Genomic DNA, 57,671 nt, shown 5'->3' with positions numbered 1-57,671 from the left:
GTGCTGGCGCTGCGCACCAGTGGATAACGCCCGGCAATCGCCTGACGGCAGAACCCACCCACTTCCACGTTGATGCGCTTACGCACGTTCTCCAGATCGCGACGCTGGGTGTCGCTGCTGGCGCCGACGGCCATATTGCTGAACATGGTTTGCAGCCCGCCCGGCAGACGGCCCGCGCTGGCTTGCAGGCGGCTGATTGCATCCCCGCCCGGCGCAGGCATACCGCTGTTTGCCGCATCCTGAACGGCGGTCAGGTAGCGATAAAGCTCGTCAACCTGCTTAAGAAAATCGTCAAAGACGATGGTCTTGCCACCCTTCTCCAGCGGCTGCGCCAGCTCAATCATCGGCGCATAGTGGTCAGTCACCAGTTGTTCAGGCGCCTGCGTCACAACCGCGCCCTGCGTCGGGGCATTGTCACCGTTGCTGAACAGCGCTTCCAGCGTGCGGGTGGCGCGGTTGCTTTGGTCTTCCGCTTTCTGCGCATCTTCCGGCGCTGGCGCAGTGCGCGACAGGGTCAGCACCTTGCTCAGGTTAAGCACCAGACGGCGCAGCGGCGAGTTGGTGCCTGAAAGCAGGCGCGCGGTGTTAATGCGCTGGGAAAGATCGGCGCTGTTGTTGAGCTGAATGTCAGCGAGAAAGCGATCCCAGTTGACGATAAAGTCGCGCATGTAGAGCTGGCGCACGGCGTTATCGATCTGCTGTTTATCTTCCTGGGCGGTGGTCGCTCCCAGTACCCAGGCATCGTCCTTGTGCAGGGCGGTGGTCACGCTGTCGATCTGGTCGTTGAAGCTCTTCCAGTAGCCGTCCGGCGTATAGAGGCCCGGTACGCCCTCACTCACCGGCTTGCCGCTTTTACGGGAAAACACCAGCTCGCTCTGCGGGCCGCCGAGATCTGAAAGCGAAACCGGCTTCAGGTTTTCATCATGCTCCAGCAGACGTTTCAGGCGGCCATATACGCGTGTTGAGAGCGGCTGCTGGTTGATAAGCGCCCTTTCACGTGCCACCAGATCCTCATCCTGCGCATACGGTGAAGCCTGAATTTTTGGCTCCAGCAGCTGCGTCAGGTGCCATTCCAGCTCCTGAAGCTGCGCCTGCGTCACGTTCTGCGGCAGGTTGCGTTGCAGGTTGAGCATCACCCACGAGTGCAGGAATTTGCCGTCATAGTGCTTCGGCTGATAGAGCATCTGATAGGCTTTCAGCGCCTCGTAGCTGTACTCCACGTCGCTGCCGTTGTCGTTGCGCAGCCAGGTGGTAATGTGCATCGCCACGGCGGGCAGCAGCATCTGATCCAGCGCCTTCTGGTACAGAGACTGCGAGGCATCGCTGACGTCATCCCCGCGATAAAGCCCCATGCGGCGGGAAACCGGCGGGTCGTTAACGTCGAAGGCATTGCTTTTCGGCAGATCCACCAGGCTGTTAAGCAGCGGCAGAAGCGCAAACAGATCGCGCTGGGGCTGGTTTTGCAGCGCCTTGCTCTGCTGCTCCAGCATCGGCACTTTTGCGTCCACTTCTTCCAGATAGGCTTTATTTTTGGCGTAGCTGGTCAGCCACAGGCCACCCAGGATCACCAGCAGGGCCAGAAGCGCCGCGTAGCCGGACCACATCACGGCGCGGTTGCGCAGCTCCCACCAGCGGTTTTCCCCGGCGATGCCCGCTTCCTGGAAAATGACGTTTTGCAGCAGGTTTTTAATGAAGAAGCTTTGGCCCTTCGCGCCCGGGATCGGCGCCTCTTTGCTCACCGAATCCCAGCGCGTGCTTTCCCCCCCTTCAGGTAAGGAGAGCGCGCGGTTCAGCTCGCCCATCACGCGGTCAAACGGCATCCCTTCCTGAGTGCCACTGGCAAAGTAGATGCCGCGCGGCGAAAATTCGGTTTCGAAGTTTGAACGGGCAAAGACCGTGCTCAGGTAGTCTGCCAGCAGCGGACGCAGCGCGGCGAACTCCTGCGGGAAGAGATAGGCTTCCGCACGGGTTTTGGCGTCATGCTCTTTGAGCATGGTTTCCGGAAGGCCAGCATCCAGACGCTGTTGCAGCAGGGAAAATTCCTGCTGGAAGTTGCCCATCAGGTCGTAATCGGCGTGTTTGGTCTGCTCCCACGGCAGCGTAAAGCCCCAGATCTGGTCGCGCTGGGCTTTGTCGTAATCCGCAAACCAGGCGCGGAAGCCTTTAAGCAGGTCCGCTTTGGTCACCATCACATACACCGGGAAGCGAATACCCAGCTGTTCATGCAGCTCGGAGAGACGCTGGCGCAGGTTGACCGCCTGCTGGCGCGAGGCCTCAGCGGACTGCGAAAGCAGGTCGGAAATGCTGATGGTGATAATCACGCCGTTGATGGGCTGGCGACGGCGGTATTTACGCAGCAGGTTGATAAATTCCAGCCACTCCCCGGCGTCCTGAACCTGCTCACTCTCCTGAGTGGTATAGCGCCCCGCGGTATCCAGCAGAACCGCCTCGTTGGTGAACCACCAGTCACAGTTGCGCGTGCCGCCAATGCCGCGCAGCGCGGTTTTACCGAAGCGGTCCGCCAGCGGGAATTGCAGCCCGGAGTTGGCCAGCGCGGTGGTTTTACCGGAACCCGGCGCGCCAATAATGACGTACCACGGCAGCTGATAGAGGTACTGCGTGCTGAAGCGCTGCGTCCACTGCGCGCCATGTCCCGCTTTGCTGAAGTGGGCTTTTTTCAGCATCTGGGCGGCTTCATCGAAACGCCCGGCAAGGATCTGCTCCTCGCTGTTCAGACGTTTCTGCGGATCGGCCGCCTCCGGGCTGGTGGTATTTTCGTTGAGCTTGTCCATCAGCTTACGGTTCAGCCAGGCGTTATACAGCCGCGGCAGAATGTGGCTCTGGGCCCAAATCAGGTAGACCACCGCAATGCTGATGACGCGGTTCTGCTCTGATTCAAGGGGCCGGGTATCCACGATGGACAGCAGCGGGCCAATCATCCAGATGACCGCCGCGAGCGCCGTTACGCCCAGGAAGCTCCACAGAATGCGATTGGTCAGTATAGAAAGTAGAGTTGTCAGCATCCTTAGTTTCCTTGCGGCAATCCGTTCAGCTCGGCCTGTGTATTGTCAGGCGATACCAGCAGCGTAATCTCCACGCGGCGGTTACGGGCGCGATTTTCAGGCGTGGTGTTAGGCGCTACCGGGTTGATCTCGCCCCGCCCTTCGGCTTTGACGCGCTCAGGCTGCGAGAGGCTACCCTGGAGCTGTTTTTGCACCGAACGGGCGCGCTCAAGCGAGAGTTCATAGTTGGAGGCGAAGCGTGCGCTGCGGATCGGCACGTTGTCGCTGTACCCCACCACCAGAATTTTGCCGCTGACGTTATTCATCGCCTGGGCGATGCGGTCGATGACCGGCTCATAGCGATCGCGCACCACCGTTGAGGCCGAGGCAAAGAGTCCGTCCCCTTTCAGGATCACCACGCTGCGATCCGCCTCATCCTTAACGGCCACCAGACCGGCATCAATTTCTGGTTTCAGGAAGCCGCGCAGGTTCAGCACCGCCGGCAGCTGACGCGCAGGCTGCTGGATCGTGGTTTCCGGCAGTTGGGACTGGTAAATTTTCGCCAGCACCGGGCTGGTGTTATCACCCAGACGCCAGTTCAGCACGATATAGAACAGGCAGGCGATAAAACCGACCAGCGCCACGCACGCCCAGAGTGGGATCATCGGCCGCCAGAGCTTGCGCAGAACGGGGCGATCTTCCGGGTGCGGCGAGAGCGGCGGCGGGTAGCTGCCGCGCACGCCACGGATCATCTGCCACAGGCGCTGTTTGATGGTTTCAAGCTGGGTCCGGCCATTGTCCAGCACGCGGTAGCGGCCTTCAAAGCCGAGCAGCAGACAGTAGTTGATCATCTCCAGCAGCAGAATGTGTTCGCGCGGATTCTGCGACAGACGCGCCAGCAGCTGGAAAAACTTCTCACCGCCCCAGGTTTCGTTATGAAACGTCACCAACAGACCATTGCTTGACCAGACGCCGCTGCTTCCCCACGGGGTCAGCGCGGCGGCTTCGTCCAGCGCCGTGCAGAGGCAGTAGCGCGCGCCGACAATCACTTCATACGGTAAGCCCGCCTGCTGGCATCGCACTTCGAAACGGCGAATTTCGTCAATCAGGCGCTGGCGCAGCCCGACCTGATCGTCGTGGGAAACCGAATGACGGATTTGCGGAATCGCATTGAGCAGCGGATTGGCGGCCGCCACCAGCTGATTGTTCCCACTGGCTCCGGTAAACACGGCATCACTGCCGGTATCCTGTCGTTCCTGCATATTAAGCGCTCGCTTTATTATTCTGTCGGGCTACGGATGGCCCAGAACTCCATATCGAGACCCGGGAATTCCCCTGCGAGATGCAGCGCGAATGCCCCGGACTTGTCCATCTCGTGCCACAGTTCGCTGCCCCTCTCGAGCTCGAAATAGCTGTAGCCTGCATGCCACGGGATCTGCGGCGGCGCGACGGGCATTGCCCGAAGCATGATGCCCGGCAGCTGGAGCTGGACCAGATCGCGAATTTTCGACACTGGCGCAACCTTCATCTGGGCAGGGAAATGGGTTTGCAGGTGTTCGCCGGGGACATTGGCTTTTACCGCCAGCACGAAGCCAAATTCGCGGACCATGCTGGTCTCCGGCACGGTGGCGATGTTCAGCCCGTGGGAGCGTTCGTGCAGCGGCAGCTGGATGGCATGATCTTCCATGACCAGCGACAGCCCCTGACGCAGCATCAGCATCAGTTTGCTGAAGCAAACGGCGAGATCGTCATGGTCGTATACCGGCAGTATGCTCTCTGCGGTACGCTGCGGCGTCCAGGTGGCGAGCTCCGTGGCGAACGGCAGCCAGCTGCGCCAGAGCGCTTCCGGGTGAAGCAGCGGCAGCGTTTTTAAATGTGAGACGTCGCCAAGGTGGCGGTTGATCAGCGAGAGAAGCGTGAACTCAACCATCTCGGACGTATTGAAACGCCCCGGCTGGCGCAGTCGACCGCCGATCTGCTGGCTACGCTGCACCAGCAAGCCGTGCAGGTCATTGATCATGCCGTACAGCTGCGGGCTGTTATTGGTGTTCAGCATTGGCGGGATGTAGCTGTTATCCAGCCGCACGTGGTTATCGTTGCGCTTTTCGGTGACGTACGCCACGCCGATGGCGGTCCATTCTGCCGTCAGATCTTTCTCCAGCATCAGGGTCAGACGCAGGCGGCCAAACTGGACCGTCGCCTCCCCGACCGACATGGCGTTGTCGTCTTCCACCTCTTGTTCAAAGGTAATAAAACGCGCCAGAGAAGACTGCTCCTCGCTGAAAATCACCTCTTCACGGCCACCGCGACGAACCGGCAGCGCAAGCACCACCTTTTCATTGGTGAGATTATCGGGGATTTTTAGCGGAGCCGGACCGTTGCGGTCGCTGCGAACCTGGAAAAAGGTGCCGTCAGGCAGCAAACCGCTACAGTAGCTCAGGGCAATACAGCCCTGGCGAAGCATCGCTTCATCCAGCTCAAGGTCGAGAAAGCCCCAAAGATACGATCGCTGCAAGGCCCCCCACTCACGAACGTGGTTGAGGAGGTAGCTTTCTGTCCGCTGAAAATGGTGGGGACGCAGGAACATGCCCTCGGTCCAGACGACCTTTTCTGCTTTCGTCATGATGATCTCTTTCCTGTTATGAAGGGCGTTACTGGCTGATGACCCGGATACCATTTACGTCAAGAAAGACGCTGGCCTGGAGTTCATCTGCGGACCATTTCCAGAACTGGTAAATCGCGTTTTCGCCGGGAACAGGCAAAGGAAGTGAGACGCGCCATTTTTTGCCGTCCAGCGCCTGGTATTCCGCCATCACGCCGATATAGCGCGCTTCCGGTGAGCTTTGTCCGCTCAGGGTTTTCGAAAGCTGGCCCGGCATCAGGAAGAACACATCGCTGTTCAGCAGATTCGCGCCAAGCGTGGCTGACGCATTGTTCTGTAAGGAGTAGAAGTCACTGGACATGAAATCCGCATCGGATTTCAGCAGCAACACTCTGACCTTAAGCGGCGCAGAATCATTGATTTGAGGATGAGCCTGAAACTGAAGATTGTAGCGGGAGGGGTCGCTGTGTGAAGACGACGTACAACCACCGATCAGCGCGAGAATCAACGCAAAAAAAGGGAACCACATCCGATGAAAATTTTTATTATTCATAAAAATATGCTCGTGAAACCCATTTAGTTCAGGATCCAGGTACCGTTCGCGCTGTCTTTGCAGGCTTTGCTGTTGCCATCGACATCAACACAGGTGGTTTTCTTACGCGCTTTCGGGCGCAGTGCCTGTTTACGCACGGTGGCTTCGTACTGGTCAGCCTTGATCACGGCACGCATCGGAACGTAACCAATCAGCTGTTCACTCCCTTCATCGGCCAGCGCCATCCAGAAATGTTCAACCTGCCCCAGCACGACGTAAGTTTTACCGGTCTCAAGCGTACGGATCACTTTTCCGCCGTAGTCAGGACGGCTCATCAGGGATGCCGGGTACATGGCACGGTACGGTTCATTCACCTGAGTGAACTCCGCCGGAGGGGTAACAGCGTGACGGTGCGTCAGCGTGATGCCATTCACCTGGCTGGTCACAATCGTATCATCGGTGATCGCTGGTTTCTGCGGCGCCTTACAGCCCGCCACCGCCATAACAAACAGAAGTGATAACAATACGCGCAGTTTCATATGCTTTTCCGTAGCGATATTTAGAGGATGAAGAGAGGGGATAAAATTTGACTTAGGTGCTATTGTTAAAATAATCGGAATATTTTCAGCAGGTAACTATTTTAAGGCATAGCTACCGCACGAACCCGACAGAAATGGGCCCAGCATGCTCCTGACATATTTTGACAAACGGTAGACAAGTTTACATGAGCTTGTCATCAATTCAATATTTCCCACCTGCTTAATGGCGTTTAATGATACGCCCAATGCATTATAGGATTAATCTCATAAAAAATGCGCACTTAGGTAAAATCGTCTTTTTCTTAGACAGATTTTGAGCATAACTCTATGAAAATTAATGGCTAAACAGGAAAAAGAGAACCACTATCATTAACGTAACCCCTTATTATCTCCACTACCATAATTAGTAGAATTTCATTTTTTCTGTGCGCTGCGGGATATATCTGGGATATTTTCATTGTTGCATTCAGAAGATAACTTTTATTGTGCACGAGCGTCCCGCATAAACAAATGGCGGCTAAGAAAATGGCAGAAATTTAATTTCGCGATCCGAAATAACCTGAGCAAAATTCCCCTTTGGGGTTATTTTTTGCACCTAAACAATTAAGCCCGGCTACATCTTTTTGCTCTCTCATCGTTCAGCGCGCTCCCTTGCAGCCCATAAACTGGGGGGTTCAGCGGCGCTGACAGTGAACCTCACGCAAGAAGTTTTACCGTTACTACATATTTATTTTACTTCTTCCCAACATCTGCCGTTCTACTCTTTCACCCGGCACGCCTCATTTGTCTCTTCTACAATGTTCGCCTTCCGCTTGACTTATTTTGTGATAAAGGTACTTTTCAGGACATGAAGAAGATCCTGATTATCGTTCCCGATGGTGGCATGTTGTTTGAGGCCGCCGGTATCGCCGACATTCTGATGCAGGCCAACCGGCTGCACCCGGACGGCCTTGCGCAGCCCCGCTACCGCATCATTATCGCCACCACCCAGCCTCACCTGGTGATCCACGGCCAGTCCGGCTTAAACCTGCTGGCGGACTATCGCCTGCCGGAGCTGGATCCGCGCGAGCCGCTGGACACGATCATCATTACCGGTCGCGGCATGAATGAGCAGGAGAGCACCGCCGTGGTGGACTGGCTGCACCTTGCCGCGCCGCATGCGCGCCGCGTCGCCTCTGTCTGCGGCGGGGCCCTGCTGCTGGCACAGGCCGGACTGCTCGACGGGCGCCGGGCAACGACCCACTGGCGGCTGCTGGAAACCCTGAAAACCCGCTATCCTGCGGTCAACGTTGAGGGCGGCCCGCTCTATGTTCAGGATGGCCCCGTCTGGACGTCGGGCGGCGTCAGCTCCGGGTTTGACCTGACGCTGGCGCTGGTGGAGGATGATTACGGCTTCACCCTCGCCCGCAATGTGGCGCAGGATATGGTGATGTACCTGCGTCGGCCTGGCGGCCAGCTACAGTTCAGCCGCTATAATCTGGAGCAGTCCGGCGCGACCGGACCAGTCAACGAACTGCAAAGCTGGATCCTGCAAAACCTCACCGCAGATTTGTGCGTCGAAAGGCTGGCCGAACGGGTCGCCATGAGCCCGCGCAATTTCACCCGCGTGTTCACGCGTGACGTGGGCGTGCCTCCGGCCCGTTATGTCACCGAAGCGCGTCTGGCCGCCGCCCGACAGCTTCTGGAGCAGACCCAGGATCCGCTTGAGGTCATTGCCGAAAAAAGCGGGTTTGGTACCAGCATCAACCTGCGCCGCGTTTTTGAAAAGCAGCTTCATCTCACGCCGGGCGAATACCGCCAGCGATTCCACTGCCGCAGAATGGCGTAATATGATCCTTTTTTGTCATTTACGCCATACGACCTGACGCCTACAGTAACTCCAGACATCACAGATAAGGAGTGCATCATGGTTAAGGTCGGTATTAACGGTTTCGGCCGTATCGGACGTAATGTCCTGCGCGCGGCGCTGGGCAACCCGGATCTCCAGATTGTGGCCATTAACGATCTGACGGACAGTAAAACCCTCGCCCATCTGCTGAAATATGACTCTCTGCTCGGCACGCTGCCGGTGCCTGTGGAAGCGGCGGACGGCGCGCTACAGGTTGACGGGCAACGCATCACCGTATTCAGTGAACGCGACCCGGCAAACATTGCGTGGAAAGACGCAGGCGTTGAGGTGGTAATTGAAGCAACCGGCTTCTTCACCGAACGTGAAAAAGCGGCGGTGCATATCACGAGCGGCGGCGCAAAACGCGTCATTATTTCCGCCCCGGCTAAAAATGATGATCTGACGGTGGTGATGGGTGTGAACCACACGCTGTACGATCCGGCCCAGCATTTTGTGGTCAGCAACGGGAGTTGCACCACTAATGGTCTGGCGCCAGCGGCGCAGGTGCTGCACCAGCAGTTTGGCATTGAGCACGGGCTGATGAACACCACGCATGCCTACACCAACAGCCAGGCGCTGCATGACCAGCCGGAAAAAGATCTGCGCGGCGCGCGCGCGGCAGCATTATCGATTGTGCCTTACTCCAGCGGCGCGGCAAAAGCGCTCGGGAAAGTGATCCCTGAGCTTGACGGTAAACTCACCGGGTATTCCCTGCGCGTGCCGGTTCCGGTGGTGTCGATTGTCGATCTGACGGTGACGCTGAGCCGCAACGTGACCGCTGAGGAGGTGAATGACGCGTTCCGTCAGGCTGCCGCCAGCGGGCCGCTGAAAGGCATCCTGGGCTACAGCGATGAACCGCTGGTCTCCAGTGATTATCAGGGCGACCCGCGCTCATCCATCATCGACGGGCTTTCAACGCTGGTGATTGGCGGGAATATGGTGAAGATCCTGTCGTGGTATGACAACGAATGGGGCTTCTCGAACCGTCTGGTGGATCTGGCGGTGCTGATGGATAAGAAAGGGTTGTAGCCGATCGTATTGCCGGGTGACGCTTGCGCATACCCGGCCTGCAAAATGGCCCCTCTGCCTGCTAACAGGGGGGCATTATGACACTCTTCAGAAATAATATTTAAACCGCACACGACCGCCATAACGATCGTCGTTCTTATCGCTTCCCTTTTTCGGCGACGCGTTCACCCACGAAGCGTAGGCGCCCAGGTAAATGTTAAAGTTCTTCATCTTCATTACGTTGGGAATAAGGTATGACGCATGGACAGTGTGAATATCATACTCACCCGGATCGGTGATCCAGCAATCATTCTCACACTCTGCGTCAAAGGTTGAAGTGTTAAATTCGTCGATTTCGTTATGTGCATAAATATAGCCCAGGTCATGGTGAATCCGTAACCGGTGCGGTCAGACTGATCGACCCAACGACCCGCGTCATCCCGATAGCCATAAGCATTGTTGACCAGATTGGTTTCCATGGCGACGGCCGTTGAGAACGGGCCGTCCTGCCACGAAATAACTGGCCGGACATAGGCGACGTTCTTATCATTTTCCAGTTCCGGCCATGGTAGCGCTGGTCGACGTACAGATCGCTGCCGTCTTTGAACAGCGTATTCAGCTCGAAATACCAGTTATCCAGCGTTTTACTCATCAGGAAGTTACCGCCGCTGTCGGTACGGCCACGCCCCTCTTTCAGCATATAAATGTAACCATAGCCGTCGCTATAAAGATCGTCCGCTGTATTGCCTGAGTATTCAACAAAGGTATCCTGGTTAAGCGGGAACATATCGTAGGCTTCAAAACGTCCAACTTTAATTTCCCAGTCGTTTTCTGCGCCAAAGAAAAATACCGCATCATCAAGGTACATTTGCCCTGCTAAATCGCCCAGTGGTTGTACAGAAAATCCGGCAAAATGGCCGTTATCCATTTTTCGGTAACCCTCAAACCCCAGCAAAATACGACAATTAATATCCCACCGTTCTTTATCTCCCGGCGCCCAGTCGCTATTAGCACTTTACTTAACAGAAGTCAGACTGCCGGTTTTGCTGGCAGCATCCATATTAAATTCCACATCGCCATAAAATTTTATATATCCAAAGCCCGAAAGCGTCAGCTTCGGTGGTGCGTCTTTATTGACGGGCTTTTCTGACTGGACGACCACGGGAGCAGCCTGCTGACTGGCCGCCTGCTGTTGTTTCAACGCCTCGATTTGCGCCTCCAGTTGCGCCAGTTTTTCATCTACGCTCGTCGCGCTTTGTGCCGCAAAAAGAGAGCCAGAACAGAGTACCCCCACGAGGACAACCATTTTTTTTAATTGCATAGAATCCATCCTGAAATAAAAGCGAATACCCTAAGTGATGGGCCACTCTATTTCGTATAAATGTTTTTCGGCAGGCTATTATGTTTTTTGTTATGTCGGTTATGTTTTTTACTTTGTGTGACCTTCACGGAAAGTTATTCGCGGAATGTAATAAAGAAACACAACCCCGTTCACAGAATTAAAAAAGATTGCAACCCATAAGCCTGGTCAATATTCATAGTGTGCCCTGACAGGATATTTAATTAAAACCATTCCCCAAAAAACATTCCCCGAGTAAATTGTTTCCGGCGCGCTTCTCACGTCCGGGCGCGGCGGTAAATTGTCTGGTAATGCGCAAAATGGGATATCTAACACGCGAAGCGGGCAATATTCGTCTAAGGTTTTCAGGTGATTGACGACAGCGGTGACGCTGCCCAGCGACGAATGGAGATGAACCGATGATAAAAACTCGAATGCTACGCCCTGGCTTGTTACACCTTACGTTGGCAGGCGCCCTACTCGGTGTTACCGCATTTAGTTATGCTGAAGACCAGCCAACGAGCCAGCAAAGCTCACCTGATATTCTCCTTGGCCCCCTCTTTAATGAAGTACAGAGCGCCAAACTGTTCCCGGATCAGAAAACCTTCGCGGATGCCGTTCCCAAAAGCGACCCGCTAACCATCCTGGCGGATTACCGGATGCAGCATACCCAGTCCGGTTTTGACCTGCGCCACTTCGTAGAAATGAACTTTATCCTGCCGAAGGAAGGTGAGAAATACGTTCCCCCTGAAGGCCAGAGCCTGCGCGAACACATAGACGATCTGTGGCCTGTACTGACCCGCACCACTGACAAAGCGAACAAATGGGACTCCCTCCTGCCCCTGCCAAAGCCCTATGTCGTGCCGGGAGGACGCTTCCGCGAAGTCTATTACTGGGACAGCTATTTCACCATGCTGGGGCTGGCCGAGAGCGGCCACTGGGATAAGATCGGCGACATGGTGGACAACTTCGCTTACGAGCTTGATACCTGGGGCCATATCCCTAACGGTAACCGCAGCTACTACCTGAGCCGCTCTCAGCCGCCTTTCTTCTCGCTGATGGTGGAATTGCTGGCCACGCATGACAGCGACGCGTTGAAGAAATACCGTCCGCAGATGGAGAAAGAGTACGCTTACTGGATGGAGGGGGCTGATGGGCTCCAGCCTGGTCAGGCGAACAAACGCGTGGTGAAGCTGGATGACGGCTCGATCCTCAACCGCTACTGGGACGATCGGGACACGCCGCGCTCTGAGTCGTGGCTGGATGACGTGACCACCGCCAAAAATAACCCTAACCGTCCGGCCACCGAAATTTACCGCGATCTGCGCTCTGCCGCGGCCTCGGGCTGGGATTTCAGCTCCCGCTGGATGGACGATCCACAGAAGCTGGGTACCATCCGCACCACCAGCATCGTGCCGGTGGATCTGAATGCGCTGATGTTTAAGATGGAAAAACTGCTGGCCCGCGCCAGTCAGGAAGACGGCGATAACGCCAGTGCAAGTAAATATGACGCGCTGGCCTCCGCACGTCAGAAAGCCATGGAAAGCCACCTGTGGAACGATAAAGAGGGCTGGTATGCGGATTACGATCTGAAAACCGGGAAGGTGCGTAATCAGCTGACGGCCGCAGCCCTCTTCCCGCTGTATGTGAAGGCCGCATCACAGGATCGCGCGGATAAAGTGGCCGCAGCCGCGTCGTCACGCCTGCTGAAACCGGGCGGTATTTCTACCACCACCATCAACAGCGGGCAGCAGTGGGATGCGCCGAACGGCTGGGCGCCGTTGCAGTGGGTAGCGGTGGAAGGGTTGCAGAACTATGGTCAGCAGAAAGTGGCGATGGACGTAACCTGGCGTTTCCTGAAAAACGTTCAGCATACCTACGATCGCGAGAAGAAACTGGTTGAGAAGTACGATGTCTCTTCGACCGGTACCGGCGGTGGCGGCGGTGAGTATCCGTTGCAGGACGGTTTCGGCTGGAGTAACGGCGTGACGCTCAGGATGCTGGACATGGTCTGCCCGAAAGAGAAGCCGTGCGACAGCGTACCGGAGAATCAGCCTGCGGCAAACGATGATGTTGCACCTGCGAAACAGGCGGCGCAGTAGCGCCCCTCACCCTGACCCTCTCCCCGGTGGGGCGAGGGGACGGTTCCGTGCAATAGATTGGCCCGGTAGCGAAGCGCCACCGGGCTTTTTTCAGAAGCTGTAACTCGCCCCGACCTGGAACGTGCGGTCACGGCCTATCCAGCAGTTGGTCGCGTCATAGCAGGTGAGCGTCTCTTTGTTGGTGACGTTCTGCGCGCTCGCTTTCAGCGTCAGCCCCTCCAGCGATGGCGCCAGCTCGCCCATGCGGTAAGACGCCGCCAGATCGTATTGCGTCGTACCGCCCAGCTTGCCTGCGTCGTTGGCTGGCGAGATCTCCATCGGCCCGGTGTAGCGTGCCCCTGCCCCCAGCGTTAACCCTCTCAGCGGCGTGCTGTCAACGGTGTAATCCCCCCACAGATTAAAGGCGTTCTCAGGGACCTGCGTCGGTCGTTTGCCCTGGTACTTGTCATCTTCGGTATTGATGGCGTGGGTGTAGGCATAGTTGGCAATCAGCGTCAGGTTATCCGTTGGACGACTCATAGCGGAAAGCTCCGCGCCTTTCGATTCCACTTCCCCGGTCTGGCGATAGTTGAGGAAGCCCGGATCGCTGGTCACCACATTTTTCTGACGAATGTTAAACACCGAGGCGGTGAAGGTGGTTGCGTATTCCGCCAGCAGGTATTTCACCCCACCCTCCACCTGCTTGCTGGTGGTGGGCTTAACGTCTTTCGCGGTCAGCGTGCCCTGCGGCGATACCGGGGCGAACCCTTCCGAATAGCTGATAAACGGCGAGAGACCATTGTCGAAGGCATAAAGCGCACCCAGTCGCTTGGTGAGGCGATCCTGCGATACCCAGGCTTTGTCACCGTTTTGCAGATAGTTGGTGGTGACGGAACGGTAGTCGTCATAGCGCAGGCTGGCCAACACGTTCAGCCCGCCAAACGCAATCTGATCCTGGAGGTAATAGCCATTCTGCTGATAGCTGAGACGGTTTTTCTGCGCGGTTTCAAGCCCCAGCGCATCGTTATCGATCTGCGAGTGATCCGGATTACGCATATCGATACCCGGTGTGGACGAGGCGTAACGATAATGGAAGTGAGAGTTCAGCTTCTGGTAGTCAAAGCCCGCCAGCAGATGATGTTTCCAGTCCCCCAGCGCGACGGTTCGGGTGACCTGGTTATCAATGTTGAAGCTCTGTAAATCTTCATCCGTGGTATAGGCGAAGCGGTTAAGCTGGTAGACCTCGCTGCCCGTCCCGGTTGAATAGGCGCTGCGCTGGTGGGTGTCCACGTCAAAGTAGCGCGCTTTCTGGCTAAAGCCCCAGCCACTGTCAAACTCATGTTCAAAGCTGTAGCCCAGCATCCACTGACGCTGCTTAAAGCCGCTCCACTCATCCCCGGCATAGTCACGACGATCGGCGTATTTAGACCGTAGATAGCTTAGCGGCATCGGATCAGACGGCGTCAGGCTCGGCGTATTTTGCGCCAGCGCGTCAATGGTCAGGCGCGTTTTGTCATCCGGCTGCCAGGTCACGGAGGGGGCCACCAGATAGTTTTCATAGCGCGTGGTGTGCGCCTGTTCGTCACTCTCTGTCGCTTTACCCAGCAGGCGATAGTTCCAGTCGCTGGTCGCAATCTGCCCCGTGGAGTCCAGGTACCCCTCTTTCAGATTGCGGTTTCCGGTGTTAAAGCCCAGTTCTGTTTTCGCCTCTTTCTGCGGCTTTTTACTCTGAATATTGACCAGCCCGCCCGGGGAGCCGCCGCCATACAGCACGGATGACGGCCCCTTCAGGATATCGACGCTCTCAATCAGCAGCGGATCGATTCGCGCTTTGGTGTTCCCGGTGACGTTATAGGGAAGTTGCAGGCCGTTGTAGAACTCCTGCTCGACGTTGAACCCGCGGATTTTGTACTCGCTCATGTAAGAGGTGCTCCCGCGCACCTCCGTGGAAACGCCCGGCGCATAGCGCAGGATCTCGTTTACCGAACTGGCGTGCCGCTGCTCAATCTCTTTAGCGGCAATGGTGTTGATCACCTGCGGCGTTTTACTTTCCGCGACGGCTGATTTCGTGGCGCTGTTGGTCCAGGCAGGGAGCGCGCTGCCCTGCTCTGTACCGGTCACCACGATGGTGGGTTCTTCTGCAAAAGCCTGTGTTTGCAATGCCAGCGTGACGGCGCCTGCCAACGCGCATAACGCAAAACGTGAGGTGCTCATAGTGTCGTCTTGTTATTAGATGGTATTGGGAACGCCAATTATTATCATTTCCATTAGCAAATCAATATCGGCGGAGAAAAACAGATCGTTTGTATTAAGTTTCATGCCAGCGTGCCGATAACCCAGAGACAGTCTGTCATCTATCGAGGAGCCATCTGGCGTGAGTAGCTACAGTGAGCAGTTCCTGAAACAAAATCCGCTGGCTGTATTAGGGGTGTTACGCGACCTGAAAAAGGGCGAGGTGCCGCTGCGCATCAACTGGTCAACCAGCCAGTTTATCAGCAAGATCCTGGACGTGACGGCAGAACACCTGATCGTGGATCTGGGTAGCCAGAGCGAAGAAAACCGTGCCGCGCTCCAGGCAGAAAACCTCTCGGTGATGGCCGAAACGCAGGGGGCTAAAGTCGAGTTTATACTGCCCCACCTGACCACGATCGCGTACCAGGGTTTGCCTGCGTTTATCGCTCCCCTGCCCGCTAACCTCTGGTTCGTGCAACGCCGCGAGTTTTTTCGCATCAGCGCCCCGCTTCACCCGGCCTATTTCTGTAAGGCAAAAATGCCGGACAAAAAAGAGATCCGCTTTCGTCTCTTCGACCTGTCACTGGGCGGGATGGGCGCGTTAATGGATACGCCGAAGCCGGAAGGACTGGTGGAAGGCATGCGTTTTAGTCAGATTGAGCTGGATATGGGCGGATGGGGACGCTTCTGGTTTGACGCCCAGCTGATTGCCATCAGCGAGCGTAAGGTGGTGGACAGCAAAAACGAAACCATTACCACGCCGCGACTGAGCTTTCGCTTTCTGAATGTCGGGCCAGGCGCCGAACGCGAACTACAGCGCATCATCTTCTCACTGGAGCGTGAAGCGCGGGAACGCGCGAACAAAGTGCGCTGAAAGGCGTCGGGCAGCATGCTGCCGCCCGACAAAGGCGTTACATGGCGTCCATCGCTTTCTGTACTTTCCAGATATAACGTGGAGCCTGTGCTGACGGATGATTCTTCACAACGTGCTCGAAGAATTCATCTTTATCCATATCGTTAATCTCTTCTATCGCCTCTTTGCGATCGGATGAGAAGGTTCGGAGCAGCGCGCCGGCTCCGTTAACGTACGACACCACCAGCGCATATTGCATCACTTCCGGATCGTCAATCCCCTTCAGAATGCCATGCTCGAGAATACTCAGGTAAGCGGTTCCCATAGAGATATTACGTTCCGGGTTTTTCAGCTCGCTGGTGGATGGCTGTCCCTTCCAGCCCATGTAGCGATAGACCTCTCTTCCCGCCGTCGAGGCTTTTAACTGCATCAGCCCCACCGCATTCGATTTACTCACCAGCGTCGGGTTGCCACCGGATTCCACGGCAATGATCGCCGTGATCAGACGCGGGCTCACGCCCCAGGCCTTCCCGGCTTGTTCGCTGATCGGCATCCACTGCATGGCCCGCTTTACCGGCACTTCAGGGTTCCAGGGGGGATTTTGATAATCATGTTTTGAACTACAGCCAGCGAGCAGCACAATCAAAAAAGCAAACCATCTCAATTTCACGTCATCTATCCTTATAGCCGGTCATCGCGGTACGTCGCCCCTTGAAGCAGGCGGCGTATAAGCGGCATGATATAGACAATTAGATTCTCATTCAGCAAGGAATTGCCATGCCTCAGTTTCATCTCATCGCACCGTCAGGCTACTGCATCAACCAGGAGGCGGCACAGCGGGGCGTTCAGCGCCTGCTGGAAATGGGCCATCAGGTAGAAAATCAGACAATTATCCCCCGCCGCATGCAGCGTTTTGCCGGTACGGAGGCGCAGAGACTGAGCGATATCAACAGCCTGACGACGCTGGAAGGTGAAAACACCATTGTGCTGGCCGTGCGCGGCGGCTATGGCGCAAGCCGGCTGCTGGAGAGCATCGACTGGGCCGGGCTGGCCGCGCGCCAGCAGCAAGATCCGCTGTTAATCTGCGGACACAGCGATTTCACGGCGATCCAGCTCGGCCTGCTTGCGTTGCATAACGTCATTACCTTTAGCGGCCCGATGCTGGCCGGCAACTTTGGTGCGCCGGAGCTGGATGCGTTTACGCAGGACCATTTCTGGCGCGCCCTGCAAAACCCGACGTTCACCATCGAGTGGCAAGGCAATGGACCGCACTGGGAATGTGAAGGACAGCTGTGGGGCGGCAACCTCGCGATGCTGGTGTCGCTGATTGGAACGCCGTGGCTGCCGCAGATCACGGACGGCATACTGGTGCTGGAAGATATCAACGAACACCCGTTCCGCGTCGAACGTATGCTGTTGCAGCTGTATCACGCCGGGATCCTGGATCGGCAGTCGGCCATTGTGCTGGGCAGTTTTAGTGGTTCAGCCCCCAACGATTACGATGCGGGCTATTCCCTGGAGACGATGATTGATTTCATTCGTTCCCGGCTGGATATCCCGGTGATCGCCGGTCTGGATTTCGGCCATGAGCAGCAAACCGTTACCCTGCCGCTGGGTGCCCAGGCGCACCTTGTACACGATAATTCAGGCAGTCGGTTAACAATCAGCGGTCATCCGGTCTTAAAGGCATAAAAAAGCCGTTATTCCCCCTCAATAAAACGCAGTTAACGTTGTTATTATGTTAGGGTTTTAATAACAGCGTTCACATTGAGGTGGGAGTAAGACGACATTGGGTGCCACAGCGATAATCAGTCTTTTCATTCTGGGTTCCATCCTGGTAACCTTTAGCATTTTATTAAGTTCATTTTCATCGCGTCTTGGCATACCTATTCTTGTCATTTTCCTGGCTATCGGCATGCTTGCCGGGATCGACGGTATCGGCGGTATCCCCTTCGATAATTACCCTTTCGCCTATATGGTGAGTAACCTCGCGCTGGCGGTGATTCTGCTGGACGGCGGCATGCGCACCCAGGCAAGTTCGTTTCGCGTTGCCTTAGGCCCGGCGCTGTCTCTGGCGACCGTCGGCGTGCTGATCACCTCCGGCCTGACCGGCATGATGGCGGCCTGGCTGTTTAACCTCGATATAATGGAAGGGCTGCTGATTGGCGCGATTGTCGGCTCTACCGATGCGGCGGCGGTTTTCTCGCTGCTCGGCGGCAAGGGGCTGAACGAACGCGTGGGCTCCACGCTTGAGATTGAATCCGGCAGTAACGATCCGATGGCGGTGTTCCTGACCATTACCCTGATTGAGATGATCCAGCAGCACGAAACCGGCCTGAGCTGGATGTTCGCCTGGCACATCCTCCAGCAGTTTGGCCTCGGGATTATCATTGGTCTCGGCGGCGGTTACCTGTTACAGCATACGATTAACCGTATTACGCTGCCTTCCGGCCTTTACCCGCTGCTGGCCCTGAGCGGTGGGATCCTGATCTTTGCCGTCACCACCGCGCTGGACGGCAGCGGTATTCTGGCGGTTTACCTTTGCGGTTTCCTGTTGGGCAACCGACCGATTCGCAACCGTCACGCCATCTTGCAGAACTTCGACGGTCTGGCCTGGCTGGCGCAGATCGCCATGTTCCTGGTGCTGGGCCTGCTGGTGACGCCGTCGGACCTGCTGCCTATCGCCGTACCGGCGCTGCTTTTGTCGGCCTGGATGATCTTCTTCGCCCGTCCGCTGTCGGTGTTTGCCGGGCTGCTGCCGTTCCGCGGGTTTAACCTGCGTGAGCGGATATTTATCAGTTGGGTGGGGCTGCGCGGCGCGGTGCCAATTATTCTGGCAGTGTTCCCGATGATGGCCGGGCTGGACAACGCCCGCCTGTTCTTCAATGTCGCCTTCTTCGTAGTGCTGGTGTCGCTGCTGTTCCAGGGAACGTCGCTGGGCTGGGCGGCGAAAAAAGCCAAAGTGGTGGTACCGCCCATTGGCTGGCCGGTCTCCCGCGTGGGGCTGGATATTCACCCTGAGAATCCCTGGGAACAGTTTGTCTACCAGCTAAGCGCCGATAAGTGGTGCGTGGGCGCGTCCCTGCGCGATCTGCATATGCCCGCTGAAACGCGCATTGCCGCCCTGTTCCGGGATAACGCCCTGCTTCACCCGACCGGCAGCACGCGGCTGCGTGAGAACGATATCCTCTGCGTGATTGGCCGCGAGCGCGACCTGCCGGCCCTCGGCAAGCTGTTCAGCCAGTCGCCCCCGGTGGCGCTGGATCAGCGTTTCTTCGGCGATTTTATCCTCGAAGCCAGCGCCCGCTTTGCGGATGTGGCGCTGATTTATGGCCTGGAAGGTGGACTGGAGAATCGCGATAACCAGCAAACCCTGGGTGAGATTATTCAGCAATTATTAGGAGCTGCGCCGGTCGTCGGTGACCAGGTGGAGTTTGCCGGGATGATCTGGACGGTAGCGGAGAAAGAAGATAACGCGGTGCGCAAAGTCGGCGTAAGGCCGATGGAGGAGGAGGCGGAGTAGCTGCTTTTTTGCCGGGTGGCGCTAACGCTTACCCGGCCTACGTTCGGGCTTTTGTAGGCCGGGTAAGGCGGAGCCGCCACCCGGCACACACACAGGTTACACCGTCACAACAGGGACTCTTGGCGCCAGCGCGCACATCAGCTCATACCCGACGGTGCCCGCCGCAGCGGCCACATCATCAATTTTAACCTCGTTGCCCCACAGCTCAACCGGTGACCCGATCCCCGCCTGGGGACACGGCGTCAAATCGATGGCCAGCATGTCCATTGAGACGGTGCCTACCGTGCCGGTGCGCACGCCATCGACCCACACCGGCGTGCCACTTGGGGCGATGCGCGGATAACCATCTGCATAGCCCCCCGCCACGATACCGATGCGCTGTTCACCTGCTGCCCGATAGCGGCTGCCATAGCCCACCGTATCGCCCGCTTTCAGGGTTTGCACGCCGATAATCTCGCTTCGTAACGTCATCACCGGCTTCAGGCCGCTGTTGGCGATATCCTGCCACTGACCTGAGGGTGACGCGCCGTACAGTACGATCCCCGGACGTACCCAGTTGTAGTGCGCCTCGGGATGCCAGAGCGTTGCCGCTGAGTTCGACAGCGAGCGCGGACAGTCCAGACCTTCTGCCGCCTGCTCAATGCGGACCATGGCATCGGCAATGCCGTCCGGCTTTTCCGCATCGGCGAAGTGCGCCATCAGCGTCATCTCACCGACGTTTTTCAGCGCACGAAGCTGCTGCCAGACCGTATGCACCCGTTCAGGCTGGAAGCCCAGACGGTTCATCCCGCTGTTCACTTTGAGATAGATATCCAGCGGGGCATGCAGCTTCGCGTCCTGGATGGCCTTGATCTGCCAGTTACTGTGAACGCTGGTCGTCAGGCGGTACTTATCCAGCAGAGGCAGATCCTGCGCATGAAAGAATCCTTCCAGCAGCAGGATCGGTCCTTTCCAGCCGCGCTCGCGCAGCAGGATGGCCTCTTCCAGATTCAGCAAGGCAAAACCATCGGTGCCGCCGAGCGCACTCCAGATACGGTCGATACCATGACCGTAGGCGTTGGCTTTCACCACCGACCAGACACGAGAACCCGGCGCAGCACGGCGAACAATTTGCAGGTTATCCTTCAGCGCCTGCAAATCCAGCTGGGCCAGAATAGGACGGGACATGACGACTCCTTAATTATGCGCGCCGTGCAGGTGTTGTGGACGCGATGGGGTAAACCCTGATTGATAGCGTGCGGCGCTCAAATCGTCAAACGGAATTGCCGGCGTCCTTCCGGAGATCAGGTCGCTCAGCAGTTGGCCCGAACCGCAGGCCATGGTCCAGCCAAGCGTGCCGTGGCCGGTGTTGGTCCACAGATTTTTGTATGGTGTACGGCCCACAATCGGCGTGCCGTCCGGGGTCATTGGGCGCAGGCCGGTCCAGAACGTTGCCTGCTCAATGAAGCCGCCGCGCGGGAAGAGATCGCCCACGACCATCTCCAGCGTTTCACGACGCGGTTTGAGCAGCTCGGTATTGAAGCCCACGATTTCCGCCATGCCGCCGACGCGGATCCGGTTATCGAAGCGGGTGATGGCGATTTTGTAGGTTTCATCAAGAATGGTCGAGACCGGCGCGCCGCTGTCCTCTTTCACCGGGATGGTCAGGGAGTAGCCTTTCAGCGGATAGACCGGGATATCCAGGATGCCTTTCAGCATCGCGGTTGAGTAGGAGCCAAACGCCATCACGTAGGCATCGGCTTTAATTACCTCTTCCCCACACTTCACGCCGTAAATCTTCTCCCCTTCCGACAGCAGTTTGTCGACAGAAGTATTGAAGCGGAATTTCACCCCGGCCTGCTCACACATGCGCGCCAGACGCTGGGTGAATAGCTGGCAGTCGCCGGTTTCATCGTTCGGTAAACGCAGACCGCCCGTCAGCTTGTGCGCGACCTCGGCAAGCGCTGGCTCCACCTGCGCCAGCTGGCTGGCTTCCAGCAGCTGATACGGTACGCCCGCATCTTCAAGCACGGCGATATCGCGGGTCGCGTTTTCGTACTGTTGCGCGGTACGGAACAGCTGAAGTGTGCCGCCCTGACGCCCTTCATATTCAATGCCCGTTGAGGCACGCAGCGCCTTCAGGCAGTCGCGGCTGTATTCCGCCAGCCGCACCATACGCCCCTTGTTTTCCATATAGTGGCGGGTGTCGCAGTTGCGCAGCATCTGCCACATCCATTTAAGCTGGAACTGCGTGCCGTCAAGGCTGATCGCCAGGGGCGCATGTCGCTGAAACATCCATTTGATCGCCTTCAGCGGAACGCCCGGGGCCGCCCACGGCGCAGCGTAGCCCGGAGAGATTTGCCCCGCATTCGCCGCACTGGTTTCCAGCGCCGGACCGGATTCGCGATCGATAACGGTAACCTCATGTCCCGCCTGACTTAAATACCAGGCGCTGGTTACGCCAACGACACCACTTCCCAGTATGACAACACGCATAGCCACTCCATTATGAGCAAAAGAACAATCATCTAATTACAGATTGATAACCTAGTTGAAAATATTATTCAACATATGACTTTTTTATGGTGACTCAACTCACATATCCCGCTGTATCAGGGGATGGCGCTTATTTGGGATCTCCTGCTGCGCGTTATTTTTAACCAGTAGAAAATTCTGTGAGCACCGCTTTATTTGCCGTATCGAAAACGCGAAATCGCAAAGAAAAAATTTCTGCGCCCCGCGTATTTGAATGGGGTGATCTATGCTTGAAAGGAGGCTCTCCAGTCAGAGAGAGCGACCAACAACGAGGGCGCGCTAATGGCTACACTAGATTCCATGTCCAGGGACAGCACCCGTCTGAGCGATGGACCCGACTGGACCTTCGAGTTGCTGGATGTCTACCTGGCGGAGATCGACCGGGTGGCCAAACTCTATCGTCTGGATACCTATCCCCATCAGATTGAAGTCATCACCTCGGAACAGATGATGGACGCTTACTCCAGCGTCGGGATGCCAATTAACTATCCGCACTGGTCGTTTGGCAAAAAATTCATTGAGACAGAGCGGCTGTATAAGCACGGGCAGCAGGGACTGGCGTATGAAATCGTCATTAACTCTAACCCGTGTATTGCCTATCTGATGGAAGAGAACACCATTACCATGCAGGCGCTGGTGATGGCGCACGCCTGCTATGGACATAACTCGTTCTTCAAAAATAACTATCTGTTCCGCAGCTGGACGGACGCCAGCTCCATCGTCGATTACCTGATCTTCGCCCGCAAATACATTACCGACTGCGAAGAGCGCTACGGCGTGGACGAGGTGGAGAAGCTGCTGGACTCCTGCCACGCGCTGATGAACTACGGCGTTGACCGCTATAAGCGTCCGCAGAAGATCTCATTGCAGGAAGAGAAAGCCCGGCAGAAGAGCCGAGAGGAGTATCTGCAAAGCCAGGTGAATATGCTGTGGCGCACCCTGCCGAAACGTGAAGAGGAGAAAACCGTCGCCGAGGCGCGTCGCTACCCTTCCGAGCCGCAGGAAAACCTGCTCTACTTTATGGAGAAAAACGCCCCACTGCTGGAGCCGTGGCAGCGTGAGATCCTGCGCATCGTGCGCAAGGTGAGCCAGTATTTCTATCCGCAGAAGCAGACCCAGGTGATGAACGAAGGCTGGGCGACCTTCTGGCACTACACCATTCTTAACCATCTGTACGACGAAGGAAAAGTCACCGAGCGGTTTATGATGGAGTTTCTGCACAGCCACACCAACGTGGTATTCCAGCCGGCATATAACAGCCCGTGGTACAGCGGCATTAACCCGTACGCGCTCGGCTTTGCCATGTTCCAGGATATCAAGCGTATTTGTCAGTCGCCCACCGAAGAGGACAAATACTGGTTCCCGGATATTGCCGGTTCCGACTGGCTGGAAACGCTGCACTTCGCGATGCGTGATTTTAAGGATGAGAGCTTTATCAGCCAGTTCATGTCGCCGAAGATCATGCGTGATTTCCGCTTCTTCACCGTACTGGATGATGACCGCAACAACTACCTGGAGATCTCCGCGATCCACAACGAAGAGGGCTATCGCGAGATCCGCTCGCGCCTGTCATCCCAGTACAACCTGAGTAATCTTGAACCGAACATTCAGGTCTGGAACGTGGATCTGCGCGGCGACCGCTCCCTGACGTTGCGCTATATTCCGCACAACCGCGCGCCGCTGGATAAGGGGCGTAAGGAAGTGCTGAAGCATGTGCATCGCCTGTGGGGATTTGACGTGTTGCTGGAGCAGCAGAACGAAGATGGGAGCGTGGAGCTGCTGGAGCGGTGTCCGGCGCGGATGAATACGCTGTAGTTTGTTGCCGGGTGGCGGCTACGCCTTACCCGGCCTACGGGTTTTGTAGGCCCGGTAAGCGAAGCGCCACCGGGCGAAAAAAAACCTCTCAATCGAGAGGTTTTTTCTTTTACCGGCCCTGAATCGCTAAATCACCCGGCAGCGTTTTCTGCATCCGGTGCCAGATTTCACCGGAGTCGTGGCCGTAACGACGCACCGTTTCATAGACCTGATCGTGCAGCCCTTCGGTGCAGAGTTTGCTCAGTTTATGGTAGAAGCCGAGCGCCAGGCTGCGGGCTTCAGGGTTAGCAAAGTAGTGACGACCAATGCGCGTATATAACCCTTTCATTCCATTCAGGATCAGACCGTAAACCGGATTGCCTGAAGCAAACGCCAGACCGCGGAACACATTGTAATCCAGGGTCGCAAAGGCATCCGCGTGGTCTTCCACCTCATTAGCGGTGGCAAGCACTTTCAGCGCATCTTCAGGATGCTGACGAAACGCGGTGCGGATGAAAATGGTGGCGATGTTGGTGCGCACGGAAAGCAGATTATCAATCAGCTGCGGTACGCTTTCGTGGTCGAGACGCGCCAGCGTTTCCAGAATGTTCAGCCCGGACGTTTCCCAGAAGTTGTTCACCTTAGTGGGTTTGCCATGCTGTATCGTCAACCAGCCATCGCGCGCCAGACGCTGGAGCACTTCTCGCAGCGTGGTACGGGTGACGCCAATCAGTTCAGAGAGTTCGCGTTCAGCAGGTAGAATTGATCCCGCAGGGAAACGATTATTCCAGATGCTTTCAATGATGTACTCTTCCGCGAAACCCGCCGGGCTCTGCGCCTTAATGACCATAGTGAGATTTCCATTACACAGCTTTAGCAAATTGCACTCATCATACCAGAGGCGCGCAGAGGCAGATAGCGCAGCAGAGACAGAAAAGAGGGATCGCCGTTTCATTTTTATGAAATTTACAAATGGCTTAATCCCCCGCTCTGCCGCCATTTTTGCGTATACTGATGTCTTGTCTTATTTGACGGGGAAAGGACGTCTGTCGTGGAAATTTCATTTGGGCGCGCGCTGTGGCGCAACTTTTTAGGCCAGTCACCTGACTGGTACAAACTCACTTTACTGATATTCCTGGTCGTTAATCCCGTTATCTTTTTGCTGGATCCCTTCGTTGCCGGGTGGATGTTGGTCGCCGAGTTTATCTTTACCCTGGCGATGGCGCTGAAGTGCTATCCGCTGTTGCCCGGCGGGCTGCTGGCGCTGGAAGCCGTGGTCATCGGAATGACCAGCGCGGAGCATGTTAAAAACGAGATTGCGTCGAATCTTGAAGTTCTGCTGCTGCTGATCTTCATGGTGGCGGGGATCTACTTTATGAAGCAGCTTCTGCTGTTTATCTTCACCCGTTTGCTGCTGAGCATTCCGTCGAAAACGCTGCTCTCGCTGGCGTTTTGCCTCGCCGCGGCCTTCCTCTCTGCCTTCCTGGATGCGCTGACGGTCGTGGCGGTGGTGATCAGCGTCGCCGTGGGCTTTTACGGGATTTACCACCGGGTGGCCTCGTCTCGTCCTGGCGATAACTTGCAGGACGACAGTCACGTTGAGGCGCACAACCGCGATGTGCTGGAACAGTTCCGCGCGTTTCTGCGCAGCCTGATGATGCATGCGGGCGTGGGGACGGCGCTGGGCGGCGTGATGACCATGGTCGGGGAGCCGCAAAACCTGATTATCGCCAAAGCGGCTGAGTGGCATTTTGGCGAATTTTTCCTGCGCATGGCGCCCGTCAGCGTGCCCGTGCTGGTCTGCGGGTTAGCAACCTGTGTGCTGGTCGAAAAATTCAACCTCTTTGGGTATGGCGCTAAGTTGCCCGATCAGGTCCGCCAGGAGCTGCATAAGTTTGACGAGCAGAGCCGCAAACAACGCACGCGCCAGGAGACGCTGCGCCTGATTGCACAGGGTTTCATCGGCGTGTGGCTTATCGCTGCGCTGGCCTTCCACCTTGCCGAGGTGGGGCTGATTGGCCTGTCGGTAATTATCCTTGCAACCAGCCTGGGCGGCGTTACGGACGAACATGCTATCGGAAAAGCCTTTACCGAAGCGCTGCCGTTTACCGCCCTGCTGGCGGTGTTTTTCGCGGTCGTGGCGGTGATTATTGACCAACATCTGTTCGCGCCGATCATCGCGTTTGTGCTTCAGGCTACGCCAGATTCGCAGCTAACGCTGTTCTATTTGTTTAACGGTCTGTTGTCCTCTATATCCGATAACGTCTTTGTCGGGACGGTATACATCAATGAGGCCAAAGCCGCGATGGAGCAAGGGATTGTCAGCAGTGAACAGTTCGAGCTGCTGGCGGTGGCGATCAACACCGGAACCAACCTCCCCTCCGTGGCAACCCCGAACGGTCAGGCGGCATTCCTCTTCCTGCTGACCTCGGCGCTGGCACCACTCATACGACTTTCTTATGGAAGAATGGTCTGGATGGCGCTGCCGTATACGCTGGTGCTTACCCTGGTTGGTTTGCTGTGCATCAAAATTACTCTCGTTCCCTGTACGCAATGGTTATTGCAAGCAGGTATACTTGCGGCGCATTAAAATTCGTTTACACTGCGCTGTCTAAGCATGTTCCAGGGAAATGATTATGTTGCGATTTTTGAACCAGTGCTCACGCGGTCGCGGAGCGTGGTTGTTGATGGCCCTGACCGCCTTTGCGCTGGAAATGGTCGCGCTGTGGTTTCAGCATGTGATGGGGCTGAAACCTTGCGTACTGTGTATTTATGAGCGTTGTGCGCTGTTCGGCATTATGGGCGCGGGTCTGGTAGGTGCGATTGCACCCAAATCACCGTTACGCTATGCGGCAATTGCCATCTGGCTATACAGCGCCGGGAAAGGGATTGCGCTTGCCTGGGAGCACACCCAGATGCAGCTTCACCCGTCGCCGTTTATGACCTGTGATTTTGCCGCCCGCTTCCCGAGCTGGCTGCCGCTGGATAAATGGCTGCCGCAGGTGTTTGTGGCCTCCGGTGACTGCTCTGTACGCCAGTGGGAGTTCCTGACGCTGGAGATGCCGCAGTGGCTGGTGGGCATTTTTGTCGCCTACTTTGTGGTGGCACTGCTGGTGCTGATTGCCCAGCCGTTCAAACCAAAGAAACGCGATCTTTTTGGAAGGTAAAAGCAAAACGGCAACGTCAGTTTTGTTGGTCGGGTAAGCGCAGCGCCACCCGACAAAATTGCGCACAATAAAAAACCCGCCGAGGCGGGTTTTTTATTGTCACCGATTAGGGTGATTCATAATGTGGTCTTCCCAGTCGCGCACCTCGGACTCTTTCACCGCAATGTGGCGCACGGAAATACGTTCACCGTGCATCGCCGCTTTCGACCCCGTCAACAGCGGATGCCATGTGGGCAGATCCTTTCCTTCCGCCAGCAGGCGATACGCGCAGGTATGCGGCAGCCACTCAAAGGTCGGCAGATTTTCACGGGTTAACTTGATGCAGTCCGGCTCATATTCGAAACGGCGCTCATAGTTGCGGCACTGGCAGGTTTTGATGTTTAACTGCTTGCAGGCTACGTTGGTGAAATAGATCTCGTCCGAATCTTCATCCATCAGCTTATGCAGGCAGCACTGCCCACAGCCGTCACACAACGATTCCCACTCCGCGTCGGTCATGTCGTCGAGAGTTTTGCTTTGCCAGAAAGGAATGTCGTTCATCGGGATGTCCATACGTCAAAATAGAGCGCACCTTATAACGAGTCTGGCACGTTGATGCAAGTTTTGCCGCCCTTTTCAGGCGGCAAGGTGCTTTTACAGCACGCGGGTTTTCAGCGACAGGCCGTTAAAACTGACGTCCAGTTCGTCGCCGCTAAGCAGCGGCCCCACACCTTCCGGAGTGCCGGTGAGGATCACGTCGCCAGGTTTCAGGGTGAAGAAGCGGCTCATGTAGGCAATCAGCGGAACGATCTTATGGATCATGTCAGCGGTTGTTCCCTGCTGGCGGATCTCGCCGTTGACCTTCAGGCTGAGCGGCGTGTTCTGCGGATCGTCGGTAAATTCACTCACCGGAACGAAACCGGAAATCGGGCATGAATTATCAAAACCCTTGGCTTTTTCCCACGGCTGCCCCGCTTTCTTCATTTTGCCCTGGACGTCACGCAGCGTCAGGTCGAGCGCGACACCGTAACCCGCAATCGCCTTCTCTACATGCTCTTCAGTTGCCTGGCGCAGCGTCGCGCCGATCAGCACCGCCAGCTCCACTTCATGATGCACCGAGCCCAGTCCCTGCGGCAGAACCAGCGGCTGGCGAATATCGCACAGTGCGGTTTCTGGCTTAATAAACAGAACCGGCTCTTCCGGCACGGCGCTGCCCATCTCCTGAATATGTTTTGCATAGTTGCTGCCCACGCAGACCACTTTGCTGACGGGATAATCCAGTAATGCACCTTGCCAGTTATGATGTTGATACATGGTCGACCCCTAATCGGTTGATGAGTTGTTCCCGGAAGGACCCGGGCTTATTTCTTTCCGCTCAGCTCAAGGTGCTGTTTTAATAAATTCTCTGGTGGCGGCGGAAGCTGTAAATAATAGCCCTGCTCGATTAACGCCTTTTTGACTTTCTCAAGATCGGCGTTCACCAGCTTCTTACGGCCGTCCAGCGGCAGCAGCATCGCCAGCTGCGGTCGGCCAAAGCTTTTCATTAATTCTTCAGGCACGCGGGAAAAATCGTCTTTCTTTTCGACATAAAGGTAGGTCTGGTCGCGGCTGGTACTTCTGTAGATCACACAAAACATGTTTTTACTCTGAATTAACGGGTGGTTGCTTGCCTCAATATACTCCTGACTATAACATGCCTGATACTCTTCGGAATATCGCGGCGGTGTGTTGCGGTTAATAGCAAATTGAGTAAGGCCAGGATGTCAAATACGCCCATCGAGCTTAAAGGCAGTAGCTTCACCTTATCAGTGGTTCATTTGCATGATGCAAAACCCGAGGTTATTCGTCAGGCGTTAGAAGACAAAATCGCGCAGGCTCCCGCTTTTCTTAAGCATGCTCCTGTCGTCGTCAATGTAAGCGACCTTGAGGGGCCGGTTAACTGGAAGCGACTCCAGCAGGCCGTCGTCTCCACGGGGTTGCGCATCGTGGGTATTAGCGGCTGCAAAGACGCAGAGTTAAAAGCCGAAATTGAACGCGCGGGTTTGCCCTTGTTAAACGAGGGCAAAGAAAAAGCCCCGCGTGCAACGCCTGCAACCGTTCCCGCTCCCCCGCCTCCGGCGCAAAATGTAGCCCCAGTCACAAAAACGCGATTGATTGATCTGCCGGTTCGTTCCGGTCAGCGCATTTATGCGCCAAACTGTGATCTGATTGTTACAAGCCACGTCAGTGCGGGCGCAGAACTGATTGCAGATGGCAATATTCACGTTTACGGTATGATGCGTGGGCGTGCGCTTGCGGGCGCCAGCGGCGATCGAGAAGCACAAATTTTTTGTACTCACCTGACGGCAGAACTGGTGTCTATCGCAGGTGAATATTGGCTGAGCGATAAAATCCCAGCCGAATTTTATGGCAAAGCGGCCCGTCTGCAACTGGCAGATAACGCTTTGACCGTTCAACCGTTAAATTGATCCCTTTTAACAAGGAATTTCTATGGCACGCATTATTGTTGTGACTTCGGGTAAAGGAGGCGTTGGCAAGACCACCTCCAGCGCGGCCATCGCTACTGGTTTGGCCCAGAAGGGAAAGAAAACCGTCGTAATCGACTTCGATATCGGTCTGCGTAACCTGGACCTGATCATGGGTTGCGAGCGTCGCGTGGTGTATGACTTCGTGAACGTCATTCAGGGCGATGCCACCCTTAACCAGGCGCTGATTAAAGATAAGCGTACCGAGAACCTCTACATTCTTCCGGCGTCCCAGACCCGTGATAAAGACGCCCTGACCCGCGAAGGCGTGGAAAAGGTGCTCGACGATCTGAAAAAGATGGAGTTCGACTTCGTGGTCTGCGACTCCCCGGCCGGTATCGAAACAGGGGCTTTGATGGCGCTCTACTTCGCGGATGAAGCCATCATCACCACCAACCCGGAAGTCTCGTCAGTACGTGACTCCGACCGTATTCTCGGCATTCTGGCCTCGAAATCCCGTCGCGCGGAAAATGGCCAGGAGCCAATCAAAGAGCACCTGCTGCTGACCCGCTACAACCCGGGCCGGGTGAACAAAGGTGACATGCTGAGCATGGAAGACGTGCTGGAGATCCTGCGCATCAAACTGGTTGGCGTGATCCCGGAAGATCAGTCCGTGTTGCGCGCCTCTAACCAGGGCGAGCCCGTGATCCTGGATACACAGGCAGACGCAGGTAAAGCGTATGCGGATACCGTTGACCGTCTGCTGGGAGAAGAACGTCCTTTCCGCTTCATTGAAGAAGAGAAGAAAGGTTTCCTCAAACGCCTGTTCGGAGGATAAGTTATGGCATTACTGGACTTTTTTCTCTCGCGGAAAAAAAGCACCGCCAACATCGCAAAAGAACGTCTGCAAATCATTGTGGCGGAACGTCGTCGTAGCGACGCCGAACCGCACTACCTGCCGCAGTTGCGCAAAGACATTCTGGAAGTGATCTGCAAATACGTGCAGATTGACCCGGAAATGGTCACCGTTCAGCTGGAGCAAAAAGACGGGGATATTTCGATTCTGGAGCTGAACGTGACGCTTCCGGAAGCGGAAGAGTCGCGTTAATCCGTTTGTGGTTTTGTAGGCCGGGTAAGCATCGCGCCGCCCGGCAATTTCCCCGGTGGCGCTGCGCTTACCGGGGCTACAATTCTTTAGCGCGGATACCCTTCCAGCAGGGTATTCAGGCGTTCGGCCATCAGTTCCCCCCGCCATCCGGCGACCAGTTCCGGTAAACCATTTTGCGGTTTCAACTTCCAGTGCCAGTTCAGCAGCTGGTTAATCTGACGACGTGAAGCCAGCAGTTCGGCACTCAGTTTGCTTTCCCCCGCCACCGTCTGCACCAGCGCTTTGATATCTTTGAACGCCTTGCGGTAGCCCGGCATATCCATCAGGTTAAGCAGCGGTTCTGGCAATGCGTCCTCCGGCAGCTGCTGAGCTTTCTCTACCAGCGCGAGCAGCGTTTTACCGTGGAAACGGATCTCACTTCCGGAAAGGCCAATGCTGTCCAGCTCACCAAGGCTACCCGGCATATAGCGCGCCACCGCCCACAGGTGTTCTTCACGCACCACGAAGTTAACCGCCAGATCGCGCTCACGCGCTTTACGCAGACGCCAGTCAGCCAGCAATTGCAGACAGGCCAGTTGACGGGTGCGCAGCTGCCAGGCGTTGGTGATGTCACGCCAGGCTTCTTTCGGATCAACCACTTCCTGGCGACGCTGCTGCGTCATGCGGCACTCGTCCAGTGCGGCAGACAGCCAACCGGACGCCTCAGCCTCTTTCATGAGCTGGCCGGCAATTGGAAGAAGATAAAAGACGTCTGCCGCGGCGTATTCAAGCTGACGCGCCGTCAGCGGACGCGCGAGCCAGTCGGTACGCGATTCGCTCTTATCCAGCGTCAGACCGGTGTACTCTTCCACCATCGCCGCAAAACCCCAGGAGAGCGGACGACCGCTGAACGCCGCGAGGATCTGGGTATCAATCAGCGGCTGCGGCATGATGCCAAAGGTGTTGAGAAAGACTTCCAGATCTTCACTGCCCGCGTGCAGATATTTGGTCACGGCGGTATCCAGCAACAGCTCGCGCATTGGTGCCCAGTCGGTAATGCCGAGGGGGTCAATCAACGACACGTGTTTGCCGTCATACATCTGAATCAGACCCAGCTGCGGATAGTACGTTCGGGTGCGGACAAATTCCGTATCCAGGGCAATAGCGGGAAATTCACGCGTCACCTCGCACAGCGAAGCCAGCTCGTCGTTGGTAGTGATCATCTGGTAATTCAAATCGGACTCTCTTTTGTTTGCGCCCATAAAAAACGCCGGATTAACCGGCGTCTGGGCGATTAACGTGAAGCTCAGGCCTTATTGTCCACTTTGGCACGGGCTTCGTCACGTAATTCTCGTCGTAATATCTTCCCGACGTTGGATTTCGGCAGCTCATCCCGGAATTCCACTAGCTTCGGCACTTTATAGCCCGTCAGCTGACGGCGACAAAACGTTATCAGCGCATCCTCGGTCAGAGAAGGATCTTTCTTGACCACAAATATCTTCACCGCTTCACCGCTGCTGCCGGAGGGAACGCCCACCGCCGCCACTTCCAGCACGCCGCTGTGCTGCATCACCACGTCTTCGATTTCGTTCGGATAGACGTTGAACCCTGACACCAGGATCATATCTTTCTTGCGATCGACGATGCGCAGGAAGCCTTCGTCATCCATCACCGCGATGTCGCCCGTGTGCAGCCAGCCGTCTTTGATGATCTCATCCGTGGCATCCGGACGTTGCCAGTAGCCCAGCATCACCTGCGGCCCTCTGACGCACAGCTCTCCTGGCTCACCGTGAGGCACTTCGTTATCCTCATCATCCACCAGTTTTGCTTCCGTCGACGGGACCGGCAGACCGATACTGCCGCTGTGATAGTCGATATCATGCGGGTTAACGCTGACCAGCGGGGCGCACTCCGTCAGGCCATAGCCTTCCAGCAGATATTGCCCGGTGAGTTTCACCCAGCGCTCGGCAACCGCCTGCTGAACCGGCATCCCGCCACCGGCAGAGAGGTGCAGCGTGGAGAAATCGAGCTGCTGGAACTCTTTATTGTTAAGCAGCGCGTTAAACAGGGTGTTCACGCCGGTCATGGCGGTGAACGGGTATTTCGCCAGCTCTTTGACCAGCCCCGGAATGTCGCGCGGGTTGGTGATCAGTACGTTTTGACCGCCAAGCTCAATAAACAGCAGGCAGTTCATGGTCAGCGCAAAAATGTGATACAGCGGAAGCGCGGTGATCACCAGCTCCTTGCCCGGGTGCAGCAGCGGCCCGTAGGTGGCATTAACCTGCTCAAGGTTCGCCAGCATATTTCGGTGGGTCAGCATCGCCCCTTTCGCCACGCCGGTGGTACCGCCCGTGTATTGCAGAAATGCCAGATCCTCAGACACGATCTCCGGCTTCACGTACTGCATCCGGTAGCCCGCATGCAGGGCGCGGCGGAAAGAGATGGCATCCGGCAGGTGGTATTTCGGCACCAGCCGCTTAACGTATTTAACGACAAAGTTGACCAGCGTACCCTTCGCGGTAGAGAGCTGGTCGCCCATGCGCGTCAGGATGACGTGTTTAACCTGGGTTCTTTCAACGACTTTTTCCAGCGTGTGGGCAAAGTTGGAGACAATCACAATCGCCGCCGCGCCGCTGTCATTCAACTGATGTTCTAGCTCGCGCGGGGTATAGAGCGGGTTAACGTTAACCACGATCATCCCTGCCCTGAGGATCCCGAACAGCGCCACCGGGTATTGCAGCAGGTTTGGCATCATCAGCGCGACGCGATCCCCTTTCTGCAAGCCCAACCCTTCCTGTAAATAGGCTGCAAACGCCCGGCTGCGCTCTTCCAGCTTACGGAAGGTCATCACTTCGCCCATATTCACAAATGCAGGCTGGTCAGCGTAACGCCGTACCGAGTGTTCAAATAATTCAATCAGGGATTGATAACGGTCAGGATTGATCTCCGCAGGGACATCCGCGGGATAACGGTTAAGCCAAACCTTTTTCAATGCATCACCTCTGAAATGAGTGTTCGTCGTCATCACAGCCCCGATAATAAACAGTTTGTTAACATTATATTAACTCAGCGTACCAGTTTATTAATTGTTCAGATTGCAGGTTGCGAAGCGCGTCACTCTTTTTTTTCGTTTTATCCGTAAAAAAACAGAGACAGCGGCTGAGCCGCTGTCTCTTTCCTAACAATAACAGTAAGTTACTCAGTTACGATTGTTTGAACCTGTGCAGGGCCTGGATTGTACCAACCCCAGCCACCGTAGCCGTAACGATACGGATGCGGTCCCCACATCCACGGATCGATTGGCTGTGGCGGCATCACCACCTGCTGGGCAATACGCCAGCGTTTGTAGCCGTTCACCTGCATGGTCATAAATTTGTATGGCGTATTGCCGATTTTCCCCGCCACCGAACCGGTAATCGGTCCGACGACGGTTACCAGCTGCCCGCGGAAATCTACCGGATCGAGGAAGCCGCTGACGTCAGCGTAGATCCGCCCGCGCGAGGCTTCACCCAGAACAGGCCGCGCGCCGTCGTCCAGCGGGACAGTGGCAATCTCCAGCCGGGTTTTCCCCTGCTGGTTTAGCACTTCAACCACCTTGCCGCCAAACCGCGCTTCCTGCCCGACATACAACTCCGGGGCATTCATCACGCGTACCAGATCCTGCTGTGGCGTCGGGCTGGTGCCCTTGATCGCATCAGGAACGGTGACGCACCCGCTCAGTGCTATGGCAACCGCGCCTGCCATAAGAAAGCGTACAACTTTAGTCTGAACCGCCATGATGCGACTCCTTTTTCTCAGTTCCTGTTACTGAGATTCACTCGCGGCCAGGAAGTTTCTTCCACGCGACGGTGTTTCGTAAATAAACCGGTTCAGCATGTTCAACCGCCACGGTTTTTCCTGCGGCAAGCAGCTGACAGGCAATCGGCAGCATATCTTCTGCGGCGGGCAGGAGCATGTTACCGTCCACCAGCGTAAGGCCGGTGTCCTTCGCCATCTCTGGCCATGCCGGCCAGCCGGTTCCGACCGTCGCCCACTCACCGGAGAGCTGCTTCAGGCGCCCGGTGACGGCTTCAGGTTTAAGCACCGCTTCCGTCTCTTCGCCGTGCCAGACGCCGTTTTCGTCACGGGTGTACTCCGCCCAGTAGACTTCCCCCATGCGGGCATCAATCGCAGCCAGCACGCGGGTGGCCCCGGTCATCCGCCAGGCGCCCTGAGCCATGGTCGCAAGCGTTGAGACGCCGATCATCGGCAGGTCAGCGCCCAGCGCCAGCCCCTGCGCAATGCCAATCCCGATACGTACGCCCGTAAAGCTGCCCGGACCACGGCCGTAGGCCAGCGCGTCGAGGTCAGTCAGGGCGGTGTTGCCCTCGGTTAAAATGGTTTTTACCAGGGGCAGAATACGTTGGGTGTGTTCCCGTGGGCACTCTTCAAAATGAGCAAAAGTCGTACCGTCGTTCCACAGGGCAACGGAACAGGCCTCTGTCGCGGTATCAATAGCCAGAATTCGCATCAGTCGTCGCGCTCTCGCAATGGTCAGTCACAAAATGGCGCGCATCTTAACACACTCCGGGAAGAATTACTCCGCCGTCGGGTTCGCCAGGAAGCGGACCGCGCGTTTAATATCCCGCGTGCGCGGCGCGGGCGGCAGGCTGGCGAGGAAGGTGGCGCCGTAGGGACGCATCACCAGGCGGTTGTCGCAGATCACCAGCACCCCGCGGTCGGTGACGTCGCGGATCAGTCGCCCTACCCCCTGTTTAAGCGTGATGACCGCGTCCGGCAGCTGGACGTCGTCGAACGGATCGCCCCCGCGCAGACGGCAATCCTCCATGCGCGCTTTCAGGAGCGGATCGTCCGGCGATGTGAACGGCAGCTTATCGATAATCACCAGCGAGAGCGTATCGCCGCGCACGTCCACCCCTTCCCAGAAGCTGCTGGTCGCCACCAGCAGGGCATTACCGGCGCTGACAAACTGCTGGAGCAGCTGGCCTTTGCTGGTTTCCCCCTGCAACAGCACCGGTAGCGTCATGGTGGCGCGGAACTGCTCGGCCAGTTCGCGCATCATGGCGTGTGAGGTGCAGAGCATAAAGCAGCGCCCGTTGTTGGCCTCAATCATCGGCTTCAGCATGGCCGCCAGATGGCGCGCCGCGCCCGGCTGGTTAGGCAGCGGCAGATTGCGCGGCACGCACAGCAGCGCCTGTTTCTCATAGTCGAACGGGCTCGGCAGAAGCAGGGATTCCGCCTGCTCAATGCCGAGGCGCTCGGTAAAGTGGTGCAGATCGTCATTGACCGACAGCGTGGCCGAGGTAAAGACCCAGGTGCCGGGCTTTTGCGCCATCACCTCTTTGAATTTATCAGCAACGGTCAGCGGCGTGAGCGCCAGGGTGAAGTGGCGCGAGGTACATTCGTACCAGTAGCTATAGCCCGGCTGGTTGATCTCTTTCAGCCGCTTCAGCCGCCCACGGTAGAGCGTGGCGCGCTCGAAGGCGGCGTCCAGCAGCGCTGAACGTCCGAGGGACAGCTTCGCCACGTCGTAACAGAGTTCAAGGGCATCATCGAGCAGCAGCAGCGCGCGCTGGATATTTTTGTCTGCGAGCAGTTCGCGCAGGTTGCCGCGATAGCCCGGCTCGCCAAGTTGTAAGCGGAAATCCTGTGCGCATTGCGCCAGGCGGTCCGCGCACTTCTGCAACTGCTGGGTATCTTTGAGTTCGGTGCGATAGGCAATGGTAATATCTTTCGCCAGATCCTGAAGCTGACGGCTGGAGAGCGACTGACCAAAATACTGGCTGGCGATGTCCGGTAGCTGATGGGCTTCATCGAAGATCATCACCTCCGCCTCCGGGATCAGCTCGCCGAAACCACTGTCTTTGACCACCATATCCGCAAGAAACAGGTGATGGTTCACCACCACCACGTCGGCGTCCATCGCGGTTTTACGCGCTTTCACCACAAAACAGTCCTTATACAGCGGGCAGTCGCTGCCGAGGCAGTTGTCATTGGTGCTGGTCACCAGCGGCCAGGCCGGGGAGTCTTCCGGCACGCTCGCGCAGGTGCTGATGTCCCCCTCCTCCGTCTGGTTGGCCCAGGCGCGCAGGACGATCACATCGCTCAGGGTTTGTACCGGCAGGTCGCCGCCCGCCAGCGCCTGCTGTTCAAGACGCTCCAGACACAGGTAGTTAGAACGCCCTTTCAGCAAGGCCAGACGCCCTTTGTATTTCAGCGCTTTCGCCACCGTGGGTAAATCGCGGCTGTAGAGCTGATCCTGGAGCGCTTTTGATCCCGTAGAGATGATCACCTTTTTTTTCGCCCGCAGCGCAGGAGCGAGGTAAGCATACGTTTTCCCCGTACCGGTGCCGGCCTCCACGACCAGCGGCTGCGCCTTGTCGATGGCGTGCGCGACGGCATGCGCCATCTGACGTTGGGGTTCGCGCGGTTTAAAGCCGGGAATAGCCTGTGCTAACTGACCTTCTGGGGAAAAATCGTCTGCCACGGTGTTCTCTCACTGTATTTTTGCACAGGGATTATGTCAGCCCCTTATCTCCGGTGCCACCCCAAATAGTGACGACGGCGGAACATTATGGCAGTCTTGCCGCCTGACGACGAAAGATAACGAGGATACGTTTATGACAATTACGCGCATTGATGCCGAAGCCCGCTGGTCTGATGTGGTGATCCACAACCAGACGCTGTACTACACCGGCGTCCCTGCCAATCTGCACGCCGACGCCTTCGAGCAGACCGCCAACACCCTGGCGCAGATCGACGCCGTACTGGAAAAACAGGGCAGCGACAAATCCCGCATTCTGGATGCGACGATTTTTCTGGCGAATAAAGACGATTTCGCGGCGATGAATAAAGCCTGGGATGCGTGGGTGGTGGCGGGTCACGCGCCTGTACGCTGCACCGTACAGGCCACGCTGATGAAACCGGAATATAAGGTTGAGATCAAGATTATCGCGGCAGTGTAAGCCGGTTATTCTTCATCTTCATCCTCAAAGCGCGCCACGATCCGCTCGCCGGTATGGGTGGCGCGAAGTTCTTCCGCGACCTGGGAAATTGCCTGTCCGCTGCTCATCCCCTGGGACATCAGCTCCTGAATACGTTCAACGGCTTTCTGCTGTTGGTCATGGCTGAGAGAAGGTAAACCTGCAAACATCGTTAACTCCTGCTAAATTATTCGCGCTAATTATTTCACGCTGCCCGGTAGTATGCCATACATGAACATGCGCTTCCCCACTGTTATGACCTTGCCCTGGCGTGCAGACGCCGCCGAGTTCTGGTTTGCCCGTCTGAGCCACCTGCCTTTTGCGATGCTCCTGCACTCCGGGCATGCGGATCATCCCTACAGCCGCTTTGACATTCTGGTGGCCGACCCGGTTAAAACGCTGACGACCGATGCGCTGTCGCCAACGGACGATCCGCTGATGCGGCTCCAGAACGAGATCCATGCTCTGGGCTTATCTGCCACACCGGATCCGGATCTGCCTTTCCAGGGGGGCGCGCTGGGCCTGTTTGGTTACGATCTGGGTCGCCGTTTCGAAAAGCTGCCCGAGCATGCGCAGGCGGATATTTCCCTGCCGGATATGGCGGTGGGGCTGTATGACTGGGCGCTGATCGTGGATCACCGTAAGCAGACGGTTTCTCTGCTAAGCCACCGGGACGTGCAGGCGCGTCTGGCCTGGCTTGAGGCGCAACGGCCCGCCGCCCCGGAACGCTTTATGCTAACCTCCGGCTGGCGCTCGAACATGAGCGCGGAGGAATACGCGGAAAAATTCTCCCGCGTGCAGGCGTATCTTCACAGCGGCGACTGTTATCAGGTCAACCTCGCCCAGCGTTTCCAGGCGGCATACGAGGGAGACGAATGGCAGGCGTTTACCCGCCTCAATGCCAGCAATAAGGCCCCGTTCAGCGCATTTTTACGCCTTGAACACGGCGCCATCCTCAGCCTTTCGCCTGAGCGTTTTATTCACCTGGCTGACGGTATGATTCAGACCCGCCCGATAAAGGGCACCCTGCCGCGCCTTGCGGATGCCGACGCCGACCGTCAGCAGGCGGAGACGCTGGCGGCCTCGCCGAAAGATCGCGCTGAAAACCTGATGATTGTCGATCTGATGCGCAATGATATTGGCCGCGTCGCCGAGCCGGGCAGCGTGCGCGTGCCGGAGCTGTTCGTCGTGGAGCCATTCCCGGCGGTGCATCATCTGGTCAGCACCATCACCGCACGTCTGCCGGCCTCGCGAACCGCCTGCGATCTGCTCCGCGCCGCGTTTCCGGGCGGCTCCATTACCGGCGCGCCGAAGGTCCGGGCGATGGAGATCATCGACGAACTGGAACCGCATCGCCGCAACGCCTGGTGCGGCAGCATCGGCTATGTGAGTCTGTGCGGCACCATGGATACCAGCATCACTATTCGCACCCTGACGGCCTGCGACGGTAACCTGTACTGTTCCGCAGGCGGTGGCATTGTGGCCGACAGCCAGGCGGAGGCGGAATATCAGGAAACCTTTGATAAAGTGAATCGTATCCTGAAACAACTGGAGAACTCACGGTGAAGAAAGACAACCTGACGCTGGATGATTTTCTGTCGCGCTTTCAGCTTCTGCGGCCCCAGGTTAACCGCGCCACGCTGAATCAACGTCAGGCGGCGGTGCTGATCCCGGTCGTGCGTCGTGAGCAGCCGGGTCTGTTGCTTACCCAGCGCTCACCGCATATGCGAAAACACGCCGGTCAGGTTGCGTTCCCGGGCGGCGCGGTGGACAGCACCGATGCATCCCTGATTGCCGCCGCACTGCGCGAAGCGCATGAGGAAGTGGCGATCCCCCCGGAGGCGGTCGAGGTGATCGGCGTGCTGCCGCCAGTGGACAGCGTAACCGGTTTTCAGGTCACGCCGGTCGTTGGCATTATTCCGCCCGATCTTCAGTATCACGCCAGCGTCGATGAAGTTTCAGCGGTATTCGAAATGCCGCTGGAAGAGGCCCTTCGTCTGGGTCGCTATCACCCGCTGGATATTCACCGCCGCGGACACGATCATCGGGTCTGGCTGTCGTGGTATCAGCATTATTTTGTCTGGGGCATGACGGCAGGCATCATTCGTGAGCTGGCCCTGCAAATCGGCCTGAAGCCTTGACTATACTTTACATTCCACCCTTTTCTGGCAGGTTTGCGATCGGCGTCGCGCTATTAGCAAAACCATCGTTAACCATTAGTTTAATTCATGTGAATAGTTAAGCCGAGGTTGGTGTTCCCTCTTACACTATGCGCAGTTATAACATCGTTACTGGAACCCCAGTAACCCTGTCAGGAGTGTGAAAGTGATTAGTATATTCGACATGTTCAAAGTGGGGATTGGTCCATCTTCTTCCCACACTGTAGGGCCGATGAAGGCCGGTAAACAGTTCGTCGATGATCTGGTCGAAAAAGGATTACTGGAAAGCGTTACCCGTGTCGCCGTAGACGTTTACGGTTCACTGTCATTAACGGGTAAAGGCCACCACACCGATATCGCCATTATTATGGGTCTGGCGGGCAATATGCCGGACACAGTTGATATTGATGCCATTCCGGCATTTATCCGCGACGTGGAAACGCGCGGTCGTTTGCTGCTGGCTAACGGCCAGCACGAAGTGGACTTCCCGCAGGATGACGGGATGCGTTTTCGTAGCGACAACCTGCCGCTGCATGAAAACGGCATGACCATCCACGCCTGGAGTGGCGAAAAAGAGATCTACAGCAAAACTTACTACTCCATCGGCGGCGGCTTTATCGTTGACGAAGAACACTTTGGTAAAGAGAGCGCGGGCGACGTCAATGTGCCCTATCCGTTTAAATCGGCCACCGAGATGCTGGGCTACTGCAAAGAGACCGGTCTGTCCCTGTCAGGCATGGTGATGCAGAACGAACTGGCGCTGCACAGCAAGAAAGAGATCGAAGACTATTTTGCTAACGTGTGGCAAACCATGCGCGCCTGTATTGACCGCGGGATGAACACCGAGGGTGTTCTGCCTGGGCCACTGCGCGTGCCGCGTCGTGCCTCTGCTCTGCGCCGCATGCTGGTCACTACCGACAAGTTCTCCAATGACCCAATGAACGTGGTCGACTGGGTGAACATGTTTGCCCTCGCGGTTAACGAAGAGAACGCAGCGGGTGGTCGCGTCGTGACGGCGCCGACCAACGGCGCGTGCGGTATCGTTCCGGCGGTGCTGGCCTATTACGATCACTTTATTGAGCCCGTGACGCCGGACATCTATATCCGTTATTTCCTCGCGGCAGGTGCTATCGGCACGCTGTACAAGATGAATGCGTCCATCTCTGGTGCTGAAGTGGGCTGTCAGGGTGAAGTGGGCGTGGCCTGCTCTATGGCAGCAGCGGGTCTGGCGGAACTGCTGGGCGCCAGCCCTGAGCAGGTGTGCGTGGCGGCGGAAATCGGCATGGAGCACAACCTCGGTCTGACCTGTGACCCGGTTGCCGGCCAGGTGCAGGTGCCGTGCATTGAGCGTAACGCCATCGCCTCCGTCAAAGCGATCAACGCCTCGCGTATGGCGATGCGCCGTACCAGCGAGCCACGCGTGTCGCTGGATAAGGTTATTGAAACTATGTACGAAACCGGCAAGGACATGAACGCGAAGTACCGTGAGACCTCGCGCGGCGGTCTGGCCATTAAGGTGCAGTGCGACTAAGCTTTCCTTTCGCCCATCTGCAACGGATGGGCGAATTTTCCCCTCTCGTCTCGTCGCTTCACGTATTCCCCACTACACTGTCACTGTTGCGTCTGGCTTTTCCGGCCGGTGCTTAACAGGCGACCGTTCATGCAAACTGCACAAACGATCATTAAAGACTATCGCCGAAAACGCGTTATCGTCTGTGTCGCGGTTGCGCTCGTTACGCTCGTCCTGACGCTGGGTATTCGCTTTATTTCACAGCGCAACATAAATCAGGATCGGATCCACGACTTTACCCACCACACCGTGCGTGCGCTTGATAAGGTGCTTCTTTCGTTAGAGGCCCAGCGGGAAACGCTACTTTCACTGGTTGGCATACCCTGTTCCGAAGCAAATCTGATCCTGCGAAAACAGGCGGCGATCCTCCAGACCGTACGCTCCATCGCCCTCATTCAAGACGGAATACTGTATTGCTCAAGCGTCTTTGGCAGCCGTAATGTGCCCGTCAGTGAGTTTGTGCCGGAGCTGCCGGTCAGTGAATCCAGGCTGTTGCTGCTGACCGATCGGTGGCTGGTAAAAGGCAGCCCGGTACTGATTCAGTGGTCTCCCCTCGCGAGCGACGGCAACGACGGGGTGATGGAGGTGGTGAATATCGATCTCATCACTAAAATGATTCTTGAGCCGCAGCGGCCGCAGATCACCGACGTTGTCCTGAGAGTAGGAGATAACTTCCTCCGCGACGGGCAACAGGTGACGACTACGCCGACCTTCGATGACAACGCCTCCCTGCTGGAACAATCGTCACAGCATTACCCTTTCAGCGTCACGGTGAGCGGCCCCGGGCCTGGCGAAATGGCGTTAAAAAATCTGCCCACCCAGCTGCCGCTGGCGTTAATGCTCAGCTTACTGATGGGCTATATCGCCTGGCTCGCCACCGCGCGGCGCATCAGTTTCACCTGGGAAATCAATATGGGAATTGCGGCCAGGGAGTTTGAGCTCTTCTGCCAGCCGCTGGTGAATGCCCGCACCCGGGAATGCGTCGGCGTCGAGATCCTCCTGCGCTGGAACAACCCGCGTCAGGGATGGATTTCGCCCGATGTCTTTATCCCTCTGGCCGAAGAACATAACCTGATTGTTCCGCTTACCCGCTACGTCATCAGCGAAACGGTGCGGCAGATAGGCTATTTCCCGGCCTCGCGCGATTTCCATATCGGCATTAACGTGGCCGCCAGCCATTTTCGCCGCGCTGCGCTGATCCAGGATCTCAACCGCATCTGGTTTAACGCCAGCCCTGTTCAACAGTTGATCGTGGAGTTAACCGAACGCGATGCGTTGCTGGATGTGGATTACCGCATCGTGCGGGAGCTGCACCGCAAAGGGGTGAAACTTGCGATTGATGATTTTGGTACCGGCAACAGCTCACTTTCATGGCTAGAAAAACTGCATCCGGATGTGCTGAAAATTGATAAATCCTTCACCACCGCGATCGGCACCGACGCCGTGAACTCAACGGTAACGGATATTATTATTGCGCTGGGTCAGCGGCTGAATATTGAACTGGTTGCGGAAGGGGTGGAAACCGAGGAGCAGTCACGCTACCTGCGCCGTCACAGCGTACATATTTTGCAGGGGTACTTGTATGCGCGGCCAATGCCGCTGCGCGAGTTTCCGAAATGGCTGGCGGAAAGTCACTCTCCGCCAGCCCGCCACAACGGACACATCGTGCCCTTACTGCCGTTACGCTAGATAGCGTTACTCTTCTTCGTCGTGTGCAGAGTGCTCTTTAACAATACGCACCATATCAACGCGATAGTCGTTGGCTTCGACGATGGTAATTTGCAGCGGCGGCAGCTCCAGCACATCACCAATACGCGGGATCTGCCCGTTAACGGCAATCACCAGCCCCGCGACGGTGGCAATGTCTTCATCATCATTGACCACGTTTTCGACGCCCAGCGTGTGCGAGAGCGCGTGCAGGTCGGTGGTGCCTTTCACCAGCCAGCCGTCACCGTCGGCAACGATTTCCGGGGTTTCATCCGCATCAGGGAATTCACCGGCAATGGCTTCCAGCACGTCCAGCGGCGTCACCAGGCCCTGTACCACACCAAATTCATTGGTGACGATAACAAAGCTCCCGCGGGCACGACGCAACACGCCCAGCAGGTTGATCGGATCCAGCGTCTCCGGTACCACGATGGCGGGCGACGCGGCCGCTACGGCCTCGACGTTAACGCCCTCTTCCAGCGCCACCAGCATCTCTTTCGCGCGTACCACACCGATAATCTCATCCAGCTCACCCCGGCAGACCGGGAACAGGCTGTGTGGCGAGGAGAGCAGCTGCTGACGAATTTCGTCGACGCTCAGGTTGGCGTCCACCCAGCTGATCTCACCGCGCGGCGTCATAATGCCGCGCAGGGAGCGGGAAGCCAGCGAAAGCACGCCGTTGATCATGTAGCGTTCTTCTTCCACAAACGCGCCTTCCGGCACCGGAACCGGGTTACGGTTCTCGTTATCAGCCTGCACGTTGACCTGACGACGTCCGCCCATCAGTCGCAGAATCGCATCTGCGGTACGGGCTCGCAGCGGCTGATTCGACTGCTGCTTAATAAAGTTACGGCGCGCAATCTGGTTAAACAGCTCGATCAGAATCGAGAAGCCAATCGCGGCGTACAGGTAGCCTTTCGGAATATGGAAGCCAAACCCTTCTGCCACCAGGCTCAGACCAATCATCAGCAGGAAGCTCAGACACAGCACAACGACCGTCGGATGCTGGTTGACGAAACGCGTCAGCGGTTTTGACGCCAGCAGCATTACCGCCATCGCAATCACCACCGCCGCCATCATCACCGGCAGATGGTTCACCATGCCGACCGCCGTAATCACCGCATCCAGTGAGAAGACCGCATCAAGCACCACAATCTGGAGAACAACCACCCAGAAGCTGGCGTAACCCTTACCGTGGCCATCATCGTGCTGCCGGTTCTCCAGCCGTTCATGCAGCTCTGTTGTGGCTTTGAACAGCAGGAACAGTCCCCCCACCAGCATGATTAAATCGCGGCCGGAGAAGGTGAAATCCATGACGGTGAACAGCGGCTTCGTCAGGGTAACCATCCACGAGATCACAGACAGCAAGCCCAGACGCATGATCAGCGCCAGCGAGAGGCCGATCAGACGGGCTTTATCACGCTGTTTCGGCGGGAGCTTATCCGCGAGGATGGCGATAAACACCAGGTTATCAATACCGAGAACGATCTCCAGCACGACCAGCGTAAGCAAGCCTACCCAGATTGACGGGTCCATTAAGAATTCCATGACACGCTCCTGCTAAAGGAATGACAAAACGGTGCCCCGCTAATTTCGGGCATTTCAAAGGGAATGAGAGTCGATGCGTGGCGAAGATCGCCGATGAATAAGGCGCGGAATGGCCTGGAAGATGACTGACGTCGGTGACGGTCCATATAGTGGGCTGTAGCCCTATACTCCTGAATAATTAAACGGACGCTAAACATATCAGAGACAATTGGTTTTTAGCAAAGATTTACGTTCCTTTGCAAACTTCTGTAACACACGCGGATTAACTTAAAGAAAAATCTGTAAGGCGTAGCTAAATTACGGATCTTCATCACATAAATTATTTTTTCACTATCTAAAATAATTCGCGGAAGTCTTAGTTTTTTGAACTCTAACCCTTATCTGAATCGATTCGGTTCGCCAATACGATTCTCAGTACGCCTGCCTGGCAGACGTATACATGATAATAAAAGGAGGTAGCAAGTGACCATTGCTATTGTCATAGGCACACATGGTTGGGCTGCGGAGCAGTTACTCAAAACGGCAGAAATGCTGTTGGGCGAGCAGGAAAACGTCGGCTGGATCGATTTCGTTCCCGGTGAAAATGCCGAGACGCTGATTGAAAAATACACTGCTCAGCTTGAGAAGCTGGATACCAGTAAAGGCGTGCTGTTTCTCGTGGATACATGGGGCGGCAGCCCGTTCAACGCTGCCAGCCGCATTGTCGTCGATAAAGAGCATTATGAAGTCGTCGCCGGGGTGAATATCCCGATGTTGGTGGAAACCTTCATGGCGCGTGACGACAACCCAGGTTTTGATGAACTGGTGGCACTGGCGGTGGAAACCGGTCGCGAAGGCGTGAAGGCGCTGAAAGCGCAGCCGGTTGAAAAACCGGCCCCTGCCCCTGCTGCACCAAGGGCGGCAGCACCGGCGAAGCCAATGGGTCCGAACGATTACATGGTTATCGGCCTTGCGCGTATTGATGACCGTCTGATCCACGGCCAGGTGGCAACACGCTGGACCAAAGAGACCAACGTACAACGCATCATCGTGGTCAGTGACGAAGTGGCCGCCGACACTGTCCGTAAAACCCTTCTTACCCAGGTTGCACCGCCGGGCGTCACCGCGCACGTCGTGGATGTCGCCAAAATGATCCGCGTTTACAACAACCCGAAATATGCGGGTGAGCGCGTGATGCTTCTCTTCACCAACCCGACAGACGTCGAACGCATTGTTGAAGGCGGCGTGAAAATCACCTCCGTTAACATTGGCGGTATGGCATTCCGTCAGGGCAAAACGCAGGTCAACAACGCGATTTCAGTGGATGCGAAAGATATCGAGGCCTTCAACAAACTGAATGCACGCGGTATCGAACTGGAAGCCCGTAAGGTTTCCACGGACCAGAAACTGAAAATGATGGATTTGATCGGCAAAGTGGGGAAATAAGCCCGGGCCGGTTTTTCATATAGAGCTTATGTAATAGGAGAAGTGCAATGGAGATTACTACTCTTCAGATTGTGCTGGTGTTCATCGTCGCATGTATTGCGGGTATGGAGTCCGTACTTGATGAATTTCAGTTCCACCGCCCTCTGGTGGCCTGTACGTTGATTGGCGCCGTTCTCGGTGACATGAAAACCGGTATCATCATCGGTGGTACTTTGGAAATGATCGCCCTCGGCTGGATGAACATCGGTGCGGCAGTTGCGCCAGATGCCGCGCTGGCGTCCATTATTTCAACCGTTCTGGTTATCGCTGGTCATCAGAGTATTGGTGCCGGTATCGCGCTGGCCATCCCGCTGGCCGCAGCGGGTCAGGTGCTGACCATTATCGTCCGTACTATTACCGTTGCCTTCCAGCACGCGGCGGATAAGGCGGCCGAAAACGGCAACCTCACCGCGCTCTCCTGGATCCACGTTTCTTCCCTGTTCCTGCAAGCGATGCGTATCGCAATCCCTGCGGTTATCGTGGCGATTTCTGTCGGTACCAGCGAAGTTCAGGGCATGCTGAATGCGATCCCTGAAGTGGTTACCAGCGGTCTGAATATCGCCGGGGGTATGATCGTGGTGGTCGGTTATGCGATGGTCATCAACATGATGCGCGCGGGCTACCTGATGCCATTCTTCTACCTCGGCTTCGTTACCGCTGCGTTCACCAACTTCAACCTGGTTGCGCTGGGTGTGATTGGTGCGGTGATGGCGATTCTTTATATCCAGCTCAGCCCGAAATACAACCGTGTCGCGGGTGCCCCTGCGCAGGCTGCTGGTAACAACGATCTCGATAACGAACTGGACTAACAGGTGAGCGAAATGGTTGATATGACAAAAACTACCACTGAGAAAAAACTCACTCCGGGTGATATTCGTGGCGTGTTCATCCGTTCTAACCTGTTTCAGGGTTCATGGAACTTCGAACGTATGCAGGCGCTCGGCTTCTGCTTCTCCATGGTGCCGGCCATCAAACGCCTGTATCCGGAAAACAACGAAGCACGCCGTCAGGCAATTAAGCGTCACCTGGAATTCTTCAACACCCATCCTTATGTTGCGGCGCCGGTTCTGGGCGTGACGCTGGCAATGGAAGAGCAGCGTGCGAACGGGGCTGAGATCGACGATGGTGCCATCAACGGTATCAAAGTTGGTCTGATGGGGCCGCTGGCAGGCGTGGGCGACCCGATCTTCTGGGGTACCGTCCGGCCGGTCTTTGCGGCGCTGGGCGCCGGGATCGCCATGAGCGGCAGCCTGCTCGGTCCTCTGCTGTTCTTCATCCTGTTCAACGCGGTGCGTCTGCTGACCCGTTACTACGGCGTGGCGTACGGTTATCGTAAAGGGGTGGATATCGTTAAGGATATGGGCGGCGGCTTCCTGCAAAAACTGACTGAGGGGGCGTCAATCCTCGGCCTGTTTGTAATGGGGGCGCTGGTTAACAAGTGGACGCACGTGAACATCCCGCTGGTGGTATCGACGATCACTGGTCAGGATGGTCAGACGCGCGTTACCACCGTGCAGACGATTCTGGACCAGCTGATGCCGGGCCTGGTACCGCTGCTGTTAACCTTCGCCTGTATGTGGCTGCTGCGTAAGAAAGTGAACCCGCTGTGGATCATCGTTGGCTTCTTCGTCATCGGTATCGCGGGCTACGCCGTCGGCCTGCTGGGTCTGTAATAAAATGCGTTACCGACCGGGGGCTTGCCCCCGGTCTTTTTATCTGGAGGATGAATGACTGTCACGGACACCGTACTGGTTTTATTTATTGTTGCCCTTCTGGCTTACGCGATCTATGACGAGTTCATTATGCCTCGCCGCCACGGCGAGACGCTGCTGACCCTTCCCCTCTTACGCCGTGGACGCATTGATGCGTTTATCTTCGCCGGTCTGGTAGTCATCCTGATTTACAATAATGTGACCAGCCACGGCGCAATATTAACCACATGGTTATTATGTGCGCTGGCATTAATGGCGATTTACCTGTTCTGGATCCGCTCGCCAAAACTCATTTTTAAAAAACACGGATTCTTCTTCGCCAATGTCTGGATAGAATATAACCGTATTAAAGAGATGAATTTATCCGAAGACGGGGTTCTGGTGATGCAATTAGAACAACGCCGCCTGCTCATCCGGGTCAAAAATATTGATGACCTGGAAAAGATCTACAAATTACTCGTTAAAACTCAATGAGTTAATATTATAGCATCGGCTATATATTGCATTATTCTTAAACCAGCAATATAGCCGATGCTATATCTCCTCTGTTAATTGCCTTATATTTGTTAACGATATTTTCACGCATAAATCTAAATGAAAATCGTTATCAATATAGTGGCTATATAAAGCCATCTTCGTTGTTGTTTTATATTCTCAAAATATGTTAAGGTTGCGCCCGTCGTTGGGGAGTAGCCGATTTCCTGCCTGCGGGAAATGTACGTGTCAACATACTCGTTGAAAAACGTGGCGCGTACGGATCGTTTTCAGCACACTTACTGTGCCAAAATCGATCAGGCGAGACCATAGATACATCAACTGCTGTTTACTGGGGGCAGTGATGTGTCATATGGATATCCCCGGTCTGGACGCTCTTATGAATATCTCCGCTACGATCCTTCTGGCTTTTGGCATGTCCATGGACGCATTTGCCGCCTCTATTGGTAAAGGTGCCACCCTCCATAAACCTAAATTTTCCGACGCCCTGCGTACCGGTCTCATATTTGGTGCTATCGAAACGCTGACGCCGCTTATCGGCTGGGGTCTGGGGATGCTCGCCAGCCAGTTCGTGCTGGAGTGGAATCACTGGATTGCTTTCGTGCTGCTGGTGTTCCTCGGCGGACGCATGGTGATTGAAGGCTTTCGTGGTAACGGCGATGAAGATGATGCGCCGCTGCAACGCCACGGCTTCTGGCTTCTGGTGACAACCGCCATCGCAACCAGCCTGGATGCAATGGCCGTGGGTGTCGGTCTGGCGTTTTTGCAGGTCAATATTATCGCCACCGCGCTGGCGATTGGCTGCGCCACGCTGATCATGTCAACGCTGGGGATGATGGTGGGTCGGTTCATTGGCCCGCTGTTAGGCAAACGCGCCGAAATTCTGGGCGGTATCGTGTTGATCGGGATTGGTGCCCAAATCCTTTGGGCACACTTCGCGGGTTAACCTTCGCGCTGCCAGCAATGGATGCTGAAATCCGTCTGGCAGCGAAATTCTGTCTGCGCTGCCAGCGTTTCCCACACCTCTGGTTTTGCCCGCCATGCAAACGGCGTCATTTGCAGTAACGCCACGGCTTCACTTCCCTGCAACGTCATTTCATACGCTACCGACTGCGCCTGCTTTAACGCAAAGCCCGCCAGCTGTTCAGAGTGCGGCGCATGCAGGTGAACTTCATCATAGATCAGCCCTTTTAACTCCAGCAGATGACGCGGCCCTGGCGTGACGGTGATAACCCAGCCGCCAGGCTTAACGACGCGCGCCAGCTCCTCTGCCTTGCACGGCGCATAGATACGCACCACGGCGTCCATACTCGCTTCCTCAAACGGCAGGCGGTGGCTGGAGGCCACGCAGAACGTTACCGCTGAGTAGCGTTTGGCTGCCGAACGGATTGCCACTTTCGACACGTCCAGCCCGTAAGTTTCGGCGCCCTTCTCAGCCGCCACGTCAGCAAACGTGGCGGTGTAGTAACCTTCGCCGCAGCCGATATCCAGCATGGCGGATGCGCCTTCTGTCAGATATTGACGGAGTAAGGCGACAACGGCATCCCTGAGCGGTTGATAGTGCCCGGCATCGAGAAACGCCCGGCGCGCCTGCATCATCTCCGCGCTGTCACCCGGGTCCCGGGAGCGCTTGTGTTGTACCGGCAGAAGATTTACATAGCCCTCTTTCGCCCGGTCAAACTGATGTCCCTGTGGACAGATAAACGTTTTCTCCGCGCGCGTCAGCGGCGCGTGGCAAAGGGGACAACTGAAAGACATGACAGCTCCAGGGCGTAAACCAAAAGGCGAAGTGTACCGCTATTCGCCAGGGTTATAAACGGCTGGGTGACGCATCACGATCAGATGGTCAGAATCTGCCGGCAGCCCGTCTGGCTTCACGTTTTCCAGGCGCAGGACGTTACCCATAATTTCGCTGAACACGGGCGCAGAAACGGCCCCGCCATAGTAGGCACCGTTTTGCGGATCGTTGATCACCACCACCAGCGCGAAACGGGGATCGCTGGCAGGCGCAACGCCTGCGGTATAGGCGACGTATTTATCCACATACTTACCATGTTCATCGATTTTTTTGGCCGTCCCGGTTTTTATCGCCACGCGATAGTTACGCACCGCCGCTTTGACCCCGCCACCGCCGGGTAACGCAACGCTCTCCATCATATGTTCCACCTCGTGAACAATTTCCTCGGGCATCACCCGCTTGCCAATCACCGGCGGGTCAATACGGGTGATGGACAGAGGCCGTTCAATGCCGTAGCTGCCGATGGTGGCATACACATGCGCCAGCTGGAGGGGGGTTACCATCAGGCCATACCCAAAGGCAAAGGTCGCCCGATCTAACTGACTCCAGAATTTTCGCTGCGGCAGTAAACCTGCGCTTTCTCCCGTTAAACCAAGCCCGGTACTCTCGCCAAAACCAAAGTTTTTATAGGTATCCAGTAACCGTTGCACGGGCATCGCCAGCGAAAGACGGGATACGCCTGTGTCGCTAGATTTTTGCAAAATCCCGGTCATCGTCAGCTCGGGGTAGTAGCCCACATCACGAATACGATGACCATCAATGGTGTAGGGATGCGTATCTATCACGCTGTCAGGCTGTACCAGCCCCTGCTGTAGCGCCGTCATCAGCACCAGAGGCTTAACGGTCGAGCCAGGTTCAAAGGTGTCGCTGATCGCGCGATTGCGAAAATCATCCAGCGTTGCCCCTTCCCGGTTGTTGGGGTTGAAGTCGGGGAAGCTCGCCATCGCCAGAATTTCGCCCGTCCGGATATTAATCAGCACCGACGCGCCTGACTCGGCTTTGTTCCACGCCACGGCATTATCCAGCGCGTCTTCGGTGATAGTTTGCAGGCGTTCATCGATACTAAGCTGGATATTATGTGCAGGTACGGGAGCCACCTCCGTAAGGTTCTCCACCACATGTCCGTAGCGATCTTTCCTGACCAGCCGCACGCCTGCCTTCCCGGTAAGCTGCGTGTTAAAGCTTTTCTCGACGCCCTCAATGCCCTGACCATCAATATTGGTGAAGCCAATCAGGTTCGCCGCCACGTGCCCGGCAGGATAAAAGCGGCGGGACTCATCGCGAAGGTTGATACCGGGGAGACGTAGCTTATCGATCCACTTTGCCTGGGCGGGATCAACCTGACGGGCCAGGTAAATAAATCGCCCGTGCGGGTTACTGTTAATTCGCAATGCGAGCGTGCTCAGAGAAAGGTGTAAGGCATCTGCCAGGGCCTGCCAGCGCGAGTCAAAACCGATCCCCCCTTTTTCCAGCACTGTTTTGGGATCGGCCCAGACGGCCTGGACGGGTACGCTCACCGCAAGGGGTCGCCCTTCACGGTCAACAATCATCCCACGCGGGGCGTCTATCGCCACTTCGCGCAGGGAGCGCATATCCTCCTGCTTCACCAGATTATCCGGTTTGATAATTTGTAGCCACGCTACGCGGCCCAGCAGAAACGCAAGGCTACAAAAGATGGCGAGACACAGAAGTGCAAAACGTGCCGGAGTAAAATTTCCGGTGGTGGTTATTGTCTTTTTTTTCACCTTAACCCCAGGGCTGTTAATCAACGCCCTGATTTAACGAGAAAAGCGGATAATAAGGCGGGAAAACAATGCTAATAATCTCGCGGGTTTGCAACAAGATAATAACAGAGGAGGATTACGTAATATTTTGAAAAATAAGCGAATAAAAAAGCCCCGCATCGGCGAGGCTTATGTCTGAGATCGAAGCGCTGAGCGCTTCAGTCAGCAGTGATTCGATCAGATAGCAGTTACGTTAACCGCAGCTGGGCCTTTCTGGCCATCCTGAATTTCGAACTCAACGTTCTGGCCTTCAGCCAGAGTTTTGAAGCCGTTACCCTGGATTGCAGAGAAGTGTACGAACACGTCTTTGCTGCCGTCAGCAGGAGTAATGAAACCAAAACCTTTAGACTCGTTGAACCACTTAACTTGACCTTTAATCTTTGCCATTTGCAAAATTCCTTAGAGTGTTTTCTTAGCCCGCGGGCTTTGACATAGATAAAACTGAGACATTACTGCTTGAGGCACTAATATAAGGTTCGGCAGAGAAGCGGTATTCAACGACAACGTGTTTACTCAGGACTTCTTTACTGAAAATGCCACACATAAACAGAACTGTACCTCGTTTGACCCAAAACGTGTTATCACACACAACGTTTAATATGGCAAGCCATTTTTAAACGTGTCTCGATCCGCCGCACAAATTCAGACGTTACTCCATAACAATCTGCACAGTTATGCGAATTGTCAAATGAAGCGCCACCTGACCTCACTGCCCGCAGGGTGCGTTGACGCGCCCTGTAATCAAAGACTTTTTAAACATAGCTCAATCATTTCAAAGCGTCCATCCCAATCCCAGAATTTCTTTAAAGGAATGACTGAGTTAGAACATTTTGTGAAAAGTTATGCTGAAAACATTGCAACGCACCAACATGTGTCAGGGAATATACGATGTTAATTACATTTTGCTAACTGTATTAAAAACCACCATTTAATAAGTGTTATTCTGCACCAAAATAATGAAATTTTTATGACTCTGCCTCAAAACAAGGCAAGCAAAACGTTTCGATAAAAATAAAACACTTCAGGAAAGATAAAGCACACTATTTATTCAACGAAACTGAATTTGTTAAATAAGGATAAATATTCGCCAGTTTTCAGTGTGCTAAAACATGAGTTAACTGCTGCTTAATTAAATGCCGGGAAGTTGTGGGATGCATTTGATAAGGGAGGGGATTTACGCCGTACGTCAGGCCACCTCCCCGCTCCGGGCAGACTATCGTTCAGCTACCAGGCGAATGAAGTCTTCCTCGTCTTGTTGTTGAGCAACAGCGTCCTTCGGTAACGCTTTCTCCTCCGGCTCGTTGGCTTCGCACAAACGACGCAGCAGCGCAGTCTGCCGTTTCTGCTGATCGAGCAATGCTTCCAGCAGCTCAATCTGCTCGTTTGTGCGGGAGCTGGCGCGGTTAACGAAAAACCACAGCACCAGCCCAACGACCAGCACCAACAAAGACATTACCAGGGATGCAATGCTCAGCAGCCCCGAATTCAGTAACTCACCCATTTCACCACCTCAGTAAAAACCGCCATTTTACCACTGCCGCCGCGTAAGGACATCACTCAGCGTAAAAATGGTCTCTACCAGGGAATAAACTTATTGATTGAACAAATGCCGCTAAAGAACTGTACATCCTGATCGCACATCACATTGATAGTCTGCGTCCACAGCACCACGCATGCTATCAACACTATAATCAGAATTACCCAGCGTATTTTTTTCACTCCACACTCCGTCTTATGACCTGATACAGCCAGGTTATCACGGTTATCTTAAACAGGGGCTAACTGTACCTTCAACAGACGCTTTTCGGAATCGTGCACTTGTTTCACTGCGTAAAGCCGTTACGCTTACTCTATGACAACAAAGAAAAAAGAGGCAACGATGCGTTTACTTATTCGTACAGTAATTGTACTGGCCATTGTCTGGATCGGCCTGTTATTAAGTGGGTACGGCGTATTAATGGGGAGCAAAGAAAATGCCGCGGGTCTGGGTATCCAGTGTAAATATCTTACCGCCCAGGGGATAAGCACGGCTCAGTACATCCATTCCGACAGCGGGATCATCGGGTTAACCAACTGTCCTGTGCTGCGTAAATCATCTGTTGTGGTTGATAACGGTTAATCAGCGCTGAACTTCGCTTACAGAAACGCCGCAAAAGTGCGGCGTTTTTATTGGTGGCGTCGATCAGAACGGATAATCGTTATAGCCCATCTGCTCTGAAATTTTGCGCGCTGCGGTATGCAGAATCGCCACATATTCATGAAGACGCTCTTCAGAGAAACGCAGCGTTGGGAACGAAATGCTCAGGCCCGCAATGACAACGCCGAAGCGGTCAAACACCGGCACACCGATGCAACGCAGCCCCTCTTCCTGCTCTTCGTTATCTTCCCCGTAACCCTGCTCACGCACTTTATCCAGCACGCTCAGCAGTTCTTCCGTACTGGTAATCGTGCGGTCGGTGCTGCGTTTGTACTCCACCCCGTCAAGGATTTGCTTCACCTCTTCGCGATCGCGCCAGGCCAGCAGTACTTTACCAATTGCGGTGCTGTACAGCGGGTTACGACGACCAATGCGTGAATACATGCGCAGGTTGTACATGGAGTCAATTTTGTGGATGTAAACAATGCTGTCTTCATCCAGCGCACCGAGGTGAATTGTCTCTTTCGTCAGTCGTGAAAGTTCACGCATCTGAATGTCAGAGCTGCGGATCAGATCCACGTTCTGCAAGGCACGGGCGCCCAGTTCAAACAGTTTCAGGGTCAGAGAATATTTTTCTGATTCTCCTTCCTGCGCGACATAACCCAATGATTTCATCGTCTGCAAAAAGCGATAAACGGTGCTTTTCGACATCATCACACGCTGCGACAACTCTGTAATACCAATTTCACGCTCTTCTCCGAGCGCCTGCAAGATGCCAAACACCTTCAGCACGGAAGAAACAGAATCTGGCTGCTTATCCAAATCTGCGATTGCCATTTATCACCTCATGGAGAGTGTTTTATAAAAATCAGAACCGGTTTTTATTATAAATTCGTGTGATGCGTGCTGCAATCTATCTGGGTTTACTTCGTTACAAATCTGCGACATAAAACCGAAATAACGATGCTAAAATAGTTACTCTGAAAATAATTTCACGCTGAGTCATTCTTTCCCCATGCAAAAAAACGTTTCTGATGGCCTGCCCTTACCGCAGCGGTACGGGGCAATTGCCACTATTGTCATCGGTATTTCGATGGCTGTCCTTGACGGTGCGATTGCCAACGTGGCTCTTCCTACCATTGCCAAAGACCTTAATGCTTCGCCGGCAAGCTCCATCTGGATTGTGAACGCGTACCAGATAGCGATTGTGATTTCCCTTCTGTCACTCTCTTTCCTGGGCGATATGTTTGGTTATCGCCGGGTTTACCAGTGCGGGCTGGTGGTCTTTACCCTCACCTCGCTCTTCTGTGCCCTTTCAGATTCACTACACACCCTTACGCTGGCGCGTATCGCGCAGGGCTTTGGCGGCGCGGCGCTAATGAGCGTGAACACGGCCCTGATACGGCTTATTTATCCTCAACGCCACCTGGGGCGCGGCATGGGCATTAACTCCTTTATTGTGGCCGTGTCGTCCGCCGCCGGCCCAACGATTGCCGCCGCCATCCTGTCCGTTGCCTCGTGGCAGTGGTTGTTTGCCATTAACGTGCCGCTGGGCATTGTGGCGATCTTCTTCGCCCTGCGCTATCTTCCGGAAAATGGTCCGAAAAGTACCATGCCACGTTTCGATCTGCCCAGCGCCGTGATGAACGCGCTGACTTTTGGCCTGCTAATTACGGCGCTGAGCGGATTTGCGCAGGGACAGTCTCTGTCGCTCATTGCCGCAGAAATCGTTGCCATGCTTATCATCGGCTTTTTCTTTGTACGACGTCAGCTGGCGCTGCCCGTGCCGTTACTGCCGGTGGATTTGCTGCGTATTCCGCTGTTTTCGCTATCCATTTGTACCTCCATTTGCTCGTTCTGCGCCCAGATGCTGGCGCTGGTTGCACTGCCGTTCTTTTTGCAGAGCGTGATTGGCCGTTCAGAAGTGGAGACAGGCTTGCTGCTCACGCCCTGGCCGCTGGCAACCATGGTGATGGCCCCGCTGGCCGGTTACCTTATTGAGCGCGTCCATGCCGGGCTTCTGGGGGCGATTGGGCTGGTTGTCATGGCGGTGGGACTGTTTTCGCTGGCGCTCCTGCCCGCCTCGCCGGGGGATCTGGATATTATCTGGCGCATGGTCCTGTGCGGGGCCGGTTTTGGTCTGTTCCAGTCCCCTAATAACCACACGATTATCACCTCTGCCCCACGTCATCGCAGCGGTGGCGCCAGCGGGATGCTGGGCACGGCAAGACTGTTAGGGCAAAGCACCGGGGCCGCACTGGTGGCGTTGATGTTTAACCTTTCCGGGCAGAATGCGACACACGTTGCGCTGATTACCGCAGGGACCCTGGCGACCCTCGCGGCTGTCATTAGCGGCCTTCGCGTCACCCAGCCAAAGGCGCAGGCATAAAAAAACCGGGCGGAGAATGGCTCCAGCCCGGTTCTTTTCAACCCGATTACGTTACTTCAGGTATTCGCCGCTACGCAGCGCTTCAATACGTTTATCCAGCTGCGGGTGAGACATAAACAGCTCGCTCAGCGACTTTGATTTGCCGTTGATGCAGAAGGCCATCATGCTGTTTGCTTCCTGCGGCTCGTAGCTGGTTTTAAGACGTTGCAGCGCAGCAATCATCTTTTCACGACCCACCAGTTTCGCGGAACCGGCATCCGCGTGGAACTCACGATGACGGGAGAACCACATGGTAATGATGCTTGCCAGGATACCGAACACCAGCTCCAGCACCATTGAAACAGCAAAATAGATCAGCGGGTTGCCGTTGCTCTCTTCACCCTCATCACGGTTGCCCCCCATAAACCCGGCAGCAATCTGTGCCAGAATACGAGAAATAAAGATAACGAAGGTGTTCACCACGCCCTGGATCAGGGTCATGGTGACCATATCGCCATTGGCGATATGGCTGATCTCGTGAGCAATAACCGCTTCCGCTTCGTCACGGCTCATGTTTTGCAGCAGGCCGGTACTGACGGCCACCAGGGACGCGTCACGACGCGCACCGGTAGCAAACGCGTTAATATCCGGCGCGTGGTAGATGGCTACCTGCGGCATGGCAATGCCCGCCTGCTTTGACTGCTGAGCAACCGTGCTCATCAGCCACTGCTCCATATCGTTACGCGGTTGCTCAATAACTTCACCGCCCACGGATTTCAGTGCCATCCACCTGGACATCAGCAGTGAAATGAAAGAGCCACCGAAACCAAACAGCAGCGCCATAATCAACAGACCCTGAACGCTGCTCGACTGAATTCCCGTCAGGCTTAGCACCAGCCCGAATACCACCATCACCGCCAGGTTGGTGAGCAGGAAGAGCGCGATTCGCATCATAATATTCTTTTAACCTCAGTTTAACAAAACGCACTATGCGATTACCCACATCGTATGGGTATTACGGCTATTTTCAAGCATCCAGACGGCGTAAGTCACCAGAAAGACACAACTTTACACAATTGGAAATCTGCCTGACGGAAGGAGGAGGTACATAAAGAAACAGGCACAATTTCTTGTGCCTGTTGGGGGATTATTTTGTCGGAGCAGGTTGCAGAGCGGGTTTCTCTTTTTCCAGCTTCGCGAGATCAAGCGCGATATGCACCGTCTCGTCCAGATACGGATCGGGCTCCTGGTAATCCTTAGGCAGATCGTCCAGTTTTTTGAGCAGAGGCTTGCCTTCACGTTTGAAGCGATCGTTGATACGCGCCAGACGTGTCGCGTCAT

At 55.7% G+C, this 57,671-nt stretch carries 52 protein-coding genes, 3 pseudogenes and 1 riboswitch (2 of these 56 running past the window's edge); of the genes and pseudogenes, 24 read left to right on the top strand and 31 right to left on the bottom strand.

Features of this window, described 5'->3' with window-relative positions; all coding sequences use genetic code 11:
* The 5 genes in view from tssM to ACOTYH_RS07115 are tightly spaced (at most 28 nt apart) and all read right to left on the bottom strand, a layout consistent with a single transcriptional unit that may run on beyond the window.
* Positions 1-3,023: the 5' portion of a type VI secretion system membrane subunit TssM gene (gene tssM, locus ACOTYH_RS07135; RefSeq protein ID WP_047057139.1), read on the bottom strand. It extends 598 nt beyond the left edge of the window; only the first 3,023 of its 3,621 coding nucleotides appear in the window; the start codon lies at positions 3,021-3,023; its stop codon lies off the left edge, out of view.
* A gap of 2 nt (positions 3,024-3,025) precedes the next feature.
* Positions 3,026-4,264, bottom strand: a complete 1,239-nt coding sequence (locus tag ACOTYH_RS07130) for a DotU family type VI secretion system protein (RefSeq protein ID WP_003859963.1) — start codon at positions 4,262-4,264, stop codon at positions 3,026-3,028.
* A gap of 17 nt (positions 4,265-4,281) precedes the next feature.
* Positions 4,282-5,625, bottom strand: a complete 1,344-nt coding sequence (gene tssK, locus ACOTYH_RS07125; RefSeq protein WP_033486827.1) for a type VI secretion system baseplate subunit TssK — start codon at positions 5,623-5,625, stop codon at positions 4,282-4,284.
* Between the two features lie 28 nt (positions 5,626-5,653).
* On the bottom strand, positions 5,654-6,157 hold the full coding sequence (gene tssJ / locus ACOTYH_RS07120) for a type VI secretion system lipoprotein TssJ (RefSeq protein WP_022648418.1): 504 nt from the start codon (positions 6,155-6,157) through the stop codon (positions 5,654-5,656).
* A gap of 23 nt (positions 6,158-6,180) precedes the next feature.
* Positions 6,181-6,675 carry a hypothetical protein gene (locus tag ACOTYH_RS07115; RefSeq protein WP_006810964.1) on the bottom strand — a complete coding sequence of 165 codons (495 nt, stop codon included), beginning with the start codon at positions 6,673-6,675 and terminating at the stop codon, positions 6,181-6,183.
* An 847-nt stretch (positions 6,676-7,522) separates the two neighbouring features.
* Between ACOTYH_RS07115 and ACOTYH_RS07110 the strand changes: the two genes are divergently transcribed.
* Both ACOTYH_RS07110 and gap read left to right on the top strand, forming a co-directional pair.
* A complete protein-coding gene (locus tag ACOTYH_RS07110; RefSeq protein ID WP_421637639.1) occupies positions 7,523-8,503 on the top strand; it encodes a GlxA family transcriptional regulator in 981 nt (326 codons plus the stop codon).
* A 78-nt stretch (positions 8,504-8,581) separates the two neighbouring features.
* Entirely contained in the window at positions 8,582-9,592 is a 1,011-nt protein-coding gene (gap, locus tag ACOTYH_RS07105) for a type I glyceraldehyde-3-phosphate dehydrogenase (RefSeq protein ID WP_045907236.1), read from the top strand.
* 87 nt (positions 9,593-9,679) lie between these two features.
* Here gap and ACOTYH_RS07100 read toward each other — a convergent pair.
* Positions 9,680-10,892, bottom strand: a pseudogene (locus tag ACOTYH_RS07100) (carbohydrate porin).
* Between the two features lie 437 nt (positions 10,893-11,329).
* Here ACOTYH_RS07100 and ACOTYH_RS07095 point away from each other — a divergent pair.
* A complete protein-coding gene (locus tag ACOTYH_RS07095; protein ID WP_045907235.1) occupies positions 11,330-13,012 on the top strand; it encodes an alpha,alpha-trehalase in 1,683 nt (560 codons plus the stop codon).
* Between the two features lie 90 nt (positions 13,013-13,102).
* Here ACOTYH_RS07095 and ACOTYH_RS07090 read toward each other — a convergent pair whose 3' ends face one another.
* Positions 13,103-15,205 carry a TonB-dependent siderophore receptor gene (locus ACOTYH_RS07090; protein WP_350364409.1) on the bottom strand — a complete coding sequence of 701 codons (2,103 nt, stop codon included), beginning with the start codon at positions 15,203-15,205 and terminating at the stop codon, positions 13,103-13,105.
* 160 nt (positions 15,206-15,365) lie between these two features.
* Here ACOTYH_RS07090 and ycgR point away from each other — a divergent pair, with 160 nt between their 5' ends.
* Entirely contained in the window at positions 15,366-16,097 is a 732-nt protein-coding gene (gene ycgR, locus ACOTYH_RS07085; RefSeq protein ID WP_414580142.1) for a flagellar brake protein YcgR, read from the top strand.
* A 37-nt stretch (positions 16,098-16,134) separates the two neighbouring features.
* On the opposite strand, the gene emtA is transcribed toward ycgR, so the two are convergent.
* Positions 16,135-16,746 (bottom strand): membrane-bound lytic murein transglycosylase EmtA, encoded by a 612-nt coding sequence (gene emtA, locus ACOTYH_RS07080; protein ID WP_017384310.1) that lies wholly within the window; start codon positions 16,744-16,746, stop codon positions 16,135-16,137.
* Positions 16,747-16,853: 107 nt separating this feature from the next.
* Between emtA and ldcA the strand changes: the two genes are divergently transcribed.
* Complete coding sequence (gene ldcA / locus ACOTYH_RS07075) at positions 16,854-17,768, top strand: muramoyltetrapeptide carboxypeptidase (protein WP_058688650.1); 915 nt, start codon at positions 16,854-16,856, stop codon at positions 17,766-17,768.
* Positions 17,769-17,865: 97 nt separating this feature from the next.
* Positions 17,866-19,533, top strand: a pseudogene (locus tag ACOTYH_RS07070) (potassium/proton antiporter); the annotation flags it as partial.
* A gap of 162 nt (positions 19,534-19,695) precedes the next feature.
* On the opposite strand, the gene dadX reads toward ACOTYH_RS07070, so the two are convergent.
* Both dadX and ACOTYH_RS07060 read right to left on the bottom strand, forming a co-directional pair.
* Positions 19,696-20,766, bottom strand: a complete 1,071-nt coding sequence (gene dadX / locus ACOTYH_RS07065) for a catabolic alanine racemase DadX (RefSeq protein ID WP_032653929.1) — start codon at positions 20,764-20,766, stop codon at positions 19,696-19,698.
* A gap of 9 nt (positions 20,767-20,775) precedes the next feature.
* The gene (locus ACOTYH_RS07060) at positions 20,776-22,074 is read right to left on the bottom strand and encodes a D-amino acid dehydrogenase (protein WP_015570317.1); all 1,299 of its coding nucleotides are present in this window, start codon (positions 22,072-22,074) and stop codon (positions 20,776-20,778) included.
* A gap of 321 nt (positions 22,075-22,395) precedes the next feature.
* Here ACOTYH_RS07060 and ACOTYH_RS07055 point away from each other — a divergent pair, with 321 nt between their 5' ends.
* Positions 22,396-23,928, top strand: coding sequence for a SpoVR family protein (locus tag ACOTYH_RS07055; protein WP_006810976.1), 1,533 nt, complete (start codon positions 22,396-22,398; stop codon positions 23,926-23,928).
* Between the two features lie 109 nt (positions 23,929-24,037).
* Here the strand turns inward: ACOTYH_RS07055 and fadR are convergent, their stop codons facing one another.
* On the bottom strand, positions 24,038-24,757 hold the full coding sequence (gene fadR / locus ACOTYH_RS07050; protein ID WP_003859951.1) for a fatty acid metabolism transcriptional regulator FadR: 720 nt from the start codon (positions 24,755-24,757) through the stop codon (positions 24,038-24,040).
* Between the two features lie 201 nt (positions 24,758-24,958).
* Here fadR and nhaB point away from each other — a divergent pair, with 201 nt between their 5' ends.
* Entirely contained in the window at positions 24,959-26,497 is a 1,539-nt protein-coding gene (nhaB, locus tag ACOTYH_RS07045) for a Na(+)/H(+) antiporter NhaB (RefSeq protein WP_045907228.1), read from the top strand.
* Positions 26,498-26,543: 46 nt separating this feature from the next.
* Positions 26,544-27,074 carry a disulfide bond formation protein DsbB gene (gene dsbB, locus ACOTYH_RS07040; protein WP_017693268.1) on the top strand — a complete coding sequence of 177 codons (531 nt, stop codon included), beginning with the start codon at positions 26,544-26,546 and terminating at the stop codon, positions 27,072-27,074.
* A 99-nt stretch (positions 27,075-27,173) separates the two neighbouring features.
* Here the strand turns inward: dsbB and ACOTYH_RS07035 are convergent, their stop codons facing one another.
* From ACOTYH_RS07035 to ACOTYH_RS07025, 3 genes are all read right to left on the bottom strand, one after another.
* On the bottom strand, positions 27,174-27,614 hold the full coding sequence (locus ACOTYH_RS07035) for a YcgN family cysteine cluster protein (RefSeq protein WP_015570314.1): 441 nt from the start codon (positions 27,612-27,614) through the stop codon (positions 27,174-27,176).
* 93 nt (positions 27,615-27,707) lie between these two features.
* A complete protein-coding gene (locus tag ACOTYH_RS07030; protein ID WP_032619529.1) occupies positions 27,708-28,367 on the bottom strand; it encodes a fumarylacetoacetate hydrolase family protein in 660 nt (219 codons plus the stop codon).
* Positions 28,368-28,414: 47 nt separating this feature from the next.
* Entirely contained in the window at positions 28,415-28,690 is a 276-nt protein-coding gene (locus ACOTYH_RS07025; RefSeq protein ID WP_015570312.1) for a YcgL domain-containing protein, read from the bottom strand.
* A gap of 123 nt (positions 28,691-28,813) precedes the next feature.
* Here ACOTYH_RS07025 and minC point away from each other — a divergent pair, with 123 nt between their 5' ends.
* Genes minC through minE form a run of 3 tightly spaced genes read left to right on the top strand, consistent with a single transcriptional unit; the run spans position 28,814 to position 30,626 of the window.
* Positions 28,814-29,521 carry a septum site-determining protein MinC gene (gene minC, locus ACOTYH_RS07020; protein ID WP_015570311.1) on the top strand — a complete coding sequence of 236 codons (708 nt, stop codon included), beginning with the start codon at positions 28,814-28,816 and terminating at the stop codon, positions 29,519-29,521.
* A 22-nt stretch (positions 29,522-29,543) separates the two neighbouring features.
* Positions 29,544-30,356: a septum site-determining protein MinD gene (minD, locus tag ACOTYH_RS07015; RefSeq protein ID WP_003859938.1), complete on the top strand. Its 813-nt coding sequence runs from the start codon at positions 29,544-29,546 to the stop codon at positions 30,354-30,356.
* A 3-nt stretch (positions 30,357-30,359) separates the two neighbouring features.
* Complete coding sequence (gene minE, locus ACOTYH_RS07010) at positions 30,360-30,626, top strand: cell division topological specificity factor MinE (RefSeq protein WP_003859937.1); 267 nt, start codon at positions 30,360-30,362, stop codon at positions 30,624-30,626.
* Between the two features lie 86 nt (positions 30,627-30,712).
* Here minE and rnd read toward each other — a convergent pair whose 3' ends face one another.
* The 5 genes from rnd to ACOTYH_RS06985 form a co-directional block, all read right to left on the bottom strand.
* Positions 30,713-31,828: a ribonuclease D gene (gene rnd, locus ACOTYH_RS07005; protein ID WP_122959317.1), complete on the bottom strand. Its 1,116-nt coding sequence runs from the start codon at positions 31,826-31,828 to the stop codon at positions 30,713-30,715.
* An 83-nt stretch (positions 31,829-31,911) separates the two neighbouring features.
* A complete protein-coding gene (fadD, locus tag ACOTYH_RS07000; protein WP_017693264.1) occupies positions 31,912-33,597 on the bottom strand; it encodes a long-chain-fatty-acid--CoA ligase FadD in 1,686 nt (561 codons plus the stop codon).
* Positions 33,598-33,800: 203 nt separating this feature from the next.
* A complete protein-coding gene (locus ACOTYH_RS06995; RefSeq protein WP_015570309.1) occupies positions 33,801-34,382 on the bottom strand; it encodes a Slp family lipoprotein in 582 nt (193 codons plus the stop codon).
* A gap of 37 nt (positions 34,383-34,419) precedes the next feature.
* Complete coding sequence (gene tsaB / locus ACOTYH_RS06990) at positions 34,420-35,115, bottom strand: tRNA (adenosine(37)-N6)-threonylcarbamoyltransferase complex dimerization subunit type 1 TsaB (RefSeq protein ID WP_015570308.1); 696 nt, start codon at positions 35,113-35,115, stop codon at positions 34,420-34,422.
* A 66-nt stretch (positions 35,116-35,181) separates the two neighbouring features.
* On the bottom strand, positions 35,182-37,092 hold the full coding sequence (locus ACOTYH_RS06985) for an ATP-dependent DNA helicase (protein ID WP_023296793.1): 1,911 nt from the start codon (positions 37,090-37,092) through the stop codon (positions 35,182-35,184).
* A gap of 133 nt (positions 37,093-37,225) precedes the next feature.
* Between ACOTYH_RS06985 and ACOTYH_RS06980 the strand changes: the two genes are divergently transcribed.
* Positions 37,226-37,570: a RidA family protein gene (locus tag ACOTYH_RS06980; RefSeq protein WP_045911200.1), complete on the top strand. Its 345-nt coding sequence runs from the start codon at positions 37,226-37,228 to the stop codon at positions 37,568-37,570.
* Between the two features lie 5 nt (positions 37,571-37,575).
* On the opposite strand, the gene ACOTYH_RS06975 is transcribed toward ACOTYH_RS06980, so the two are convergent.
* Entirely contained in the window at positions 37,576-37,758 is a 183-nt protein-coding gene (locus tag ACOTYH_RS06975; RefSeq protein ID WP_003859925.1) for a YoaH family protein, read from the bottom strand.
* Positions 37,759-37,819: 61 nt separating this feature from the next.
* Between ACOTYH_RS06975 and pabB the strand changes: the two genes are divergently transcribed.
* The 4 genes from pabB to ACOTYH_RS06955 all read left to right on the top strand — a co-directional run bounded on the left by pabB (position 37,820) and on the right by ACOTYH_RS06955 (position 43,006).
* On the top strand, positions 37,820-39,154 hold the full coding sequence (gene pabB / locus ACOTYH_RS06970) for an aminodeoxychorismate synthase component 1 (protein WP_017384323.1): 1,335 nt from the start codon (positions 37,820-37,822) through the stop codon (positions 39,152-39,154).
* Positions 39,151-39,729: a CoA pyrophosphatase gene (locus ACOTYH_RS06965; RefSeq protein WP_017384324.1), complete on the top strand. Its 579-nt coding sequence runs from the start codon at positions 39,151-39,153 to the stop codon at positions 39,727-39,729. Before pabB ends, ACOTYH_RS06965 begins: the two co-directional genes overlap by 4 nt.
* A gap of 184 nt (positions 39,730-39,913) precedes the next feature.
* A complete protein-coding gene (gene sdaA / locus ACOTYH_RS06960) occupies positions 39,914-41,278 on the top strand; it encodes an L-serine ammonia-lyase (protein ID WP_045907225.1) in 1,365 nt (454 codons plus the stop codon).
* Positions 41,279-41,407: 129 nt separating this feature from the next.
* Complete coding sequence (locus ACOTYH_RS06955; protein WP_047740700.1) at positions 41,408-43,006, top strand: EAL domain-containing protein; 1,599 nt, start codon at positions 41,408-41,410, stop codon at positions 43,004-43,006.
* 6 nt (positions 43,007-43,012) lie between these two features.
* Here the strand turns inward: ACOTYH_RS06955 and yoaE are convergent, their stop codons facing one another.
* Together yoaE and ACOTYH_RS06945 are read right to left on the bottom strand one after the other, a co-directional pair.
* Positions 43,013-44,572 carry a CNNM family cation transport protein YoaE gene (gene yoaE, locus ACOTYH_RS06950; RefSeq protein WP_006810992.1) on the bottom strand — a complete coding sequence of 520 codons (1,560 nt, stop codon included), beginning with the start codon at positions 44,570-44,572 and terminating at the stop codon, positions 43,013-43,015.
* On the bottom strand, positions 44,560-44,718 hold the full coding sequence (locus ACOTYH_RS06945) for a protein YoaL (protein ID WP_371286258.1): 159 nt from the start codon (positions 44,716-44,718) through the stop codon (positions 44,560-44,562). The genes yoaE and ACOTYH_RS06945 overlap by 13 nt, the downstream gene beginning before the upstream one ends.
* 316 nt (positions 44,719-45,034) lie before the next feature.
* Between ACOTYH_RS06945 and manX the strand changes: the two genes are divergently transcribed.
* From manX to mntP, 5 genes are all read left to right on the top strand, one after another.
* Positions 45,035-45,997 (top strand): PTS mannose transporter subunit IIAB, encoded by a 963-nt coding sequence (gene manX, locus ACOTYH_RS06940; protein ID WP_017384327.1) that lies wholly within the window; start codon positions 45,035-45,037, stop codon positions 45,995-45,997.
* A gap of 47 nt (positions 45,998-46,044) precedes the next feature.
* Positions 46,045-46,845: a PTS mannose transporter subunit IIC gene (gene manY / locus ACOTYH_RS06935; protein ID WP_003859914.1), complete on the top strand. Its 801-nt coding sequence runs from the start codon at positions 46,045-46,047 to the stop codon at positions 46,843-46,845.
* 12 nt (positions 46,846-46,857) lie between these two features.
* Positions 46,858-47,709, top strand: coding sequence for a PTS mannose transporter subunit IID (locus ACOTYH_RS06930; protein WP_006810994.1), 852 nt, complete (start codon positions 46,858-46,860; stop codon positions 47,707-47,709).
* A 54-nt stretch (positions 47,710-47,763) separates the two neighbouring features.
* Positions 47,764-48,222, top strand: coding sequence for a DUF986 family protein (locus ACOTYH_RS06925; protein ID WP_015570303.1), 459 nt, complete (start codon positions 47,764-47,766; stop codon positions 48,220-48,222).
* Between the two features lie 198 nt (positions 48,223-48,420).
* Positions 48,421-48,621: riboswitch (yybP-ykoY riboswitch) on the top strand.
* Position 48,622: 1 nt separating this feature from the next.
* Positions 48,623-49,189 (top strand): manganese efflux pump MntP, encoded by a 567-nt coding sequence (mntP, locus tag ACOTYH_RS06920; RefSeq protein ID WP_023296797.1) that lies wholly within the window; start codon positions 48,623-48,625, stop codon positions 49,187-49,189.
* Here mntP and rlmA read toward each other — a convergent pair.
* From rlmA to mgrB, 6 genes and pseudogenes are all read right to left on the bottom strand, one after another.
* Positions 49,186-50,001: a 23S rRNA (guanine(745)-N(1))-methyltransferase gene (rlmA, locus tag ACOTYH_RS06915; protein ID WP_032653960.1), complete on the bottom strand. Its 816-nt coding sequence runs from the start codon at positions 49,999-50,001 to the stop codon at positions 49,186-49,188. The two genes, mntP and rlmA, sit on opposite strands and share 4 nt — an antisense overlap.
* Before the next feature lie 39 nt (positions 50,002-50,040).
* Positions 50,041-51,786, bottom strand: a complete 1,746-nt coding sequence (ftsI, locus tag ACOTYH_RS06910; protein ID WP_063659625.1) for a peptidoglycan glycosyltransferase FtsI — start codon at positions 51,784-51,786, stop codon at positions 50,041-50,043.
* Positions 51,787-52,002: 216 nt separating this feature from the next.
* A complete protein-coding gene (gene cspE, locus ACOTYH_RS06905) occupies positions 52,003-52,212 on the bottom strand; it encodes a transcription antiterminator/RNA stability regulator CspE (RefSeq protein WP_001062678.1) in 210 nt (69 codons plus the stop codon).
* A gap of 12 nt (positions 52,213-52,224) precedes the next feature.
* A pseudogene (locus ACOTYH_RS06900) lies at positions 52,225-52,369 on the bottom strand (DUF2627 domain-containing protein).
* A gap of 669 nt (positions 52,370-53,038) precedes the next feature.
* The gene (locus tag ACOTYH_RS06895) at positions 53,039-53,326 is read right to left on the bottom strand and encodes a YebO family protein (RefSeq protein ID WP_058688644.1); all 288 of its coding nucleotides are present in this window, start codon (positions 53,324-53,326) and stop codon (positions 53,039-53,041) included.
* 74 nt (positions 53,327-53,400) lie between these two features.
* The gene (mgrB, locus tag ACOTYH_RS06890) at positions 53,401-53,544 is read right to left on the bottom strand and encodes a PhoP/PhoQ regulator MgrB (protein WP_003859906.1); all 144 of its coding nucleotides are present in this window, start codon (positions 53,542-53,544) and stop codon (positions 53,401-53,403) included.
* 160 nt (positions 53,545-53,704) lie between these two features.
* Here mgrB and ACOTYH_RS06885 point away from each other — a divergent pair, with 160 nt between their 5' ends.
* A complete protein-coding gene (locus tag ACOTYH_RS06885) occupies positions 53,705-53,944 on the top strand; it encodes a YobH family protein (protein ID WP_017384332.1) in 240 nt (79 codons plus the stop codon).
* A gap of 63 nt (positions 53,945-54,007) precedes the next feature.
* Here the strand turns inward: ACOTYH_RS06885 and kdgR are convergent, their stop codons facing one another.
* Complete coding sequence (kdgR, locus tag ACOTYH_RS06880) at positions 54,008-54,799, bottom strand: DNA-binding transcriptional regulator KdgR (protein WP_214604494.1); 792 nt, start codon at positions 54,797-54,799, stop codon at positions 54,008-54,010.
* A gap of 178 nt (positions 54,800-54,977) precedes the next feature.
* Here kdgR and ACOTYH_RS06875 point away from each other — a divergent pair, with 178 nt between their 5' ends.
* On the top strand, positions 54,978-56,351 hold the full coding sequence (locus ACOTYH_RS06875) for an MFS transporter (RefSeq protein ID WP_058688643.1): 1,374 nt from the start codon (positions 54,978-54,980) through the stop codon (positions 56,349-56,351).
* Between the two features lie 51 nt (positions 56,352-56,402).
* Here the strand turns inward: ACOTYH_RS06875 and htpX are convergent, their stop codons facing one another.
* Entirely contained in the window at positions 56,403-57,284 is an 882-nt protein-coding gene (htpX, locus tag ACOTYH_RS06870) for a protease HtpX (RefSeq protein WP_421637638.1), read from the bottom strand.
* Positions 57,285-57,477: 193 nt separating this feature from the next.
* A protein-coding gene (prc, locus tag ACOTYH_RS06865; protein WP_015570296.1) for a carboxy terminal-processing peptidase crosses the window boundary here: on the bottom strand, positions 57,478-57,671 show its final stretch. The gene runs 1,855 nt beyond the window's last position; only the last 194 of its 2,049 coding nucleotides appear in the window; its start codon lies beyond the right edge, outside the window; its stop codon occupies positions 57,478-57,480.

Source organism: Enterobacter cloacae complex sp. SHL001 (assembly GCF_049236825.1).
Classification (GTDB): Bacteria; Pseudomonadota; Gammaproteobacteria; order Enterobacterales; family Enterobacteriaceae; genus Enterobacter; species Enterobacter hormaechei_C.
The sequence above is the reverse complement of the archived record's forward strand: the minus strand, read 5'-3'. Positions and strand labels throughout refer to the sequence as shown.

Excerpts from the sequence above, each read along its gene's own strand:
- ACOTYH_RS07130 (WP_003859963.1), bottom strand. The coding sequence starts at position 4,264 with ATGCAGGAACGACAGGATACCGGCAGTGATGCCGTGTTTACCGGAGCC.
- tssK (WP_033486827.1), bottom strand. The coding sequence starts at position 5,625 with ATGACGAAAGCAGAAAAGGTCGTCTGGACCGAGGGCATGTTCCTGCGT.
- tssJ (WP_022648418.1), bottom strand. The coding sequence starts at position 6,157 with ATGAATAATAAAAATTTTCATCGGATGTGGTTCCCTTTTTTTGCGTTG.
- ACOTYH_RS07115 (WP_006810964.1), bottom strand. The coding sequence starts at position 6,675 with ATGAAACTGCGCGTATTGTTATCACTTCTGTTTGTTATGGCGGTGGCG.
- ACOTYH_RS07110 (WP_421637639.1), top strand. The coding sequence starts at position 7,523 with ATGAAGAAGATCCTGATTATCGTTCCCGATGGTGGCATGTTGTTTGAG.
- gap (WP_045907236.1), top strand. The coding sequence starts at position 8,582 with ATGGTTAAGGTCGGTATTAACGGTTTCGGCCGTATCGGACGTAATGTC.
- ACOTYH_RS07095 (WP_045907235.1), top strand. The coding sequence starts at position 11,330 with ATGATAAAAACTCGAATGCTACGCCCTGGCTTGTTACACCTTACGTTG.
- ACOTYH_RS07090 (WP_350364409.1), bottom strand. The coding sequence starts at position 15,205 with ATGAGCACCTCACGTTTTGCGTTATGCGCGTTGGCAGGCGCCGTCACG.
- ldcA (WP_058688650.1), top strand. The coding sequence starts at position 16,854 with ATGCCTCAGTTTCATCTCATCGCACCGTCAGGCTACTGCATCAACCAG.
- dadX (WP_032653929.1), bottom strand. The coding sequence starts at position 20,766 with ATGTCCCGTCCTATTCTGGCCCAGCTGGATTTGCAGGCGCTGAAGGAT.
- ACOTYH_RS07060 (WP_015570317.1), bottom strand. The coding sequence starts at position 22,074 with ATGCGTGTTGTCATACTGGGAAGTGGTGTCGTTGGCGTAACCAGCGCC.
- ACOTYH_RS07055 (WP_006810976.1), top strand. The coding sequence starts at position 22,396 with ATGGCTACACTAGATTCCATGTCCAGGGACAGCACCCGTCTGAGCGAT.
- fadR (WP_003859951.1), bottom strand. The coding sequence starts at position 24,757 with ATGGTCATTAAGGCGCAGAGCCCGGCGGGTTTCGCGGAAGAGTACATC.
- dsbB (WP_017693268.1), top strand. The coding sequence starts at position 26,544 with ATGTTGCGATTTTTGAACCAGTGCTCACGCGGTCGCGGAGCGTGGTTG.
- ACOTYH_RS07035 (WP_015570314.1), bottom strand. The coding sequence starts at position 27,614 with ATGAACGACATTCCTTTCTGGCAAAGCAAAACTCTCGACGACATGACC.
- ACOTYH_RS07030 (WP_032619529.1), bottom strand. The coding sequence starts at position 28,367 with ATGTATCAACATCATAACTGGCAAGGTGCATTACTGGATTATCCCGTC.
- ACOTYH_RS07025 (WP_015570312.1), bottom strand. The coding sequence starts at position 28,690 with ATGTTTTGTGTGATCTACAGAAGTACCAGCCGCGACCAGACCTACCTT.
- minC (WP_015570311.1), top strand. The coding sequence starts at position 28,814 with ATGTCAAATACGCCCATCGAGCTTAAAGGCAGTAGCTTCACCTTATCA.
- minD (WP_003859938.1), top strand. The coding sequence starts at position 29,544 with ATGGCACGCATTATTGTTGTGACTTCGGGTAAAGGAGGCGTTGGCAAG.
- minE (WP_003859937.1), top strand. The coding sequence starts at position 30,360 with ATGGCATTACTGGACTTTTTTCTCTCGCGGAAAAAAAGCACCGCCAAC.
- rnd (WP_122959317.1), bottom strand. The coding sequence starts at position 31,828 with ATGATCACTACCAACGACGAGCTGGCTTCGCTGTGCGAGGTGACGCGT.
- ACOTYH_RS06995 (WP_015570309.1), bottom strand. The coding sequence starts at position 34,382 with ATGGCGGTTCAGACTAAAGTTGTACGCTTTCTTATGGCAGGCGCGGTT.
- tsaB (WP_015570308.1), bottom strand. The coding sequence starts at position 35,115 with ATGCGAATTCTGGCTATTGATACCGCGACAGAGGCCTGTTCCGTTGCC.
- ACOTYH_RS06980 (WP_045911200.1), top strand. The coding sequence starts at position 37,226 with ATGACAATTACGCGCATTGATGCCGAAGCCCGCTGGTCTGATGTGGTG.
- ACOTYH_RS06975 (WP_003859925.1), bottom strand. The coding sequence starts at position 37,758 with ATGTTTGCAGGTTTACCTTCTCTCAGCCATGACCAACAGCAGAAAGCC.
- pabB (WP_017384323.1), top strand. The coding sequence starts at position 37,820 with ATGAACATGCGCTTCCCCACTGTTATGACCTTGCCCTGGCGTGCAGAC.
- ACOTYH_RS06955 (WP_047740700.1), top strand. The coding sequence starts at position 41,408 with ATGCAAACTGCACAAACGATCATTAAAGACTATCGCCGAAAACGCGTT.
- yoaE (WP_006810992.1), bottom strand. The coding sequence starts at position 44,572 with ATGGAATTCTTAATGGACCCGTCAATCTGGGTAGGCTTGCTTACGCTG.
- ACOTYH_RS06945 (WP_371286258.1), bottom strand. The coding sequence starts at position 44,718 with ATGGACCGTCACCGACGTCAGTCATCTTCCAGGCCATTCCGCGCCTTA.
- manY (WP_003859914.1), top strand. The coding sequence starts at position 46,045 with ATGGAGATTACTACTCTTCAGATTGTGCTGGTGTTCATCGTCGCATGT.
- ACOTYH_RS06930 (WP_006810994.1), top strand. The coding sequence starts at position 46,858 with ATGGTTGATATGACAAAAACTACCACTGAGAAAAAACTCACTCCGGGT.
- ACOTYH_RS06925 (WP_015570303.1), top strand. The coding sequence starts at position 47,764 with ATGACTGTCACGGACACCGTACTGGTTTTATTTATTGTTGCCCTTCTG.
- mntP (WP_023296797.1), top strand. The coding sequence starts at position 48,623 with ATGAATATCTCCGCTACGATCCTTCTGGCTTTTGGCATGTCCATGGAC.
- rlmA (WP_032653960.1), bottom strand. The coding sequence starts at position 50,001 with ATGTCTTTCAGTTGTCCCCTTTGCCACGCGCCGCTGACGCGCGCGGAG.
- cspE (WP_001062678.1), bottom strand. The coding sequence starts at position 52,212 with ATGGCAAAGATTAAAGGTCAAGTTAAGTGGTTCAACGAGTCTAAAGGT.
- ACOTYH_RS06895 (WP_058688644.1), bottom strand. The coding sequence starts at position 53,326 with ATGGGTGAGTTACTGAATTCGGGGCTGCTGAGCATTGCATCCCTGGTA.
- ACOTYH_RS06885 (WP_017384332.1), top strand. The coding sequence starts at position 53,705 with ATGCGTTTACTTATTCGTACAGTAATTGTACTGGCCATTGTCTGGATC.
- kdgR (WP_214604494.1), bottom strand. The coding sequence starts at position 54,799 with ATGGCAATCGCAGATTTGGATAAGCAGCCAGATTCTGTTTCTTCCGTG.
- ACOTYH_RS06875 (WP_058688643.1), top strand. The coding sequence starts at position 54,978 with ATGCAAAAAAACGTTTCTGATGGCCTGCCCTTACCGCAGCGGTACGGG.
- htpX (WP_421637638.1), bottom strand. The coding sequence starts at position 57,284 with ATGATGCGAATCGCGCTCTTCCTGCTCACCAACCTGGCGGTGATGGTG.